Annotated in this window: 51 protein-coding genes and 1 pseudogene (2 of these 52 cut by a window edge); 30 read left to right on the forward strand and 22 right to left on the reverse strand. The window is 64.1% G+C overall.

Features of this window, described 5'->3' with window-relative positions:
• The 3 genes from fdhF to NKH37_RS14440 form a co-directional block, all read left to right on the forward strand.
• Positions 1-684, forward strand: partial view of a formate dehydrogenase subunit alpha gene (fdhF, locus tag NKH37_RS14430; protein ID WP_353041113.1) — the 3' portion only. 2,229 nt of this gene lie to the left of the window's left edge; only the last 684 of its 2,913 coding nucleotides appear in the window; its start codon lies off the left edge, out of view; its stop codon occupies positions 682-684.
• A gap of 183 nt (positions 685-867) precedes the next feature.
• Entirely contained in the window at positions 868-1,695 is an 828-nt protein-coding gene (fdhD, locus tag NKH37_RS14435) for a formate dehydrogenase accessory sulfurtransferase FdhD (protein WP_023717901.1), read from the forward strand.
• Positions 1,685-1,993, forward strand: a complete 309-nt coding sequence (locus NKH37_RS14440; protein WP_352483304.1) for a formate dehydrogenase subunit delta — start codon at positions 1,685-1,687, stop codon at positions 1,991-1,993. The genes fdhD and NKH37_RS14440 overlap by 11 nt, the downstream gene beginning before the upstream one ends.
• Positions 1,994-2,019: 26 nt before the next feature.
• On the opposite strand, the gene NKH37_RS14445 is transcribed toward NKH37_RS14440, so the two are convergent.
• From NKH37_RS14445 to NKH37_RS14455, 3 genes are all read right to left on the reverse strand, one after another.
• Positions 2,020-2,280 (reverse strand): hypothetical protein, encoded by a 261-nt coding sequence (locus NKH37_RS14445; RefSeq protein ID WP_353005317.1) that lies wholly within the window; start codon positions 2,278-2,280, stop codon positions 2,020-2,022.
• Positions 2,281-2,352: 72 nt separating this feature from the next.
• Positions 2,353-2,853 carry an MmcB family DNA repair protein gene (locus NKH37_RS14450; protein WP_352483305.1) on the reverse strand — a complete coding sequence of 167 codons (501 nt, stop codon included), beginning with the start codon at positions 2,851-2,853 and terminating at the stop codon, positions 2,353-2,355.
• An 827-nt stretch (positions 2,854-3,680) separates the two neighbouring features.
• Positions 3,681-3,980, reverse strand: coding sequence for a DUF1330 domain-containing protein (locus NKH37_RS14455; RefSeq protein ID WP_352963429.1), 300 nt, complete (start codon positions 3,978-3,980; stop codon positions 3,681-3,683).
• Between the two features lie 152 nt (positions 3,981-4,132).
• Here NKH37_RS14455 and NKH37_RS14460 point away from each other — a divergent pair, with 152 nt between their 5' ends.
• The 3 genes from NKH37_RS14460 (at position 4,133) to NKH37_RS14470 (ending at position 5,840) form a co-directional block, all read left to right on the forward strand.
• Entirely contained in the window at positions 4,133-4,459 is a 327-nt protein-coding gene (locus NKH37_RS14460) for a GYD domain-containing protein (RefSeq protein WP_352483306.1), read from the forward strand.
• 292 nt (positions 4,460-4,751) lie between these two features.
• A complete protein-coding gene (locus NKH37_RS14465; RefSeq protein ID WP_352483308.1) occupies positions 4,752-4,877 on the forward strand; it encodes a hypothetical protein in 126 nt (41 codons plus the stop codon).
• Positions 4,878-5,222: 345 nt separating this feature from the next.
• Positions 5,223-5,840, forward strand: coding sequence for a L,D-transpeptidase (locus NKH37_RS14470; protein WP_352857158.1), 618 nt, complete (start codon positions 5,223-5,225; stop codon positions 5,838-5,840).
• 167 nt (positions 5,841-6,007) lie between these two features.
• On the opposite strand, the gene NKH37_RS14475 is transcribed toward NKH37_RS14470, so the two are convergent.
• From NKH37_RS14475 to NKH37_RS14495, 5 genes are all read right to left on the reverse strand, one after another.
• Positions 6,008-6,577 carry a NifU family protein gene (locus NKH37_RS14475; RefSeq protein WP_023676386.1) on the reverse strand — a complete coding sequence of 190 codons (570 nt, stop codon included), beginning with the start codon at positions 6,575-6,577 and terminating at the stop codon, positions 6,008-6,010.
• 343 nt (positions 6,578-6,920) lie between these two features.
• Positions 6,921-7,412, reverse strand: coding sequence for a universal stress protein (locus NKH37_RS14480; protein WP_023717912.1), 492 nt, complete (start codon positions 7,410-7,412; stop codon positions 6,921-6,923).
• 192 nt (positions 7,413-7,604) lie between these two features.
• The gene (gene trpS / locus NKH37_RS14485; RefSeq protein ID WP_353005318.1) at positions 7,605-8,687 is read right to left on the reverse strand and encodes a tryptophan--tRNA ligase; all 1,083 of its coding nucleotides are present in this window, start codon (positions 8,685-8,687) and stop codon (positions 7,605-7,607) included.
• Between the two features lie 293 nt (positions 8,688-8,980).
• Complete coding sequence (murJ, locus tag NKH37_RS14490) at positions 8,981-10,579, reverse strand: murein biosynthesis integral membrane protein MurJ (RefSeq protein WP_353041115.1); 1,599 nt, start codon at positions 10,577-10,579, stop codon at positions 8,981-8,983.
• Positions 10,580-10,625: 46 nt separating this feature from the next.
• Complete coding sequence (locus NKH37_RS14495; protein ID WP_353005320.1) at positions 10,626-13,424, reverse strand: [protein-PII] uridylyltransferase; 2,799 nt, start codon at positions 13,422-13,424, stop codon at positions 10,626-10,628.
• 227 nt (positions 13,425-13,651) lie between these two features.
• Here NKH37_RS14495 and NKH37_RS14500 point away from each other — a divergent pair, with 227 nt between their 5' ends.
• The 3 genes from NKH37_RS14500 to NKH37_RS14510 all read left to right on the forward strand — a co-directional run bounded on the left by NKH37_RS14500 (position 13,652) and on the right by NKH37_RS14510 (position 17,541).
• Positions 13,652-16,156 (forward strand): heavy metal translocating P-type ATPase, encoded by a 2,505-nt coding sequence (locus NKH37_RS14500; protein WP_353005321.1) that lies wholly within the window; start codon positions 13,652-13,654, stop codon positions 16,154-16,156.
• Between the two features lie 43 nt (positions 16,157-16,199).
• Positions 16,200-16,586 (forward strand): CopM family metallochaperone, encoded by a 387-nt coding sequence (gene copM, locus NKH37_RS14505; protein WP_353005322.1) that lies wholly within the window; start codon positions 16,200-16,202, stop codon positions 16,584-16,586.
• 109 nt (positions 16,587-16,695) lie between these two features.
• Positions 16,696-17,541: an aldo/keto reductase gene (locus tag NKH37_RS14510; RefSeq protein WP_353005323.1), complete on the forward strand. Its 846-nt coding sequence runs from the start codon at positions 16,696-16,698 to the stop codon at positions 17,539-17,541.
• 94 nt (positions 17,542-17,635) lie between these two features.
• On the opposite strand, the gene mutS is transcribed toward NKH37_RS14510, so the two are convergent.
• Complete coding sequence (gene mutS / locus NKH37_RS14515; protein ID WP_353041132.1) at positions 17,636-20,284, reverse strand: DNA mismatch repair protein MutS; 2,649 nt, start codon at positions 20,282-20,284, stop codon at positions 17,636-17,638.
• A gap of 203 nt (positions 20,285-20,487) precedes the next feature.
• Here mutS and NKH37_RS14520 point away from each other — a divergent pair, with 203 nt between their 5' ends.
• A complete protein-coding gene (locus NKH37_RS14520; protein WP_023717919.1) occupies positions 20,488-22,767 on the forward strand; it encodes an NADP-dependent malic enzyme in 2,280 nt (759 codons plus the stop codon).
• 278 nt (positions 22,768-23,045) lie between these two features.
• On the opposite strand, the gene NKH37_RS14525 is transcribed toward NKH37_RS14520, so the two are convergent.
• Positions 23,046-24,038 carry an adenosine kinase gene (locus tag NKH37_RS14525; RefSeq protein WP_352496642.1) on the reverse strand — a complete coding sequence of 331 codons (993 nt, stop codon included), beginning with the start codon at positions 24,036-24,038 and terminating at the stop codon, positions 23,046-23,048.
• 218 nt (positions 24,039-24,256) lie between these two features.
• On the opposite strand from NKH37_RS14525, the gene NKH37_RS14530 reads away from it, so the two are divergent.
• Together NKH37_RS14530 and NKH37_RS14535 are read left to right on the forward strand one after the other, a co-directional pair.
• Positions 24,257-25,147, forward strand: coding sequence for a DMT family transporter (locus NKH37_RS14530; protein ID WP_502895895.1), 891 nt, complete (start codon positions 24,257-24,259; stop codon positions 25,145-25,147).
• A 79-nt stretch (positions 25,148-25,226) separates the two neighbouring features.
• Positions 25,227-25,922 carry a sulfate transporter family protein gene (locus NKH37_RS14535; RefSeq protein WP_353041117.1) on the forward strand — a complete coding sequence of 232 codons (696 nt, stop codon included), beginning with the start codon at positions 25,227-25,229 and terminating at the stop codon, positions 25,920-25,922.
• Here the strand turns inward: NKH37_RS14535 and NKH37_RS14540 are convergent.
• The 4 genes from NKH37_RS14540 to NKH37_RS14555 all read right to left on the reverse strand — a co-directional run bounded on the left by NKH37_RS14540 (position 25,919) and on the right by NKH37_RS14555 (position 29,153).
• Entirely contained in the window at positions 25,919-26,917 is a 999-nt protein-coding gene (locus NKH37_RS14540; protein ID WP_023717924.1) for a proline racemase family protein, read from the reverse strand. The two genes, NKH37_RS14535 and NKH37_RS14540, sit on opposite strands and share 4 nt — an antisense overlap.
• A gap of 14 nt (positions 26,918-26,931) precedes the next feature.
• Complete coding sequence (locus NKH37_RS14545) at positions 26,932-27,735, reverse strand: isocitrate lyase/PEP mutase family protein (RefSeq protein ID WP_352484928.1); 804 nt, start codon at positions 27,733-27,735, stop codon at positions 26,932-26,934.
• Positions 27,736-27,812: 77 nt separating this feature from the next.
• The gene (locus tag NKH37_RS14550) at positions 27,813-28,667 is read right to left on the reverse strand and encodes a hypothetical protein (protein ID WP_353005325.1); all 855 of its coding nucleotides are present in this window, start codon (positions 28,665-28,667) and stop codon (positions 27,813-27,815) included.
• 75 nt (positions 28,668-28,742) lie between these two features.
• Positions 28,743-29,153 carry an SRPBCC family protein gene (locus NKH37_RS14555; RefSeq protein WP_352484931.1) on the reverse strand — a complete coding sequence of 137 codons (411 nt, stop codon included), beginning with the start codon at positions 29,151-29,153 and terminating at the stop codon, positions 28,743-28,745.
• A gap of 81 nt (positions 29,154-29,234) precedes the next feature.
• Here NKH37_RS14555 and NKH37_RS14560 point away from each other — a divergent pair, with 81 nt between their 5' ends.
• Complete coding sequence (locus tag NKH37_RS14560; protein ID WP_353005326.1) at positions 29,235-29,819, forward strand: TetR/AcrR family transcriptional regulator; 585 nt, start codon at positions 29,235-29,237, stop codon at positions 29,817-29,819.
• A gap of 31 nt (positions 29,820-29,850) precedes the next feature.
• Here NKH37_RS14560 and NKH37_RS14565 read toward each other — a convergent pair whose 3' ends face one another.
• The 3 genes from NKH37_RS14565 to NKH37_RS14575 form a co-directional block, all read right to left on the reverse strand.
• On the reverse strand, positions 29,851-30,507 hold the full coding sequence (locus NKH37_RS14565) for an HAD family hydrolase (protein ID WP_023717929.1): 657 nt from the start codon (positions 30,505-30,507) through the stop codon (positions 29,851-29,853).
• Between the two features lie 13 nt (positions 30,508-30,520).
• On the reverse strand, positions 30,521-31,006 hold the full coding sequence (dut, locus tag NKH37_RS14570; RefSeq protein WP_023717930.1) for a dUTP diphosphatase: 486 nt from the start codon (positions 31,004-31,006) through the stop codon (positions 30,521-30,523).
• Between the two features lie 84 nt (positions 31,007-31,090).
• Positions 31,091-31,561: an Lrp/AsnC family transcriptional regulator gene (locus NKH37_RS14575; protein ID WP_023717931.1), complete on the reverse strand. Its 471-nt coding sequence runs from the start codon at positions 31,559-31,561 to the stop codon at positions 31,091-31,093.
• A gap of 115 nt (positions 31,562-31,676) precedes the next feature.
• On the opposite strand from NKH37_RS14575, the gene NKH37_RS14580 reads away from it, so the two are divergent.
• The 3 genes from NKH37_RS14580 to NKH37_RS14590 all read left to right on the forward strand — a co-directional run bounded on the left by NKH37_RS14580 (position 31,677) and on the right by NKH37_RS14590 (position 34,228).
• Positions 31,677-31,892, forward strand: coding sequence for a DUF6356 family protein (locus tag NKH37_RS14580; RefSeq protein WP_023717932.1), 216 nt, complete (start codon positions 31,677-31,679; stop codon positions 31,890-31,892).
• A gap of 5 nt (positions 31,893-31,897) precedes the next feature.
• A complete protein-coding gene (locus NKH37_RS14585; protein WP_352484936.1) occupies positions 31,898-32,698 on the forward strand; it encodes a class II glutamine amidotransferase in 801 nt (266 codons plus the stop codon).
• Between the two features lie 156 nt (positions 32,699-32,854).
• A complete protein-coding gene (locus NKH37_RS14590) occupies positions 32,855-34,228 on the forward strand; it encodes an amidase (RefSeq protein ID WP_353005328.1) in 1,374 nt (457 codons plus the stop codon).
• Here NKH37_RS14590 and NKH37_RS14595 read toward each other — a convergent pair.
• Entirely contained in the window at positions 34,222-35,298 is a 1,077-nt protein-coding gene (locus NKH37_RS14595; protein ID WP_353005329.1) for an NAD(P)/FAD-dependent oxidoreductase, read from the reverse strand. The genes NKH37_RS14590 and NKH37_RS14595 overlap by 7 nt on opposite strands.
• A gap of 117 nt (positions 35,299-35,415) precedes the next feature.
• Here NKH37_RS14595 and NKH37_RS14600 point away from each other — a divergent pair, with 117 nt between their 5' ends.
• The 3 genes and pseudogenes from NKH37_RS14600 to NKH37_RS14610 all read left to right on the forward strand — a co-directional run bounded on the left by NKH37_RS14600 (position 35,416) and on the right by NKH37_RS14610 (position 38,624).
• Entirely contained in the window at positions 35,416-36,006 is a 591-nt protein-coding gene (locus NKH37_RS14600) for a TetR/AcrR family transcriptional regulator (RefSeq protein ID WP_023717936.1), read from the forward strand.
• Positions 36,007-36,046: 40 nt separating this feature from the next.
• Positions 36,047-36,936: pseudogene (locus NKH37_RS14605) on the forward strand (haloalkane dehalogenase).
• A 95-nt stretch (positions 36,937-37,031) separates the two neighbouring features.
• A complete protein-coding gene (locus NKH37_RS14610; protein WP_352484942.1) occupies positions 37,032-38,624 on the forward strand; it encodes a peptide chain release factor 3 in 1,593 nt (530 codons plus the stop codon).
• Positions 38,625-38,793: 169 nt separating this feature from the next.
• Here NKH37_RS14610 and NKH37_RS14615 read toward each other — a convergent pair whose 3' ends face one another.
• On the reverse strand, positions 38,794-39,267 hold the full coding sequence (locus tag NKH37_RS14615; RefSeq protein ID WP_352591632.1) for a VOC family protein: 474 nt from the start codon (positions 39,265-39,267) through the stop codon (positions 38,794-38,796).
• Between the two features lie 281 nt (positions 39,268-39,548).
• Here NKH37_RS14615 and ilvD point away from each other — a divergent pair, with 281 nt between their 5' ends.
• The 3 genes from ilvD (at position 39,549) to NKH37_RS14630 (ending at position 43,731) form a co-directional block, all read left to right on the forward strand.
• Positions 39,549-41,393 carry a dihydroxy-acid dehydratase gene (ilvD, locus tag NKH37_RS14620; RefSeq protein ID WP_352483996.1) on the forward strand — a complete coding sequence of 615 codons (1,845 nt, stop codon included), beginning with the start codon at positions 39,549-39,551 and terminating at the stop codon, positions 41,391-41,393.
• Positions 41,394-41,421: 28 nt separating this feature from the next.
• Positions 41,422-42,696 (forward strand): amidohydrolase family protein, encoded by a 1,275-nt coding sequence (locus NKH37_RS14625; RefSeq protein ID WP_353005331.1) that lies wholly within the window; start codon positions 41,422-41,424, stop codon positions 42,694-42,696.
• A 114-nt stretch (positions 42,697-42,810) separates the two neighbouring features.
• Positions 42,811-43,731, forward strand: coding sequence for a DMT family transporter (locus tag NKH37_RS14630; protein WP_353005332.1), 921 nt, complete (start codon positions 42,811-42,813; stop codon positions 43,729-43,731).
• On the opposite strand, the gene NKH37_RS14635 is transcribed toward NKH37_RS14630, so the two are convergent.
• Positions 43,728-44,630: a phosphotransferase gene (locus tag NKH37_RS14635; protein WP_352495762.1), complete on the reverse strand. Its 903-nt coding sequence runs from the start codon at positions 44,628-44,630 to the stop codon at positions 43,728-43,730. The two genes, NKH37_RS14630 and NKH37_RS14635, sit on opposite strands and share 4 nt — an antisense overlap.
• 104 nt (positions 44,631-44,734) lie before the next feature.
• Here NKH37_RS14635 and NKH37_RS14640 point away from each other — a divergent pair, with 104 nt between their 5' ends.
• Complete coding sequence (locus NKH37_RS14640) at positions 44,735-45,367, forward strand: class I SAM-dependent DNA methyltransferase (protein ID WP_023717942.1); 633 nt, start codon at positions 44,735-44,737, stop codon at positions 45,365-45,367.
• A gap of 18 nt (positions 45,368-45,385) precedes the next feature.
• On the opposite strand, the gene NKH37_RS14645 is transcribed toward NKH37_RS14640, so the two are convergent.
• Both NKH37_RS14645 and NKH37_RS14650 read right to left on the reverse strand, forming a co-directional pair.
• Positions 45,386-47,839 carry a GcvT family protein gene (locus tag NKH37_RS14645; protein WP_352483992.1) on the reverse strand — a complete coding sequence of 818 codons (2,454 nt, stop codon included), beginning with the start codon at positions 47,837-47,839 and terminating at the stop codon, positions 45,386-45,388.
• Positions 47,836-48,720, reverse strand: a complete 885-nt coding sequence (locus NKH37_RS14650; protein WP_353005354.1) for a phosphotransferase — start codon at positions 48,718-48,720, stop codon at positions 47,836-47,838. Before NKH37_RS14650 ends, NKH37_RS14645 begins: the two co-directional genes overlap by 4 nt.
• 435 nt (positions 48,721-49,155) lie before the next feature.
• Here NKH37_RS14650 and NKH37_RS14655 point away from each other — a divergent pair, with 435 nt between their 5' ends.
• From NKH37_RS14655 to NKH37_RS14685, 7 genes are all read left to right on the forward strand, one after another.
• Complete coding sequence (locus NKH37_RS14655; RefSeq protein ID WP_352548939.1) at positions 49,156-49,932, forward strand: DeoR/GlpR family DNA-binding transcription regulator; 777 nt, start codon at positions 49,156-49,158, stop codon at positions 49,930-49,932.
• A 66-nt stretch (positions 49,933-49,998) separates the two neighbouring features.
• On the forward strand, positions 49,999-50,925 hold the full coding sequence (locus NKH37_RS14660) for a LysR family transcriptional regulator (protein WP_023717947.1): 927 nt from the start codon (positions 49,999-50,001) through the stop codon (positions 50,923-50,925).
• 198 nt (positions 50,926-51,123) lie between these two features.
• A complete protein-coding gene (locus NKH37_RS14665; RefSeq protein ID WP_353005334.1) occupies positions 51,124-52,278 on the forward strand; it encodes an ABC transporter substrate-binding protein in 1,155 nt (384 codons plus the stop codon).
• 182 nt (positions 52,279-52,460) lie between these two features.
• Positions 52,461-53,459 (forward strand): ABC transporter ATP-binding protein, encoded by a 999-nt coding sequence (locus NKH37_RS14670; protein WP_352483990.1) that lies wholly within the window; start codon positions 52,461-52,463, stop codon positions 53,457-53,459.
• Between the two features lie 14 nt (positions 53,460-53,473).
• Positions 53,474-54,424 (forward strand): ABC transporter permease, encoded by a 951-nt coding sequence (locus NKH37_RS14675; protein ID WP_352484000.1) that lies wholly within the window; start codon positions 53,474-53,476, stop codon positions 54,422-54,424.
• Positions 54,414-55,229 carry an ABC transporter permease gene (locus tag NKH37_RS14680; RefSeq protein ID WP_352483989.1) on the forward strand — a complete coding sequence of 272 codons (816 nt, stop codon included), beginning with the start codon at positions 54,414-54,416 and terminating at the stop codon, positions 55,227-55,229. The genes NKH37_RS14675 and NKH37_RS14680 overlap by 11 nt, the downstream gene beginning before the upstream one ends.
• A 25-nt stretch (positions 55,230-55,254) precedes the next feature.
• Positions 55,255-56,254 carry the 5' portion of a gamma-aminobutyraldehyde dehydrogenase gene (locus NKH37_RS14685; RefSeq protein ID WP_352483988.1) on the forward strand. The gene runs 428 nt beyond the window's last position, so only the first 1,000 of its 1,428 coding nucleotides appear in the window; its start codon is at positions 55,255-55,257; its stop codon lies off the right edge, out of view.

The following is a 56,254-nucleotide window of genomic DNA, read 5'->3' on the forward strand; positions in this document are numbered from 1 at the left end:
CAGGAGCTCGCCAAGGCGCTCGGCCTCGGCTGGAACTACACGCATCCCTCCGAGATCATGGACGAGATCGCCAAGACGACGCCGAGCTTCTCCGGCGTTTCCTTCGACCTTCTCGACCGGGTGGGCTCGGTGCAGTGGCCCTGCAACGAGAAGTCGCCGGAAGGCACGCCGATCATGCATATTGGCGGCTTCGTGCGCGGCAAGGGCAAGTTCATCCGCACCGAATATGTCGCGACCGACGAGAGGACCGGGCCGCGCTTCCCGCTGCTGCTGACCACCGGCCGCATCCTGTCGCAGTATAATGTCGGCGCGCAGACCAGGCGCACCGACAACGTCGTGTGGCACAGCGAGGATCGGCTGGAGATCCATCCGCATGATGCCGAAAATCGCGGCCTGCGCGATGGCGACTGGGTGCGGCTGACCAGCCGCTCGGGCGAGACGACGCTGCGCGCGCTGATCACCGACCGGGTGTCGCCGGGCGTCGTCTATACGACCTTCCACCATCCCGACACCCAGGCCAACGTCATCACCACCGACTTCTCCGACTGGGCGACCAACTGCCCGGAATACAAGGTGACCGCGGTGCAGGTGGGTGCATCCAACGGCCCGTCGGAATGGCAGCGCGACTATGACGAGCAGGCAAAGCAAAGCCGCCGCATCGCCTCGCTGCAAGCAGCGGAGTAGCGTTTTGGCGTCGTGCCGGAGCACCCCCCTCTGGCCTACCGGCCATCTCCCCCTCAAGGGAGGAGATTGGATGTCATCTCGGCTTTCGCCAATCACCAGCGTCGAAGGGTGCCTTACGTCTGAACTGCCAATCTCCCCCCTTGAGGGGGAGATGGCCGGTAGGCCAGAGGGGGGTGCCGCGTGATGCCCAAACGTCGTGCTGTCACCCAGATCAGCCGCCTCGCGCGCCGCGCCGGCGGCACCGCGGCCGCCAACCGCATGGTGCCGGAAGAGACGCCGGTAGCATTCTCCTTTGCCGGCACCACGCATGCGGTGATGATGGCAAGCCCGGCCGATTTCGAGGATTTCGCGCTCGGCTTCTCGCTGACCGAAGGCATCATTGCCTCGCCAGACGAAATCGAAGCCATCGAGGTCGAGGATCACGGCGCCGGCATCGATATCCAGATCCGGCTGAAGGACCAGGCCAACACCCGTTTCGAGGCGCGTCGCAGACGGCTCGCCGGCCCGGTCGGCTGCGGGCTGTGCGGCATCGAATCGATCGAGGAAGCGATGCGCTCGGTCGATCCGGTCGGTGCGTCGAAACTTACACTTCAGGCCGATGACATCGTCCGCTCGGTCAAGCTTTTGTCGAAGGTGCAGCCGCTGCACGCCGAGACCGGCGCGGTCCACGCCGCCGGTTTTTACCTCCCCGGCAAGGGCATCGTCATGGCGCGCGAGGATGTCGGCCGTCACAATGCGCTGGACAAGCTGGCCGGCGCGCTGGCCAAAGCCGGTATCGACGGCAGGTCGGGGGCCGTCGTCGTGACGTCGCGCGTTTCGGTCGAGATGGTGCAGAAGACCGCGGCGATCGGTGCTGCCTTCATCATCGCCGTCTCGGCGCCGACGGCACTTGCCATCCGCACCGCAGACGACGCCGGCATGACGCTGGTGGCGCTGGTGCGCGGCGATGATTTCGATATTTTCACCCATCCTGACCGCGTGGTTTCCGGAGTTGCCAAGCATGTCGCATGACGAAGGCCACCTCATGAGCACCAGCGAAAAGCTGGTTCGCATGGCCAACCAGATCGCTGCCTTTTTCCACTCCAAGCCGCGCGAGCAAGGCATTGCCGGCGTCGCCGAGCACATCAACAAGTTCTGGGAGCCGAGGATGCGCCGGCAATTGTTCGAGATGCTCGACAGCGGCGGCGAAGGCTTCAACGAGCTTGTCGTCGCGGCCGCCCCACACATCAAGCGGCCGGGCGCGCCGGAGGGCGCAGGTTTTAGCGTCGGCGGAGCGAGCACCGAGACTACGGCTGCGTCACAGAAGTAGGCGCCGCGGGCCTACATTCACACCCTCTAAGGTTTCATCTGCCGCAAGTCTCGCGGCTCTGGTATGATCCGGCGATAAGAAATCGTCGGGTCGGGCGGACAAACCTCGTGAGGCCGATCGAAACTCGCTACGCGCTCAGCGGCGACGTGCGGATCGCCTATCAGGTGGTCGGCCAGGGATCGCTCAATCTCGTCTTCGTGCCGGGTTTCATTTCCAATCTCGACCTGCACTGGGAAGACGAAGGCTACAGCCGGCTGTTGGCGTTCCTTGCGGAACACCGCAGTCATACATCGTCTCTTATGCAAGGTGGCGGCAGCCGGGGCAGCGCAAGCCTCCATGACTACGGAGAGCGAAACCCCCTACTCGCTCTCACCCTCCAGCGCCGGCACCGACACCCCGGCAAGCTCCGCCGCCAGCAACCGCGCGGCACCGGCGCGCGCGATCCTCAGCATCAGCGCCTTGCGCGTCGCCGCCGCCATCCGGTGCTCGGGCGCATCGCGCAGGACCTCGGCACCATAGCCGTCGGAGAGAATGAAGCCGCACTCTTCCGGAAAGATCTCCTGGGGCACGCCGGGATGGGTGGCGAAGAAGAAGCGGTCGGAATGCAGCCGGTAGTCCGGCCATTTGCGGTCGACCCTGAAATCCTCGATCGAGGATTTGATCTCGATGATCCAGATATCGCCCTGGCGGGTCAGCGCTACGAGATCGGCGCGGCGCCCGGTGGCCAGCGACAGTTCGGGCAAGACATGCGCGCCCATCTGCTTGAGCAGCCGCTGCACGCCACGCCTGACCAGCATGGCACGCTCCGACTGGCGACCGTCGATCAGCGGGTTAAGGGGTAGAGGTGAGATGATAGGCATGGCCGCACCATGTCAGATTTTGTTCACGGTTTGAACCCGGTTTTTTGGGGCGATTATCTGGTTTGACAAACCCAACCAGAACGGGACACCGCCGGTGCAGAACCCTGAAGCGCAAGCGGCCTACCGTGGGTGTTTTCCTACGGGTATTTACTGCCTGCAAGCTGTCTGGCACGACCCTCGGCAGTGGTTGCCTTGCGGGTTAGTGGGCCGCACATTACCCTTTCTCCACCTGGTGTGTTTATATAATAAGCACGCACACAGTATTTATTTGGAGTGTCCGGAAGACAAAGTTCACGCTTGTGGCCTGACCCCGGCTCAACATAGATTCTACAGGTTTTTTTACTCGTGTCATAAGGAACGTTCGCCTGGCTAGTGCATGCCGATGCACTGACGGCAATGGCTATAACGATGGCTATGCGGATCATGTTTTCCCCCAACACAACCGCATTTGAATCATGTTTTGTCGCCGCTGCCAAGGCGGGTTGCCAACCAGATAATCGCCTTTGTGCTGGGGCCAGTGCTGGTCTAGGAGCTCTTGTCTGTCGGATTAAGCCACTCACGCGCCTTCCGGTTTTTCAAATCAAATCGGTATAAGGAACAGGCGAGCACCGCTGGAAGACCAATGCCTCCGACAATAACCAGCGCGATAGGGCCAAACCAGCGGTAGGCTAGAACCCCAACCAAACTGAGGATCATGGCTCCAATGAAACTACTAATAGGCGCGGGCGTCACGGCTGATTTGTAGCGGAGCTTTGGTCAGCGGTCATCCGGGTTTGTCAAATATATAGCCGCCTTCTGGGCGGCTATTATCTGGTTGACAACCCCCTCTAACTAACCGGCATCATGCCCTCCAGAGCAATGATCCTCGTCTTTGCACAGCGTTCGCGGATGGCTTTGAGGCGGCCGTATTCTGGGGAGTTGTACCATGCAATGAGGGAAGCCATGTCGGGGAATTCGACAATGACGAGGCGATGAGGTTCCCAGTCGCCTTCCAGCACTTTGGTGGCTCCGCCACGAGCGATGTACCTTCCCCCGTAGCGGGCTTCGGTTGCTGGCACGTCGCGGCGGTATTGCTCGAACACGGCGGCGTCGGTTATGTCGACATCGGCAATAAGATAGGCTGCCATTGAATTTACTCCCCTTGGGAAAGGCATTGAAGCAGGTCCATTAGCGGTCCCGCAACTAAGCCAGCGGTACTACGCCGCGGAAACGACTCGCCTTCGCCCGGATTGGGGCGCTTAACTGTCTTGGTGGGGGCAGCTCTGGGAGGAGACGAACCATGCCGATGTATCTCACGCGATTCAGCTACAGGCCCGAAACCTGGGCGCGCTTGATGGACAACCCCGAGGACAGACGCGAGGCTGCCCGTTCCTACATCGAGTCGGTGGGCGGAAAGCTGCACGGGTTCTGGTATGCCTTCGGAGAACACGACGGCTGGAATCTGTGGGAGGCGCCGGACAACGTCTCCATGGCATCGGTCATGCTTGCCATTGGTGCGGGAGGCGCGCTCAGCTCCTACGAGACCACCGTGCTGCTAAGTGTCGAAGAGACGATGGAAGCGCTTGGCAGGGCGAAGTCGATCCGGTATCGCCCACCGGGATCGTGACGGCCGCCCGTGCTTCGCGGAGTGTCGAAGGCTAGGTAACGCTTGCTGTCGAACGGCGCACGCTCCTAAACTTTTGCGCAAAAAAAATGTCCGCTGCACCCTCTTGGCAGCGCCGGCAGCTTGCGCTTTCAATGTCGGCCACGGTATTTTACGAGGAGCATTAGATGACGGACGATGACGGACGCAAATCGGCGACACCGGAGGAAATCCGCTCGCCATCAGAGGCTGGGCGGTGCTTGGGGCAATCATCGTTGCCGTGTTTGGTGCCGCCTACGTCATGATCGATAGTTGAATGGCCGACGATCCTGGTCGCCCCGATGGACTGCCTGAAAAGATCGGCACGGTCCTTGGTGCAGTGGTGGTGATCGGCACGTTCGGGCTTCTGGCTTGGACGGTTCTTCGCGGCGTTCTTTATTGAACCGGCCTATTGAACCAGGCTTGTCAGGATTATCTCCTGCAGCGGCCGCGTCTCAGGCGAGATCAGGCCGATCTCCTCGTAGTAACGGATGGCCTTGGCTGGCCGGCCAGAGCGCCAGCCAGCGTCACCGACCCGTCTCGGGGTTCTTGTTCTTGGCCCATTGATTTTGCAGCATAATCCTGCGGGGGCTGTTGCCGAAATGCCATAGTCGCCGGTTTACCAGCACGCAAGCCCAAGGATATAGGCATCGCCCGCTTGGCAAGCAAAGCAAATGCCAGCATGAATGAAGATGAAAAAAGCGGCCGACTCGAGCCGCTGTTGTTTGGGCAGGCATCGGACCTTTTCATGCGCATGAAGTCACTTGCAATCGTCGCGGCCCTGGCGGTGTCGACGGCTGTCGCCGGTTGCAGCACCATCGGCTCGCAGATCTTCACCAACAACTACGGCGCGGTGACCGATGCCGGCTATCATCTGCCGCGCATCCCGATCGAAAAGGTGCCGTTCAAATACCGCCGCCAGATCGTCGACTACGACACCAGGGAAAAGCCGGGCACCATCATCGTCGATACGCAGAACAAGTTCCTCTATTTCGTCATGGGCGACGGCGAGGCGATGCGCTACGGCATCGGCGTCGGCCGTGAAGGTTTCGAATGGCACGGCACCGCCCGTATCGCACTAAAGCGCGAATGGCCGACCTGGACGCCGCCGTCGCAGATGATCAGGCGGCAGCCGGAGCTGGCCAAGTTTGCCGGCGGCATGGAGCCGGGGTTGAAGAACCCGCTCGGCGCGCGCGCCATGTACCTGTTCAACAAGGGCGGCGACATGGGCTACCGCCTGCATGGCAGCCCGGAATGGAATTCGATCGGCAAGGCGATGTCGTCGGGCTGCATCCGGCTGATGAACCAGGACATTATCGACCTCTACGACCGCACCTCGGTCGGCGCCAAGGTCATTGTGCTGTAAGACCATGATCCCGAAAAGCGGGACCCGGTTTTCGGACAAGATCATGGTCAAACAAGAAGAGCTTTATACGCGGACCGTCTAGGCAACACACAGACGTCGCAAACAGAAAACCGGGCACTTTGGCCCGGTTTTTTGTTGTCTATCGACGTTGACGATGGAACGGCGCGTCAGGAGACCTGTTCGACGTGCTGCACTTCCGGCACAAAGTGCCGGAGCAGGTTCTGGATGCCGTGCTTCAGCGTCGCCGTCGAGGACGGGCAACCGGCGCAGGCGCCCTTCATGTGCAGGAATACGGTGCCGTTCTCGAAGCCGCGGAAGGTAATGTCGCCGCCATCCTGGGCCACCGCCGGGCGCACCCGCGTGTCGAGCAACTCCTTGATGGTGACGACCAGCTCCTCGTCGGCCTTGTCGTAGAATTCGCCGGTCTGGCTGGTCTCGGCGGCGGGGCCGGCCTTGGCCATCACCGGGGCGCCGGACATGAAATGCTCCATGATGGCGCCGAGGATAGCCGGCTTCAGATGCTGCCAGTCGGGACCGTCCTTGGTCACGGTGATGAAATCATAGCCGAAGAAGACGCCGGTGACGCCGGGGATCTCGAACAGCCGGCCGGCCAGCGGCGAAGCCGTCGCGGCACTGTCGGCATCGCGGAAATCGGCGGTACCTTCTTGCAGCACTTCCTTGCCGGGCAGGAATTTCAGCGTCGCCGGGTTTGGCGTCGACTCGGTCTGGATGAACATGGCCATCTCCGTGCCCGTTTCGGGCAGCTAGTTTGGAATAATTCTAATTAGGCTTTATCCGCCCGACATTCAAGCGAAAGGCATCGCGGGGAACGGCTGGCTGGTGGAATGTTTTGCTAGCTCGCTGAAACAATTGGAGATGTGTTGAGATTCAGGTCAGGCCGAGCCGAAAATGATGGTTTCCGAGAACCGGCCTACGCCGGCCGTAGCCTTCATAGGACGGAGGCGCCTACGAGGGCTCCGGTCGGCGAAGGCCGGAGCGGAGCGTACTTTTGGTACGTGAGCACCGGAAGCGCAGGAAGCCGCCATTTGTAGGCCGGCCTCACCTGAATATCGGCACATCTCAGGCGAGGCTGTCGATCTCCTCGTCCGACAGGTTCTGCGGCACCACAGTCACTGGAATCGGAAAGGCGGCGCCCTTGCCGGCGACCGCGCCGACCAGCGGCCCGGGCCCTTCCTTGCCGGCGCCTGCCGCCAGCACCAGGATGGCGATGTCCTGGTCTTCCTCGATCAGCTTGTGGATCTCTTCGGTCGGCTTGCCTTCGCGCACCACCAGTTCCGGCTCGATGCCGAGCTTCTGGCGCACCTTGTTGGCGTAGCTGTCGAGCGCGGCGCGCGCCGTGGCGGTCGCCTCCTCGCGCATGATCTTCTCGACGCCCAGCCAGTGCTGGAAATCATCCGGCTCGATGACATAGAGCAGCACCAGCACGCCGCCCGTGCTTTGCGCCCGCTTCGAGGCGTAGGCGACGGCGCGCTCGCATTCCGGCGTGTCGTCGATGATCGCCAGGAACTTGCGGCGATGACCGGCTTCGCGGCTGAGGCGTTTGGAGACCATATTCACCCTGCTCGATGGTTTCGGCCGCAATCTGCCACCGCCACAGCCCGCCCGCAAGCGACCGGCGGCTGTGGCGATGTTGGTGCAGCTTAAAGCGCGTCGCGTTCGACCGGCCTCATGCGACGCGCTTCAGGTTCTTGTTTTATGCATGTCGTTATCGCAAAACCGCTGCACACTTTTGCGCGACATAAATTAGCCTTGCAGCAGGCCGATAATGTCGCGCACGGTCTTCATCGTCGCTTCGGCCAATGTGCCGGCACGCTCGCCGCCATCCCGCAGCACCGCGTCGACATAGGCGCGGTCGCCGGAGATGCGGCGCATCTCGCCGGCGATCGGCGCCAGCTTTTCCACCGCGAGATCGGCCAGCGCCGGCTTGAACACCGAAAACTGCTGGCCGCCGAATTCCTCCAGCACCGCCTCTTTCGATATTTCGGCGAGGCCGGCATAGATGCCGACGAGGTTTTCCGCTTCCGGCCGGCCGGCAAGCCCGTCCAGTTCGCCGGGCAAAGCCTCCGGGTCCGTCTTGGCCTTGCGGATCTTCTTCGAGATGGCGTCGGCATCGTCGGTCAGGTTGATGCGCGACAGGTCCGACGGGTCGGACTTCGACATCTTTTTCGAACCGTCGCGCAGCGACATGATGCGCGCCGCCGGGCCGCCGATGACCGGCTCGGTCAGCGGGAAATAGCCGTTCACCGTCTCTTCGCCGACCTGCATCTCGACGCCGACGCCAAGCGCCGCGATACGGTCCGAAAAGTCGTTGTTGAATTTCTGCGCAATATCGCGGGTCAGCTCCAGATGCTGCTTCTGGTCGTCGCCGACCGGCACATGGGTGGCGCGGTAGACGAGGATATCGGCGGCCATCAGGGAGGGATAGGCGAGCAGGCCGAGCGAGGCGTTCTCGCGGTCCTTGCCGGCCTTGTCCTTGAACTGCGTCATGCGGTTCATCCAGCCGATGCGCGCCACGCAGTTGAAGATCCAGGCAAGCTCGGCGTGCTGCATCACCCGCGACTGGTTGAAGACGATGTGCTTGGTCGGATCGATGCCGGAGGCGAGAAACGCCGCGGTGATCGAACGCGTCTGGTCCTGAAGATCCTCATAGACGAGCTGCGCGGTCAGCGAATGCAGGTCGACGACGCAGTAGATGCAGTCGGAGGTGTCCTGCAGGGCGACGAATTTCTTGATGGCGCCGAGATAATTGCCGAGGTGCAGATTGCCGGTTGGCTGGACGCCGGAAAAGACGAGTGGCTTGAAGGCGGGCTGGTTGAGGCCGGTCATGGTGTATCCCTGGCTTGTGGAGGGCCGTTTCGCGCGCGGCGAAAGTCTTGCGACGGCGCGCTTATGGACGAGAGCGAGGAGACGATCAAGAGGGGTGTTGGCTAGGCCGCGCGGGGCTTTGACCGTGGCCGAGCAAGACGCCACAGAAGGCTGTTTGAAGGGGATGGCGCCGACCAGAATCAAAAACCCGCCTTGCGGCGGGGTCGTCGGTGCGAATCAGCACCATACGCAAATTAGTAGCATAGCTGCAGGCACAAAGCAAGAACAAAATTGGACCTGACGAATTTTCCGCCTCACGAATCCGGAGATTGCTCCTTGACCGGCTGGGAGCCTTTACGCCCGATATTGCGGCGGATCATGCCGAAATCCGCACCCCCGGTGGCAAACGCAGTGACGAAGTAAAGCAGCGCCCCGCCGGCGACGAGCGCAAGCAGCGTTACCGCCTTGATCACCAGCGGCGAGCCCGAGCCGAGACTTGCGGCGAACCAGTGCTCGGCAAAATAGAGCGCCGCCGCCATCACCGCCGCCGACAGCACCAGCCGCGGGATGCGTTTCATGAGCGGCACGTCGCGGCCCCAGTGGCCGCGCCGGATCAGCACGGCCAGCAGCATCGCCGCATTGACCCAGCCGGCGACGGCGGAGGCAACGGCAATGCCGGGCGCGCCCATCGTCGGAAACAGCGTCAGTGCCGTCGTAATGTTAACCGCCACCGAGATGGCGGCGAAAATCATCGGCGTGCGCGTGTCCTCGCGGGCGAAATAGCCTGGGGTGAAGGCCTTGATCAGCACGAAGGCCGGCAGACCGAGGCCGAAGATCGCCAGGATTGCCGCGACCGTCGGCGTCGAATTGTTGGCGGCGAAGGCGCCGCGCTCATAGACCAGCCGCACGATCGGCTCGGACATGACCAGCAGGGCGGCCGCCGCCGGCAAGGTCATGAACAGGGTGAACTCGACCGAGCGGTTCTGCAGATTGGCCGCCTCGACCAGATTGCCTGACTTCAGCGCCCGCGACAGTTCCGGCAAAAGCACGATGGCGACGGCGACGCCGACAACGCCCAGCGGCAGCTGGTAAACGCGGTCGGCATAGGCCAGCGACGACACCGCGCTGTCCTGCGCCGACGCGATCGCCGTGCCAATCAGCTGGTTGATCTGGGTGATGCCGCCGGTGATCGCCGCCGGCAGTGCCAGGATCAGCAGCCGCTTGACGCTGGGCGTCATCTTCGGCCGGCGGAAGCCGATCGAAATGCCGGCATGGCGCACCGCCGCCCAGACGATCGCCAGCTGCACCAAGCCGGCCGCCAGTACGCCCCAGGCCAGCCCGAAACCGACGGTGCGGGCGTCCGAACCCTTGTACCAGGCATAGGCAAGCACGGCGATGAGGATGATGTTGAGGAACACCGGCGCCACCGCGGCGGCGAAATAGCGGCGCAGCGAATTCAGCATGCCGGCCATCATGGCGCCGAGCGACATGCAGATCAGGTAAGGGAACATGACGGTCGCCAGTGCCACCGTCATCTCGAATTTTCCCGGCGTGTCGGCAAAGCCCGGCGCCACCAGGTAGCGCACGATCAGCGGCATCGCCAGTTCCATGGCGATGGTCAGCGCCAGAAGCGCCGTGAACAAAACGCCGAACACCTCTTCGGAAAAGCGCTTGGCGCCGTCGGTGCCGTGCGTCTCGATCTCTTTGGCGAACAGCGGCACGAAGGCGGCGTTGAAGGCGCCTTCGGCGAACAGCCGGCGAAAGGTGTTGGGAAACTGGAAGGCGGCGTTGAAGGCGTCGGCGATCGGCCCGGTGCCGAGTGCGGCAGCCATCAGCATCTCACGGCCAAAGCCGAGGGCGCGGCTCATCAGCGTGCCGGAAGCGACCGTGGCGAATTTCTTGATAAGGCTCATGCGCTTGAAGACTGCCTGTGGGATTGGGGCAAATGGAAGGTAACAGTCACTCGGCGGCCGTTTTGGTCTTGCCGCGCTCGGACGCCGTGCCCTCGAGCACCGCGATCAGCCTGTTGCGGATGGTCGCCGTACGCGACGGGCTGTCGATCTTCTGGCCGGTGAGATCGGTGACGTAGAACGTGTCGATGACCTTTTCGCCGAAGGTGGTGATGTGGGCCGAGGCGATGTCGAGCGACAGGTCCGACAACATGCCGGTGATCTCCGACAGAAGGCCCGGCCTGTCCAGTCCTTCGACCTCGATCACCGAGAACCGGTTCGACAGGGTGTTGCGGATCTCGGCGCGTGGCGGGATGCGGAAGACCTTGGCGCCGCGCCGTGGCTTGGTGCGCTTCTCGATCATTTCGGGCAGCCAGCTCTTGCCCGACAGCACGTCTTCGATCAGCCGGCCGACGCGCTCGGCACGGCGACGCTCGTCCTCGTCGCGGTCGAACTCCCTCGAGATCAGGATGGTGTCGAGCGCGCGGCCATCCGAAGTGGTGAAGATCTGCGCGTCGACGATGTTGCCGCCGGCCGCCGCGCAGGCGCCGGCAATCACCGAAAGCAGGCGCGGATGGTCCTGCGCCAGCACCGTGATCTCGGTCACCGCCTCGAACTGGTGAGTCTTGACCATGGTGGCGAGCTTCTTGCCGGCGTGATCGGCCTCGCGGATGAATTCGGCATGACGCAGCTGGTCGGGAAGATCGACCGCCAGCAGATAGTTCTCGTAGTGCTGGCCGACATAACGCTTGCGGGCCTTTTCCGGCCAGTCGGCAAGCGCCTCGGCCAGTTGCTCGCGCGCCGCCGCCGTCCGCTTGGCGCGCGACACCTCCGAAAACCCGCCGGTCAACAAAAGCTCGGTCTCGTAGTAGAGCGTGCGCAGCAACTGGCCTTTCCAGCCGTTCCAGACACCAGGCCCGACGCCTCTGATATCGCAGACGGTAAGCACTAAAAGCATTTTCAGCCGTTCGACCGACTGCACGATGGCGGCAAAATCCTCGATCGTCTTGCGGTCGTTGAGATCGCGGGTCTGCGCCGTCATCGACATGACGAGGTGGTTCTCGACCAGCCAGGCGACCGTTTCGGTGTCGGCCGGCGAGAGCCCCATATGCGGGCAGATGCGCCGCGCGATCCTGGCGCCGGCTTGCGAATGGTCCTCCGGCCTGCCCTTGGCGATGTCGTGCAGCAGCACGGCGACATAGAGCGCCTCGCGGCTCTTCTTCAGCCCCGGCATCAGCGCGTGGGAAAGCGGATGCACCTTTTCGCCGTCGCCGCGCTCGATCTCGGCCAGCACGCCGATGCAGCGGATCAAATGCTCGTCCACGGTGTAGTGGTGATACATCGAGAACTGCATCATGGCGACGATCTTGCCGAAGTCCGGGATCAGCTTGGCAAGCAGTCCGGCCTCGTTCATTCGCCGCAGATTGAGCTCGGCGTTGCGGTCCGAGGTCAAGATGTCGAGGAACAGCCGGTTGGCCTCCTCGTCGCGCCTGAGCGCCTTGCCGACGAGGCCGAGAGAGCGGGTCAAAAGCTTCAGCGCATCGGGGTGGAATTCCAGGCCGTGCTTGTCGGCAAACCAGAACAGCCTGAGCAGGTTGACCGGATCGCGCTCGAACACCTCGTCGTCGGCAATGTTGATGCGGTGGTTGTCGACGATGAAATCGGCCGTGCCGGCGAGCTTGCGCTTGCGCCGCGAGAAGGTGAGGAAGATGCGGTTGAAGCCCGGCACATGCTTGGCCTGCTCCTCCTCGAGCGCGGCGCAGAAAATGCGGGTCAGGTCGCCGACATCCTTGGCGACGAGGAAGTAGTGCTTCATGAAGCGTTCGACCGCCGACAGGCCGGGATGGGTGGTGTAGCCGAGCCGCTCAGCGATGTCGCGCTGGATGTCGAAATGCAGCCGCTCCTCCGCCTTGCCGGTGAGGAAATGCATGTGGCAGCGCACCGCCCACAGGAAGTCCTCGGCCTTCTGAAATTCCCTGTATTCGGCGTCGGTAAAGACGCCCTTGTCGACCAGTTCCTCGCCGGTGCGCACCCGGTAGAAATATTTGGCGATCCAGAACAGCGTCTGCAGGTCGCGCAGGCCGCCCTTGCCGTCCTTGACGTTGGGCTCGACCAGATAGCGGCTCTCGCCGGCCTTGGCGTGGCGCTCGTCGCGTTCGGCGAGCTTGGCCTGGACATATTCGGGGCCGGTGGTGCGCACCACCTCGTGGTCGAAGCGCTGCAGAAGCTCGTCATAGAGTTTTCGCTCGCCCCACAGGAAGCGCGCCTCCAGGATCGAGGTGCGGATGGTGATGTCGGTGCGCGACAGCCTGAGGCACTCGTCGATGTTGCGCGTCGCGTGACCGACCTTCAGCCCGAGGTCCCACAGCATGTAGAGCATATATTCGACGATCTGCTCGCCCCACGGCGTCTGCTTGTAGGGCAGCAGGAACAGGAGATCGATGTCGGACCCCGGCGCCAGCGTGCCGCGGCCATAGCCGCCGACGGCGACGACCGCCATGCGCTCGGCCGACGACGGGTTTTTCACGCGGTAGACATGGGTGGCAGCGAAATCGTAGAGCGCACGGATGATCTCATCCATCAGATGCGACAGCCGGGCGGCGCAGGCGGTGCCGCTGCCGTCGTCCATCAGCATGCGTTCGGCGACAGTGCGCCCGTCGGCGAGCCGGCTTTTGAGTAGCTTGAGGACGCCGCCGCGCGCGGCCTTGCCCGAACCGTCGCCTGCCGTGGCCGCGGTCAGTTCGGTCATCTCGCGGCGCAAGGCTTCGCCGTCGATCAGTTCCTCGAGCTTCAGGGATATTCTTGCCATAAATGCCGTTCGGCCTCGCCGTTTCGGCGGCGTCTATAGCGCGTTTTCGCGGCGCTGGGTATGGGGCGGACGGACGCGTTCTCCGCGGCCGCCGACGGGACGATCGTCTCGTGCCCGCAGCCGGTTCGGTTTGGGCCTGGCCGCGAAAAATCGAAAATCGGCCCTTGACCTTCCAGTTACTGGAAGTACTACCTCCGCTGCAACATCGAAATACAGGGGCTTTCGGCATGACGCATTCCGACCACGATCATCACAGCCATGGCTGCTGCTGCTCGGCAAAGAGCGCCTCGCCTGCCGCGGACGCCGTCGTCCGGGATCCGGTCTGCGGCATGACCGTCGATCCGGCCGCTGGCAAGCCGACCGCCGGGCATGACGGCCATCGCTATCATTTCTGCAGCGAAAGCTGCCGTTCGAAATTCGTCGCCGAACCTGAAAAATATCTGACCGCAACCGATCCCGTCTGCGGCATGAGCGTCGATCGCGCCACGGCCAAGCACTTTTTGCGCCACGAGGGCCAAGGCTTCTATTTCTGCTCCGCCGGCTGCAAGGCGAAGTTCGAGGCCGAGCCGGCAAAATATCTCGGCGACAAGCCGGCGCCGCAGGCGATGCCCAAGGGCACGCAATACACCTGCCCGATGCATCCCGAAATCATCCGCGACAAGCCCGGCTCCTGCCCGATCTGCGGCATGGCGCTGGAGCCGATGGGCGTGCCGACCGGCGACGAGGGGCCTAACCCCGAACTGGTCGATTTCACCAGGCGCTTCTGGGTGAGCGCGGTGCTGTCCGTGCCGTTGCTGGTCATCGCCATGGCGCCGATGCTCGGCCTGACGTTTCAGGCCTTCATCGACGACCGCGCGAAGGTCTGGCTGGAACTGGCGCTGGCCAGCCCCGTGGTGCTGTGGGCGGCATTCCCGTTCTTCCACCGCGGCTGGGATTCGATGCTCAACCGCAGCCCCAATATGTGGACGCTGATTTCACTCGGCGTCGGTGCCGCCTATCTCTACAGCGTCGTCGCCACACTGTTTCCAGGCCTCTTTCCGCACCAGTTCCGCGGCCATGACGGCACCGTGCCGGTCTATTTCGAGGCGGCGGCGGTAATCGTCGCGCTGGTGTTCCTCGGCCAGGTGCTGGAATTGCGTGCCCGTGAGAAAACCGGCTCGGCGATCCGTGCGCTGCTCGACCTGGCGCCGAAGACGGCGCGGCTGATCGGCGCGGACGGTTCCGAAAACGACGTGCCGCTCGATATTGTCAAGGCCGGCGACCGCCTGCGCATCCGCCCAGGTGACGCTGTACCGGTCGACGGCATTGTGCTTGAAGGGCGCTCTTCCGTCGACGAATCGATGATCACGGGCGAGCCGCTGCCGGTCGAAAAGACCGAAGGCGACAACCTCACCGGCGGCACGCTCAACAAGAATGGCTCACTGATCATGCGCGCCGAAAAGATCGGCGCCGAGACGACACTGGCGCGCATCGTCGAACTGGTCGCCAAGGCGCAGCGGTCGCGCGCGCCGATCCAGGGGTTGGCCGACCGCGTCTCGTTCTACTTCGTCCCGGCCGTTGTTCTCGTTGCGATCATTGCGTTTGTAGCCTGGGCGATCGTCGGACCGGAACCCAGCCTGGTGTTTGCCATCGTCTCGGCGGTCTCGGTTCTGATCATCGCCTGTCCGTGTGCACTCGGCCTTGCGACGCCAATGTCGATCATGACCGCCACCGGGCGCGGCGCGCATGCCGGCGTGCTGATCAAGGAAGCGGCGGCGCTCGAGCGCTTTGCCTCGGTCGATACGCTGATCGTCGACAAGACGGGAACGCTGACCGAAGGCCGGCCGCGACTGACCGACGTCGTTGCCGTCGAAGGCATGGCGCAAGACGAGTTGCTGGCGCTCGCCGCCGGGCTGGAAAAAGGCTCGGAGCATCCGCTGGCCGAGGCGATCGTTGACGGCGCCCGCGGACGCGGGGTGAAGGTCCCCGACGCGAGCGGTTTCGAGGCTGTCACCGGCAAGGGTGTTTCCGGCACGGTTTCGGGACAGAAGGTGGCGCTTGGCAATGCCGCGATGATGGCCGATCTCGGCATCGATACGGCTTCGGTCCTGGCCAGTGCCGAGGCGCTGCAGTCCGACGGCAAGACCGCGATGTTCGTCGCTGTCGCAGGCAAGCTCGCCGGCCTCGTCGCCGTCGCCGACCCGATCAAGGCGACCACCGCCGAGGCGATCAAGGCGCTGCATGACAGCGGGCTGAAGATCGTCATGGCGACCGGCGACAATGAGCGCACCGCCAAGGCCATCGCCGCCAAGCTCGGCATCGACGCGGTGCATGCCGGGCTTTTGCCCGAACAGAAGAACGCGCTGGTCGAGGAGTTGCGCGCCAGCGGTGCCGGCGTCGCCATGGCCGGCGATGGCGTCAACGATGCGCCGGCACTTGCCGCCGCCGATGTCGGCATCGCCATGGGCACCGGCGCCGATGTTGCGGTCGAAAGTGCGGGGATTACGCTGGTCAAGGGCGATCTCAACGGTATCGTCAGGGCCAGGACGCTGGCCCGCGCGACGATCCGCAACATCCGCCAGAACCTGTTTTTCGCTTTTCTCTACAATGTGCTTGGCGTGCCGGTGGCTGCCGGCGTGCTTTATCCGCTCACCGGCACGCTGTTGTCGCCGATGATTGCGGCGGCGGCGATGAGCCTGTCTTCGGTTTCGGTCATCGCCAACGCATTGCGGCTCAGGACATTGAAACTCTGAGTAAAACTTCCAGATAGCCCCTGTTCAAAAAAGGAGACGATGAATGACCTTGGCCAAGAAGATCGTGCTGCTGATGATGGCGGCGGGAATGCTGCTTGCTGTTTTCCTCGAAAGCGTTCCTGCACAAGCCGAGGAGATGAAGCACGACATGGGCGCCATGGGCGCGCAGAGCCCCTCGACCGAGGGCTACAAGGCGGCGATGGACAAGATGCATACCGACATGATGGCGATTGAATATTCCGGCAGTGCCGATGTCGATTTCGCCCGCGGCATGATCCCGCATCACCAGGCTGCCATCGACATGGCCAAGGTCGAGCTCGCCAATGGCAAGGACCCGGAAATCCGCAAACTGGCCGAAGCAGTGATAGCCGCGCAGCAAGCCGAGATCAAGCAGATGCAGGACTGGCTCGCTGCCCATCCGGTGAAGTAGGGCTTCACGCTGTCGGGAATCCAGGCGAGAGACTTCACCGGGATTTCTGCTTCACCTGGATTTCCCTTGGCGGCTATGGTGCTATCCGGGCCTCGGACTGGAGCATGCCATGCCATCGACGATACGAACGACCACCCTGCCCTGCGGCGAAGCCGTGCCGGTGCTCGGCCAGGGCACCTGGAAGATGGGCGAAGACGGCCGCCGCCGTACCGACGAGGCCAATGCCCTGAAGCTCGGGCTGGATCTCGGCATGACGCTGATCGACACCGCCGAAATGTATGCCAGCGGCGGTGCCGAGGAGGTGGTGGCGGAGGCCATCGCTGGTCGCCGCGACGAGGTTTTCCTGGTCTCCAAAGTGCTGCCGTCCAATGCCTCGCGCGCCGGCGTGAAACGGGCCTGCGAGAACAGCCTGAGGCATCTCGCCACCGACCGCATCGATCTTTATCTGCTGCATTGGCCGGGCAGCGTGCCCTTGACGGAAACGGTCGAGGCATTCGAAGCGTTGAAGGCAGCCGGCAAGATCCGCCATTGGGGCGTCAGCAATTTCGATACCGGCGAGATGGAAGAGCTGGTCCGATTGCCGGCCGGCGGCAACGTCCAGACCAATCAGGTGCTCTACAATCTGTCGCAGCGCGGCGTCGAGTTCGACCTCGCCCCGTGGAGCTGGCAACGCGGTATGCCGCTGATGGCCTATTCGCCGGTCGATCAGGGGGTATTGGCGCGCAATGCCAGGTTAGATGCCATCGCCGCTCGCCACGGTGCGACGCCGGCGCAGATCGCGCTTGCCTGGGTGATGGCGCAGGACGGGGTGATCGCGATTCCCAAAGCTAGCCGCCCGGAGCATATCCGGCAGAATGTCGCGGCGTTGGACATCGAGCTCACGAGCGAAGATTTCGCCGAAATTGACCGCGCCTTCCCACCGCCGAGGCGGAAGTCGGGCCTGGCGATGATCTAGAGGCATCAGACAAGCGGGACGTTGAGGCTGCCGATCTCCCCCCTCGTGGGGGAGATTGGCGGTTCCAGCGACGCCGCTCCGACCGCAAAAGCAACTACTTCCCCACCATCCCCTTCAGCCGGTACAGCGCTTCCAGCGCCTCGCGTGGCGTCATCTCGTCGGGATTGATCTCCGCTAGCGCTTCACCCAGCCCATCACTCCTGGCCGGCTTCGACGCTTCCCGCTTCGCCGCCACGGAAAACAGCGGCAGGTCGTCGACCAGACGGTTGGCCTTGCCCGAGACCTCGCCGGCTTCAAGCTGGTGCAGCACTTCTTTGGCCCGGCCGACGACGGCTTCCGGCAAGCCGGCAAGCCGCGCTACCTGGACGCCGTAGGAACGGTCGGCGGCACCCTTGCCGACCTCGTGCAGGAAGACCACGTCGCCCTCCCATTCCTTGACCCGCATGGTGACGTTGGAGAGCCGCGGCAGTTTTCCGGCGAGCGCCGTCATCTCGTGGAAATGCGTGGCGAAGATCGCCCGGCAGCGGTTCTTCTCGTGCAAATATTCGACTGCCGCCCAGGCGATCGAGAGGCCGTCGAAAGTGGCGGTGCCGCGGCCGATCTCGTCGAGGATGACCAGTGCGCGTTCGCCGGCCTGGTTGAGGATCGCCGCTGTCTCGACCATCTCGACCATGAAGGTCGAGCGGCCGCGCGCCAGATCGTCGGAGGCGCCGACCCGCGAAAACAGCCGGTCGACGACGCCGATATGGGCTGATGCCGCCGGCACGAAGGAGCCGGTCTGGGCAAGGATGGCGATCAGCGCGTTTTGCCTGAGAAAGGTCGACTTGCCGCCCATATTGGGGCCGGTCAGCAGCCAGATCGCGCCGGCCTTGGCATCGCCTTGCGGCGACAGATCGCAATCATTGGCGACGAACGGGCCTTCGCCGGAACGCCGCAGTGCCTGTTCGACCACCGGATGGCGTCCGCCCGAAATCTCGAAGGCAAGGCTCGCATCGACCAGCGGCCGGCACCAGGCCTCGCTTTCGGAAAGCAAGGCAAGGGCTGCCGAAACGTCGAGCACGGCGAGCGCTTCGGCGCCGGCGCGGATCCTGTCGGCCTGGCCGACGACTTCCGCCGTCAGCGCCTCGAAAGCGGCAAGCTCGATCGCCAGCGCCCGGTCGGCGGCATTGGCGATCTTCGATTCCAGCTCGGCGAGTTCCGTGGTGGTGAAGCGCATGGCGTTGGCCATGGTCTGGCGGTGGATGAAGCGCGCCTTGGCGCCGTCGCTGCCGGTCATCAGCGCATGGTGGTTGGCGGTGACTTCGATGTAGTATCCCAGCACATTGTTGTGCCTGATCTTCAGCGAGCGGATGCCGGTCTCGTCGATCAGCGAGCGCTCCAGCCCGGCGATCACTTTTCGCGACTCGTCGCGCAGTGCCCGCATCTCATCGAGTTCGGCGTGGTAACCGGAACGGACGAAGCCACCGTCGCGCTTGAGCAGCGGCAGCTCGTCGCTGAGCGCCTGTGCCAGATGCGTCGCCAGCGCGCCGGGCAGTGCCTTGATGGCCGCTAGCGCCGCCGCCAGTTCGGCGGGCAAGGCGGTTTGCCCGAACAGTCCGGCGATGGCGCCGGCCGCTTCGAAACCGGCGCGCAGCGCGCCGAGATCGCGCGGACCGCCGCGGTTGAGCGCCAGCCTGGACAGCGCGCGCGGCATGTCGGCGACGCTCTTCAGGCTGGCCCGCACCGCCTGGCAGAGGCGCGTCTCGGAGCGGAAGAACGACACCGAATCCAGCCTTGCAGCGATTGCCGCCGGGTCGGTCAGCGGCGCCATCAGCCGGTCAGCGAGCAGCCTTGCGCCGCCACCGGTCACCGTGCGGTCGATCGCCTTGAACAGCGACCCCTCGCGGCTGCCGGACAGCGTGCGCAGCAGCTCCAGATTGGCGCGCGTCGCCGGGTCGATGAACAGTGTCGATCCCTGCTCCTCGCGCTCCGGCCGCGACAGCGGCGGCCGCTCCGCTTTCTGCGTCTTCTCGACATACGCGATGACGCCTGAGATCGCCGACAGCTCGGCGCGCGAAAACGAGCCGAAACTGTCAGGCGTCGCCACCTCGAAGAAGCGGGCGATGCGGCCGGCGGCCGAAGCCGAATCGAACAGCGACGGCGGCTGCGGGCTGGCGACGCGGCCGAGCACGTCGAACACCGGTTTCAGCTCCGGGTCGTAAAACACCGGTTCGGCGACGATCAGCTCGCGCGGATCGACACGGATGACGTCGGCGAGCAGCCGGTCGGCGGTGGTTTCAGCGACGCGGAAGACACCGGTCGAGATCTCGATCCAGGCCAACGCGAAGGAATGCTCGGCGCCGCCCTTGACCCGTCCCAGCGCCATCAGAAAACTCGATTCCGACGGCGCCAGCAGTTTGTCCTCGGTGATGGTGCCTGGCGTCACCAGCCGCACAACATCGCGGCGCACCACCGATTTGCCGCCGCGCTTCCTGGCCTCGGCTGGATCCTCGATCTGCTCGCAGACGGCGACGCGGAACCCCTGGCCGATCAGCTTCTGCAAATAATCGTCGGGGGCGGGGCCCGGCCACCCCCCCATCGGGATGTCGAGCCCCTGGTGCTTGCCGCGCTTGGTCAGCACGATGCCGAGCGCCCGGCTTGCCTTCTCGGCATCGTCGAAGAACAGCTCGTAGAAATCGCCCATGCGGTAGAACAGCAGCGAATCCGGGTTCGCCGCCTTGATCTCGATGTACTGCTCCATCATCGGCGTCGCCGGCGCGAAGGCCGGCGTGGCGTTGTCGCTTCGAATGGGCGTCTCGTCGTTCAAAAAGCTGCTTCCAAAATTTTCCAAGCCATGCTTGGCGGTTTACAGCGGCGAAGTGTAGCCTTAATCCCGAACCGTCCACAAAAGAAAGCATGCGCACCCATCTCAAGCGGTGCCGTACGGGCGAGGAAACCAAGAGTACCATGGCCAAGAAAACCGAAAGCAACGGGCCCTCAGTCAGCGCCCAGGAGGCGCTGGAATTCCACGCCATGGGCCGTCCGGGCAAGCTGGAGATCGTCGCCACAAAACCGATGGCGACGCAGCGCGATCTCAGCCTCGCCTATTCGCCGGGCGTCGCGGTGCCGGTTCTCGCCATCGCCGAGGACCCGAGCCGCGCCTTCGACTACACGGTTCGCGGCAACATGGTCGCCGTCATCTCCAACGGCACCGCTATCCTCGGCCTCGGCAATCTCGGCGCGCTGGCCTCGAAGCCGGTGATGGAAGGCAAGGCGGTGCTGTTCAAGCGCTTCGCCGATGTCGATTCCATCGACCTCGAGGTCGACACCGAGGATGCCGACGAATTCATCAACTGCGTGCGCTTTCTCGGCCCCTCCTTCGGCGGCATCAACCTCGAGGACATCAAGGCACCGGAATGCTTCATCATCGAGCAGCGGCTGCGCGAATTGATGGACATACCGGTGTTCCATGACGACCAGCACGGCACCGCCATCATCTCGGCCGCCGGGCTGATTAACGCGCTGGAAATCACCGGCCGCGACATGAAGACCACGAAAATGGTCTGCAATGGCGCCGGTGCTGCCGGCATCGCCTGCATCGAATTGATGAAGGCGATGGGCTTTGCGCCTGAGAATATCATCCTTTGCGACACCAAAGGCGTCGTCTTCCAGGGCCGCACCGAAGGCATGAACCAGTGGAAATCGGCGCATGCCGTCAAAACCGGCGCGCGCTCGCTGGCCGAGGCGCTGGACGGCGCCGACGTGTTCCTCGGCCTCTCGGCCAAGGGCACGCTGACCACCAGGATGGTGCAGTCGATGGCCAAGAACCCGATCATCTTCGCCATGGCCAATCCCGACCCCGAGATCACACCGGAGGAGGTCGCCGAGATCCGCACCGACGCCATCATGGCGACGGGACGGTCCGACTATCCCAACCAGGTCAACAACGTGCTTGGCTTCCCCTACATTTTCCGCGGCGCGCTCGATGTGCGGGCGACCACCATCAACGACGACATGAAGATCGCCGCCGCCCGGGCGCTGGCGGAGCTGGCGCGCCAGGACGTGCCCGACGACGTCGCCGCCGCCTATCAGGGCAACCGGCCGAAATTCGGCCCCAACTACATCATCCCGGTGCCGTTCGACCCGCGGCTGATCTCGGCGATCCCGATCGCGGTCGCCAAGGCGGCGATGGACTCCGGCGTCGCGCGCAAGCCGATCCTCGATCTCGACCGCTACGCGCAGGAGCTTTCCGCCCGCCGCGACCCGATCGCCTCGACGCTGCAGCGCATCTACGACCGCGTGCGCCGCCAGCCCAAGCGCATCGTCTTTGCCGAGGGCGAGGAGGAGCAGGTGATGCGCGCCGCCGTCTCCTATGTGAACCAGCGGCTCGGCACCGCCATCCTGCTCGGCCGCGACGACATCATCAAGGAAAACGCCCGGAATGCCGGCATCGACCTCGGCAAGCAAGGCATCGAGATCATCAATGCGCGGCTGTCGCGGCGCAACTCCGTCTACACCGATTATCTCTACGAGCGCATGCAGCGCAAAGGCTTCCTGTTCCGCGACTGCCAGCGGCTGATCAACAACGACCGCAACCATTTCGCCGCCTGCATGGTGGCGCTGGGCGATGCCGACGGCATCGTCACCGGCGTTACCCGCAACTATTCGACGGCGCTCGACGACATCCGCCGCGTCATCGACGCAAGGCCCGGCCATTGCGTCATCGGCGTGTCGATCGTGCTCGCGCGGGGTCGCACCGTGCTTGTCGCCGACACCGCCGTGCACGACATGCCGAATGCTGAACAGATCGCCGACATCGCCGAGGAGGCCGCCGGCTTTGCCCGCCGCATGGGCTACGAGCCGAGGCTCGCCATGCTCGCCTATTCGACCTTCGGCCATCCGCAAGGCGAGCGCTCCGAGCGCGTCCAGGAAGCGGTGCGCATCCTCGACAAGCGCCGCGTCGATTTCGAGTATGACGGCGAAATGGCCGCCGACGTGGCGCTCAACGCCCGCGCCATGGCGCAGTATCCGTTCATCAGGCTGACCGGCCCCGCCAATGTGCTGATCATGCCGGCGTTCCACTCGGCCTCGATCTCGACCAAGATGCTGCAGGAGCTCGGCGGCTCGACCGTCATCGGCCCGCTGCTGGTCGGCCTGAACAAGCCGGTCCAGATCGTCTCGCTGAACGCCAAGGACTCGGACATCGTCAACATGGCGGCAATCGCGGCGTATAGCGCGGGGGCTTGAGGAGCGAGCTTACCCTCCTCTCGGTGGGGAGGGTCATGCGAAGGCGATGCCCATCGAGGGCACGGCTATCACCTAAGGGGGTCCCCCTCATCCGGCCGCTTCGCGGCCACCTTCTCCCCGCAGGGGAGAAGAGGCTGGCATCAACGCTGGCGACCTCCTCTCCCCTCGGGGAGAGGTCGGATTGCCCCGAATTGCCCTTCGCAATTCGGTTGGCAATCCGGGTGAGGGGGCACTTGCCGATCTGCGATTGCCCTGCCATCGAGCGAGACCGAGCGCCCCTAGAGCAACCCCGCCTGCTCGGCCTCGCGGCGCAGATTCTGGCGTGGCCTTGGGCCGATCTGCTGGATGACCAGCCCGGCGGCCAGCGAGCCGAGATCACCGCACTGCTTCAGGCCGCGGCCTTGCGTGTAGCCGTAGAGGAAGCCGGCGGCGTAGAGGTCGCCGGCGCCTGTCGTGTCGACCAGCTCGCGAATCCCGGTCGCCTCGATGGTGACGGTCTCGTCGCGGCGCACGATGACCGAGCCCTTTTCCGAACGGGTGACAATGGCGATCTTGCAGTCCCTGCGGATGTGCGCCAGCGCCTCGTCGAAGGACGCGGTCTGGTAGAGCGACTTGATCTCGTGGCTGTTGGCAAAGACGATATCCACGGTGCCGGAGCGCATCAGGTCGAGGAATTCGTCGCGGTAACGGTCGACGCAGAACGAGTCCGACAATGTCATCGATACTTCGCGCCCGGCGGCATGGGCGAACTTCGCCGTCTGCCGGAACGCTTCCTTGGCGCGCGGCGGGTCCCACAGATAGCCCTCGAAATAGGTGACGGCGGCGCCCGACGCCTTGTCGGCCTCAACATCCTCCGGGCCGAGCTCGACGCAGGCGCCGAGATAGGTGTTCATCGAGCGCTCGCCGTCCGGCGTGACGAAGATCATCGAGCGCGCCGTCGGCGGTTCGCCATCGAGCGGTTTTGTGTCGAAGGCGACGCCCTGGGCATGCATGTCATGCGCGTAGATTTTGCCGAGCGCGTCGTTGGAGACCTTGCCGAAGAAAGCGGCGCGACCGCCGAAGGAGGCGACGCCCGCCGCCGTGTTGCCGGCGCTGCCGCCCGAGGCTTCAATGGCCGGGCCCATGCGGCTGTAGAGCAGTTCGGCGCGCCTCGTGTCGATCAAATTCATCGCGCCCTTGATGATGCCGTTGGTCTCCAGGAACGCCTCATCGCACTGGGCGATGATGTCGACGATGGCATTTCCGATACAAAGCACGTCATAGTCCGGCATCAATTCATGTCTCCGCCAAAAACCCACCGGCTTTCTGCCATGCCGGGCGCGGGCGGGTCTAGCGGTTTGATGCGGCTTTGCCTAGTCGACAATGCGGCGATCCGACGAATGTCAGCATAGCCACCATCGTTGGATGGCGGCCGAAGCATTTCTCGCGTGCCTGGCTTACAAGCATGGCTGAGATGAGCGATGCCCAGAGGTCCCCGCCGGCCATGTCTATGAAAACCGACACGAGGATCGAGCTGGTGCTGCTCGTCGTGTTGGCAGTGCTCTGGGGTGCATCCTACAGCTTCATCAAGATCGGCGTTGCGACGATCCCGCCGGTGACGCTGATCGCCGCGCGAACCCTGATCGCGGGTGGCATCCTGCTTGCCCTGATCCGCTGGCGCGGGCTGACCTTGCCGGGTGATGCCACAAGCTGGCGCCGGTTTGCATTCCAGGCATGCCTCAACAGCGTCGTGCCGTTCACGCTGATCGCTTGGGCCGAGCGCTCGCTGGATGCCGGGCTGGCCACGATCCTGAATGCGACCTCGCCGATCTTTACCTTCTTGCTGACCGCCCTCATCACCCGCCACGAACCGTCGACCATGCGCAAGCTGTTTGGCGTCGCGGCGGGAATAGCCGGAATATGCCTCGTTGTCGGCGCCCCGGCGCTTGGCGGCCTCGGACAGCAATTGTTACCGCAACTTGCCGTGATCGCGGCGACGATCTGCTATGCCGGCGCGGCCGTTTTCGGCCGCGGCTTCAGGGGGCTCGACCCGATGGTGCCGGCCGCCGGTTCGATGCTCTGCGGCGCCGCGATGCTGATCCCCTTGAGCCTTGCGTTCGACCAGCCATGGACCTTGGCGCCGTCGACAGCTTCGATCCTTGCGCTGCTCGGGCTTTCGGTGTTTTCAACCGCGCTGGCCTTTTGCATCTATTTCCGTCTCCTCCACACGCTGGGCTCCGTCGGCACCACCTCGCAAGCCTATCTGCGGGTGCCGATCGGCGTTGCTATCGGAGCCGTGTTCCTTGGCGAAAGCCTTGGTCCGAGCGCGTGGTGGGGAATGGCCCTGGTCGTCGTCGGCGTGGCGGCGATGACCATTCCCCAGGCGAAGGTCGCGCGCTAGGGCACTTGCGGCCTGCGCTGTCGCCGCCTATTCCGGAGATCTCAGCCACGAGCACGTTTGACATGGAATTGGAAACGCCGTGATCCTCGACGCCGCCCGCGCCGCCTTGAGCCGGCTGTTCTCGCCCGAATTCCGTTCCGTGTTCGTGAAGACGCTGGGGCTGACCTTGCTGGCGCTGGCGGCACTTTGGTTCGGGATCAAGGGCCTGTTCGAATGGCTGGCCTGGCCATGGATCGATGCATGGCTGCCCAGCCTGCCCTCCTGGGCCGGATGGCTGGGCGCCGTCGTCGCCGGCATCGGCCTTGCGCTGGGCTTGGCGCTGCTCATCGCGCCGGTGACGGCGATCATCGCTGGCCTGTTCCTCGACGACGTCGCCGAAGTCGTCGAGCGCACCGACTATCCCAACGATCCGCCCGGCCGCGCAGTGCCGGCGCTGCGCTCGCTGGTGCTGGCGATCAGGTTCTTCGGCGTCGTCATCCTCGGCAACATCGTCGCCCTGCTGCTTCTGCTGGTGCCAGGCATCAATATCGCCGCCTTCTTCGTCGTCAACGGTTATCTGCTCGGGCGCGAGTTCTTCGAGTTCGCCGCCATGCGTTTTCGCCCGGAGGCCGAGGCCAAGGCGCTGCGCAGGAAGCACGCGGTCACCGTGTTCCTGGCCGGGCTGGTTGTCGCCGCCTTCCTCGCCGTGCCGCTGCTCAACCTTCTGACGCCGCTGTTCGCCGCCGCCATGATGGTGCACCTGCACAAGGCGATCTCGGCGCGGGATGATGCTTAGCGCAGCAGAAAGCCGCGCCCCAGTTCGTCGTCGTCCTCGACAATGAATTCGGCCCGCCCTGAGTAGTAAGCGCGGCCGCCGACGCGGGCGATGACGGCGTCATGCGGCCCGGCTTTGGCCGTGCGTACGACCGCGCCGGAAAAGCGCGAGCCGGCGATGCTCTCGAACAGCCGTGTCCGGCCAATCTCGATCTGGCCCTTGGCGTGCATGGCCGCCAGCCGCGCGGTGACGCCCGAGCCGGTCGGCGAACGGTCGACCTCGGCTTCGGCGAAAACGCAGATGTTTTTGGTCGGCGTATCGGAGATCGCATCCTGTCCGTCGGTCAGGATGGTGCCGTAGAGAAAGGCGAGATCGGCATGGTCGGGATGCGACAGCGGCAATTCGGCCTTGAGCTTATTGGTCAGCGCCGTCGCTGCATCGACGAAATCGCGCACCCGGTTCCTGCCGAATTCCAGCCCGAACTGGCGGCAGTCGGCCAGCGCATAGAAGGCGCCGCCATAGGCGATGTCGAAGCCGACTGCGCCGTAGCCCGGCAGCTCGATCCGCTGGTCGCGGGCAAACAGAAACGCCGGCACGCTTTCGAATGACACCGCACCGGCCTTGCCATCCCTTACCTCGACCGCAGCCGAAATCAGCCCGCATGGCGCCTCGATATTGACCGTCGTCATCGGCTCGCGTGGCGCCACCAGCCGCTCGTCGACGGCATAGCGGCCGAGCGCGACGATGGCGTGGCCGCACATCGTCGAATAGCCTTCATTGTGCATGAACAGCACCGCGAGGTCGGCGCCCGGCAGGTCAGGCTCCACCAGCAGCGCGCCATACATGTCGTAATGGCCGCGCGGCTCGAACATCAGGATCTTTCTGAGATGATCGAGATGGTCGCGCACATAGGCACGCCTTTCGAGAATCGTGCCCTTGGGAATGTCGGGGTAGCCGCCGGTGACGATCCGCAGTGGCTCGCCGCCGGTGTGCATGTCGACGACGGTGAGCGTCATTCGCCGGGGCCTACCTAGGCTGAAGATTTGGCAAACAGCGCCTGCAGCTTGCCGAATGGCATGGCGGCGCGGGTGAAGCCGAACGTGCCGTCCTGCTGGATCTCGCGCGCCGCGGTCTCCAGCATGCCGAAGGCGAAATTGGTGAGCCATGGGCCGAGCGAGACGCGCTTTACCCCCGCCATGGCCAGGTCGGCGATGGTGAAGCCAGGCCGGGCCATGACGTTGACCGGCCTGGTCAGCGCCGAGCAGACGGTCCGCACCGTCTCGATGTCGCTCAGCCCTGGTGCATAGAGCACGTCGGCGCCGGCTTTCTCGAACGCCTGCAGCCGCTTGATCGTATCGTCGAGGTCGGGCTTGCCCCACAGGAAATTCTCGGCCCGCGCGGTGAAGACGAAATCGCGTTTCAGCGCCCGTGCCGCTTCCGCCGCCGCCGCGACGCGCTCGACCGCATGCGAAAAATCATAGATCGGCTTGTCGGGCTCGCCGGTATGGTCCTCGATCGAGCAGCCGGCGAGGCCAGCCGCCTCGGCGGCGAAGATCGTCTCGCCGGCGCTTGTCGCGCTGTCGCCCTTGCCCTTTTCGAGGTCCGCCGAAACCGGCAGCCCGGTCGCCGCCGACACTTCACGGCAATGATGGATCATCGCCTCGAACGTCACCGCGCCATCGGGCAGGCCGCGCGAAAAGGCAAAACCGGCGCTGGTCGTCGCCAGCGCCTTGAAGCCGAACGAGGCCAAAAGCTTGGTCGTGCCGACGTCCCAGGAATTGGCCATGACGAAGATCGAGGCATGCAGGTCGCGAAAAATCTTGCCCTTATCCATGGATGCTCCCCTCCAGTGCAGAATGTGAGGCAAATTCTAGCCCGGCGGAACGCGCCGGGCAAACAAATGCGGTTGGCTCAGAAGCGTTTGGCGTTCTCATCTGCCAATCGGTCCAGCGCGTCGGAATCCTTGACGTAGTGCGAAGCGTTTTTGTCCCAATGATAGGTGACGGAAATGTCGCGCGAAGACGCCGCTGGCGGCTGCTGGCCGTCGCAGCTTTCTTCGCCCGGCACCGTCGCGTCGGTCACCGTAACCTTGATGGCTGCATAGGGCTGGCCGTCGGCAATCGCCTGGAACGCCGCATTCTGGGTCCTTCGGTTGGTGCAGAGGTTTTCGTCGAACGTATAGATCATGTCGATCAGCTCGAACCTGTCGCTGCGGACCATGATCAGCGGCGTGATCCCATAGCCCTGACTCGAATTGAAATGCATGCTCATGCTGATGATGGCGTCGTCACCAGGCCCGATCGGCAGCTTGCCCGGATCGCGAAGATAGGTGATGCGGTCGACAGCGACATTGACCGCGTCGAGCAGGGCCGGCTTGCCGGTGATGTCGTAGAGTGCCAGCACGGCATAGCCCTCGGCACTGTCAGGCGAGTCGCCGAGGTCGAACAGCATGGTCAGCCGCTCCTTGCCGCCGGCCTTGATGCCGAGCACGCCGGCGTTGGAAAGACCCGACGTCGCCGGCGGCGAGCCGTCGTAGTCCGGACCAGCGATGTGGCGCATCTCGATCGGCATCGAACCCCGGAAAAAGCCGTCCTTGTCCGCGGCCAGATCGGGAATGACCATCCTGGCGAGATCGAGATAGGTGACATCGCCGTGGCCGGGGACGGCGCTGCCGAGCTCCGGGAAGCTGACGGCCTCCGCTCTGCCCGTCCAAAGACAAGGCAGCAGCAGGCAGGCAAAGATGAAACGAAGCAGGGAGAAGGTCATGCGCGCGCTCGTTATGTCGGGCGCGCGCAAGCTAGAGCATTTTGCGGCCAAGGGGAAACACCTGGCGTTGCCTCACTATGTTGGCTTGGCTTGGCTCGCCAAGGTCTGCTGGAAAACCGGCACCAGGTGATCCATGGCGGCTGCGAGCCACGCGCCGAGTTCGTCGGGCAGAGTGTCGTGGATCCAGACCAGGCGGCTCCGGCCCTCGCCCTCGGCAAAGACCTGCATGGAAGTGTTATCGTGGGTGACCTCGTCGCCGAGCCATCCCCACACGATCCGCCGGCTCTGCTCGTCGCGAGCGATGAGCCGCTCTCGCACAATCTTGCCGTCGGCGAACATAAGGGCCCGCACGTCGCCCTCCTCCACCCGGCAGTCGACGAAAACGCCTGGGGCTATCCGTTGGGCGCCGCCGGCGAAGTCGCCGACCGTCGCCCATACGCTTTCCGGTGGAGCATCTACGATGATTTCCCTGACTATCGAAGCCATGTTCACTTTTCCTCCGCTGGTGGGTAGACCTGTCTGTCTACATATGGATGTATACAGACCTGTCTGCTATATAGTCAAGGCATGTCCGCAGCCCGAATCAACGATCGTCCCGAAAGCCTTGCGCGCCGCCGCATCCTCGATACGGCGACCGCGCTGTTTTCTCTGGAGGGGGTGCGTGCAGTCGGCATCGACCGCATCATCGCCGAGGCCGGCGTTGCCAAGGCGACGTTCTATCATCACTTCGCGGCCAAGGACGATCTCGTCCGCGCCTACATCGAGGAGCTCAGCAAGGGAGGACGGGCGGCGATCGCGAAGCTTGACCGGCGGCCGCCTCGCCAGATGATCCTTGCCATATTCGATCTCATCGCCGACGCGGCGGATCAGCCGGGCTACCGCGGCTGCCCCTTCCAGAACGCCGCTGCCGAATACCCCGATCCCAGCAGCCCGGTTCGCCAGGCGATCGATAAGCATCGTCACTGGAAGTGGGGCATCCTAAGGGATCTGCTGATCGCGGACGCAAATTCCCATCCGGACCGCACCGCGGACGCGCTAACGGTGGCGGCGGACGGACTCCTTGTCGTCAGTCATCTCGACAGGCCGGCCAATCTGCGCAGTCTTATACGCGACACGGTCGACCGAGTACTTGGAGCGTCACGCCCGGTCTGAGATCGAGCGCGTACAGCCTGCGCAAAGGCAATTAGTGGATCGGCACCAGCCCGGCCAGTTCACGCATGTCGTCGAACAGGATGCCGCCGGCTTCGCTCAGTCCGTCGCGGTCGGAAAGCGGGTCGCCGTGGTAGGAATAGACGCGCATGCCGGCGGCGATGCCGGCTGCCGTCCCGGCGACGCTGTCCTCGATGACGATGCAATCGGCGGGCGCGAAGCCCATCGTCGCTGCCGCATGCAGGAAGAGGTCGGGGAACGGCTTGCCACGCGAGACCATGGTCGAGCTGAACAGCGCATGCTCGAACAGCGGCAGCAGCCCGGTCAGACCGAGTGTGATGTGCATTTTCGATACCCGTGCCGACGAGGCGACGCAGGTGGCGATGCCGGCGGCGTGCACGGTTTCGATGAACTCGCGAACGTAGGGGATGGCCTCGACGCCATGCGCGAACAGGTCCGGCAGGCCGGCGTTCCAGCGCTCGACAAAATCGGCGCCGAGGCTGACGCCGGTCGCCTCGACTTCCTTCTGCACCGAGACCATGCTGCGGCCGGAGAAATTCTTGCGGCAATATTCGAAGCTGGCCGGAAAGCCTGCCGCGCTCAACCATTCGGCGAGGCGCCGGTTGGCCAGGTTCTCGGTGTCGACCAGAACCCCGTCGCAATCGAAGATGACGAGCTTGGGGATCTTCATTTCGCCGCGCTCATCAGGCCGTGCCGGTCGATCCGAAGCCACCGGAGCCGCGCGTTGTGCCGCCGGCCAATGTGCGCTCCTCGACGGTCGCCTGCGTCACCGGGGCGAAGACGATCTGGGCAATCCGCATGCCGCGCGTTACCGCGAAATCCTCGTCGCCGAGATTGATCAGCAGCACCTTGACCTCGCCGCGATAGTCGCTGTCGATGGTGCCGGGCGTGTTGAGGCAGGTGAGCCCGTGCTTGAAGGCGAGGCCCGAACGCGGCCGGACCTGGCCTTCGACGCCCTCGGGAATTTCCAGGACCAGGCCGGTCGGCACCAGTGCGCGCTTTCCCGGCAGGATCAAGAGCGGCCTGTCGTCCGGGACGGCGGCGCGCAGGTCCATGCCGGCGGCGCCCGAGCTCTCATAGGCGGGAAGCGGCAATCCCTCGCCATGCGGCAGCCTGACGAAGCCGACAGCCGGACCGATGACGGAGGTGGGATAAAGTGCTGCGCGCATAAGGCTGATCCTATCGTCGCGAACGCCGGTCCAGTCAACTCGGCGACAATGCTATCAACGGCTTTCTTTCAGCGCAGTTCCGCCTCAGCGCAGTTCCATCGGAACGATCGTGGTCTCCTTGATCTCTTCCATGACGAACGAGGCCGAAACGTCCGACAACGCCACCTTGGCGATCAACCGCTGATAGAGCCGGTCATAGGCTTTGACGTCGGCGACACGGGCGCGCAAGACATAGTCGAGATCGCCGGACATGCGGTAGGCGCCGGTGATCTCGGCAAAGCCGGTCACCGCCGCCCGGAATTTTTGCAGCCAGTCGGGATCGTGATTCGAGGTGCGGATCAGGATGAACACGGAAAGGCCGAGCCCGAGCTTGTCGGCGTCGACCAGCGCCACGCGGCCGGTGATGACGCCGTCTTCCTCCAGCCGCTTGACCCGGCGCCAGCAGGCATTGCGCGACAGCGATATTCTTGCCGAGAGCTGGTCGACGGACAGCGTGCCGTCGCGCTGCAGCTCGGCCAGCAATCTCCGGTCTATTTCGTCGATTTCCGGCGTCATGTGGGATGTTTGTCCCAAAATTCAGCCTTTCACAAGGACAATTTGGGACCGATGAACCGAACACCCATGCCAGGATATTCATCGTCGGCTCTTCATGCTGGCAGGAGGGACCGACATGACCGCACGGCTCGCAAGACTTTTCACCTCTCACCCGGCTGCGGTCGGCGAGAGTTATTTCGGCCATATGGCTTTCGCCGCATGGTTCTCGTCGCGATTGTTCATGGCGGCTTTTGCCGCGCTCATTCATGCTTTCTTGCCGTTTCTGTTCGAGACCACGGCAAGCGGCATCATCCGTGAGCTCTACGAGCGGACGCATAACAGGGGACGTTAGGCGCTATGTGCCGGTGGGCCGCCTATCTCGGCGAAGCCGTCTTTCTCGAAGACATCGTCACGGCGCCCTGCCACTCGCTGATCGCCCAGAGCCACTGCGCCCAGGAAGCCAAATCGCCGACCAATGGCGATGGTTTTGGCTTGGCCTGGTATGGCGACCGACCGGAGCCCGGCCTCTATCGCGACATCCTGCCGGCCTGGTCGGACCCCAATCTGAAAAGCCTGTGCCGGCAGATCAAGTCAGGCCTGTTCCTCGCCCATATCCGGGCTTCGACCGGTGGCGCCACCAGCCGCATGAACTGTCATCCGTTCATTTCGGGCCGCTGGTCGTTCATGCACAATGGCCAGATCGGCGGCTTCGAAAAGATCCGTCGCGCGCTGGAGAATTCGCTCTCCGACGCCGCCTTCGACCAGCGTGAGGGCGCCACGGATTCGGAACTGTTCTTTCTGATGATGACCGAAGAGGACCTGGCAGGTGATCCGCAGGGCGCCGTATCGCGCGCCACCAGCCGCGTCATCGACGCCTCGCGCCGCGGCGGCTTCGAGCCGGCGCTGAAATTGACGGCGGCTTTTTCCGACGGACAATCGCTTTACGCGGTGCGCTATACGAGCGACGGCCACGCGCCGACGCTCTACACGTCCGCCTTCCGCAATGGCGGAGGCCGTTGCGTCGTGTCGGAACCCTTCGACCGCGACGGCAGCGACTGGCAGGCGATTCCGCCCTCGAGCTTCGTCACCATCGGCAGAGACGGCATGAGCATTCGTCCGTTTGTGCCCGCCGCGGCAAAGCTGGCGCTGGCCGTGTAGATTCCTCGCTACGCGTCGCAGGACAGCGCCGATTGCAGCAGGCAGCGCAATTCCGATCAAGCACCGCCTGTCCTCGAATGCTGAACTCGGCTTGAAGACGCGCCGTTGCCCGCCATTTGGTGAGGCTGGCGCCGCTGGCAAGCCGGAGTATTGGTCATGGACCTCGCCTTTTCCTCCGCCACAGAATTGGTTGCCGCCATTCGTGACCGCAAGATTTCCGCTGTGGAAGCGCTGGACGCGCATCTGGCGCAGATCGACAGGCACAATGAGGCGGTCAACGCCGTCGTAACCCTCGATCGGGAAGGTGCGCGGCAGCGCGCCGGCAAGGCCGACGAAGCGCAGGCGCGCGGCGAAGCCCTTGGGCCGCTGCACGGCGTGCCGTTCACACTGAAGGACACGCACGAAACCGCGGGCATGAGAACCACTGTCGGCTTCCCGGCCTTCGCCGACTATGCCGCGAGGGCAGACAGTCCAGTCGTTGCACGGCTGAAGGCGGCAGGCGGCATTTTGGTGGGCAAGACGAACGTGGCGACAATGCTTAGTGACTGGCAGTCGAGCAATCCGCTGTTCGGCCGTACCGGCAATCCTTGGGACCTCCAGCGCACCGCCGGCGGCTCCAGTGGCGGTGCGGCGGCGGCGCTCAGCGCTGGAATGACGCCGTTCGAGGTCGGCACCGACATGCAGGATTCGATCCGGCTGCCCGCTGCCTTTTGCGGCGTCTACGGCCTCAAGCCGACCGAGCACCGCGTCTCGCTCGCCGGCGCCTTCCCCGATCCAGGCGGCGCGCCGCGCAGCGTCCGGCGGATCTCCTGCCTCGGACCGATGGCGCGCAGCGTCGAAGACCTGGTACTGATCTACCGCCTCATTGCCGGGCCGGATGGAAGCGACACCGACCTTGCGCCGGTACCGGTCGAAAGCATGCCGGAGTTGGATCTCAGGAATTTGCGCATCGCCATCGCGCCGTCCTTTCCGGGCTTTCCGGTGGCCGGCGAGATCAGCGCGGTGGTCGAAAGTCTGGCAAAAGAGCTTCAGGCCGCGGGCGCCATCGTCGAGGAAGCCAAATTGCCGGAGCTCGACCTGCACGACGACCTGGAGCAGGGCGGCGTCCTGATCGGCATGATGCTGGAGGCGGCGCAGCCCGAACCACCGGAGAAGCCGACGCCGGTCTCGCGCTGGTTCGAGGCGCTCGCCCGCCGCGACCGCTCCATCCTGGCGTGGGATCGGTTCTTCGACGGTTGCGACGCCTTGCTGTGCCCGGTCGCAATGGTCACTGCCTTCCCGCATTGCGAGCCGGGAACGCCGATCGAGGTCGACGATAGCGAGCAAAGCTACTGGATGCTGCCGGCCTATGGCGCGGTGTTCAACTACAGCGGCCATCCCGCACTGTCGCTGCCCCGCGGACAGGACAGCAATGGCCTGCCCATCGGACTACAGCTTGTTGGCAAACGCTGGTCGGAGTCGCGCCTGCTCGGGATCGCCAGGGCAATCGAGCCGCTGGCCGGCGGCTTTCGCCGCCCGCCCGGTTATTGAGTAAACCGCGCCAGCCCGTAGGGATCAAGCAGCGGATCGCGATCGCCGTCGAGGATCTCGCGGGCGGCGAACAGGCCGACGGCCGGTGCCAGCGTGATGCCGGAATGCATGACGGCGACGTAGACGCCGCCCCCGCCTTCGGCGCCGCCGATGATCGGAAAGCCGTCGACCGGCGTCGGCCGGTAGCCAATGGTGTGGAAATCGAGTTCCAGCCCATCTGCGCCGCGCAGCATGGCCTTCATCGCGGCAAACAGGTCGCGGGCGGTCGCCGCGGCATCCATGCCGGGATCGGCGCCGCCGAAATCCGAGCCGGCGATGATGCGGCCTTCCGCGGTCTGGCGCATATGCAGTCGGTCGCCGATCACCAGGCCGTTGAGCAGCTTTTGGTAGGGGCGCGAATGCACGATCAGGCCGGGCGGTGTCCCGATCGGCAGTTCTATCCCGGCTGTTGCCGCTAGTGCCGGAGAGCCGGCTCCGGCCGCGATCACCACCTCGTCGGCAACAATCCGCCCGGCGGATGTGTCGACACCGGAGACCTGGCCGTTGGCCCGCACAAGCGCGGTCGCGGTAACTCCTGTCAGCAGCCGCGCGCCGCGCCGTTCGGCGTCGGCCAGCAGTGCTTGCGTGGCGGCGACCGGCTCGGCGACACCTTCCTCGGCGACATAAAGGGCGAAATCGGGAAGTTCGGTCAGATTGGGCTCGATGCGCGCAGCTCCGGCACGGTCGACACGCTCGATGCCGTAGCCCCAGGCGGAGTGCTCGGCCGCATAGGCCTCAAGTTCGGGACGTGGCAGGTCCCAGCACAGGCCGCCGCACCATTGCAACGGGATGCCGGGCACCTCGTTCGCCAGTCGCGTCCATTCGGCCATCGACCGAATGCGCAGCCGGAAATAGGGCTCCGGATTGCCCCAACTGGCATTGATCCAGGCAAAGGAATTCGGCGTCGCGACGCCGCCGGCGCCGCTGCCGGCAATGACCGTCACCTTTGCTCCGGCCTTGGTCAGGTGCCAAGCGATGGAGGCGCCCATGATGCCGGCGCCGGTGACAATCACTTCTTTCGCCTCTGTCATGCTTCACTCCTCGTTCCAACGCCACCACCGCGATGCCATTGCCCGTGGGTTCTGCCAAGAGCGCGCGGTATCAAATATGCTTCTTGACTTTAATACGTACGTACGTATTGTATCGATATGGCCAGACATTCACTTCGCGAAAAACTTCTCGACGCCGGTTTCAAAACCATCTGGAATTCCGGCTATTCGTCCGCCGGCGTACGCGACATCGTCGCCGCGGCCGATGCCCGCCCGGGGTCCTTCACCAATCATTTTGCCTCCAAGGAGGCGTTCACCGGCGAGGTGCTGGACCGCTATTTCGCCTATGTGAGCGGCTTGGTGGAGCAGGCCCTCGCCCGAGACGGCACGCCCCCGGTCGGGCGCTTGCGCCGCTATCTCGAAATCATCACGTCGAAGCTGGAGGCGCATGATTGGGCACGGGGCTGCATGATCGGCAATCTCAGCCTCGAGACGGCGGCTCACAGTGAGGCGCTGAGGCTGCAACTCGTCGCCATTTTCGAACGTTGGCGTAAGCCCTTTGCCGAATGCATCGCCGAAGGCCAGGCGGCCGGCGATATCACCGACGCGTTCGATGCCGAGGATCTCGCCGATTTCCTTTTGAGTTCCTGGCAAGGCGCGATGCTGTGCATGAAGGTGGAGCGCAGTCCCGAACCGCTCGAGCGTTTCAAGAATATCGTCTTCAAAACAGTCTTCGCAAAAAGGAGCTGATCCGATGAACCCGAAACTCGAAAAGCAGCAATCCCGCACAATGTTGCCGCGCTCGCAAGTCGCGGTACTCGATTCAACCATGTCCTATGTGGAGGCAGGCACTGCCGGTCCGACGGTGCTCTTCCTGCACGGCAACCCGACGTCGTCCTACATCTGGCGAGACATCATCCCGCATGTGGCGCCGTTCGGCCGCTGCATAGCGCCCGACCTGATCGGCTATGGCCAGTCCGGCAAGCCGGACATCGACTATCGCTTCTTCGACCAGGTCCGTTATCTCGATGCTTTCATCGAGACGCTTGGCGTCGCCGATATGGTGGTCGTCGCGCAGGACTGGGGCACCGCACTCGCCTTCCATCTCGCAGCCCGGCGATCGCAGCGGATGCTCGGCCTCGCCTTCATGGAATTCATCCGCCCCTTCGAGAGCTGGGACGATTTCCACCAGCGTCCACAGGCGCGCGAACTGTTCAAGGCAATGCGCACTCCTGGCGTCGGTGAGAAGCTTGTTCTGGAAGACAACGTCTTCGTCGAAAAGTGCTGCCGGCCGCTGTGCTGCGCACGATGAGCGATGAGGAAATGGCCGCCTACCGGGCGCCGTTCCCGACACCGCAATCGCGCAAGCCGATCCTGCGGCTGCCGCGCGAACTGCCGATCGAAGGCCAGCCTGCCGATGTCGCCGCCATCAGTGAGCACGACCATTGGGCGCTCCGGGCTTCCTCCTACCCGAAGCTGCTTTTCTCAGGCGATCCCGGCGCCCTCGTCTCGCCGCAGGCGGCCCGGGAATTCGCGGCTGGGCTGAAGAATTGCCGCCTGATCGATCTCGGACCCGGCGCGCATTATCTGCAGGAGGACCATGCCGACAAGATCGGCACCGCAATTGCCGAGTGGATTCCCGAGGTGGCCTTCGAGAGCCATGCCGCCGAACCGGCCTGACGTCGGGACGTGAACCGGCGGCTGCGGCAGCCGGAGAGGTCGACAGCACTGCACTCCGCTGCTAGAAGCCCGGCCTCACACGGAAATCCTGAAAAATGTCCGAAATGATTACAGAAGCGGTATCGCGCCGCCGCACTTTCGCGATCATCGCGCACCCCGACGCCGGCAAGACCACGCTCACCGAAAAGTTGCTTTTGTTCGGCGGCGCGATCCAGCTTGCCGGCGAGGTCAAGGCCAAGAAGGACCGTATCCAGACCCGCTCCGACTGGATGAAGATCGAGCGCGAGCGCGGCATTTCGGTGGTCACCTCGGTGATGACCTTCGAATATGAGGACACTGTCTTCAACCTGCTCGACACGCCAGGCCACGAGGATTTCGCCGACGACACCTATCGCACGCTGTCGGCGGTCGACAGTGCGGTCATGGTCATCGACGCCGCCAAGGGCATCGAGCCGCGCACGCTGAAACTGTTCGAGGTCTGTCGGCTGCGCGACATCCCGATCATCACCTTCGTCAACAAGATGGACCGCGAAAGCCGCGACCCGTTCGATATCCTCGACGAGATCGAGCAGAAGTTGGCGCTGGACACAGCACCGATCACCTGGCCGATCGGCCGCGGCAAGACCTTTTCCGGCACCTACCATCTGGCGCTGAACGCGGTGCGCAAGGGCGACGCCGAAAAGGAGCGCACGCCGGTCCACGGCCCCGATTCCAACCGCGTTGCCGGCCTGCTGCCGGAGAACGAGCGCGAGGCTTTCATCGAAGAGCTGGAGCTGGCGCGCGAAGCCTGCCGCCCGCTCGACCTCGATGCCTTCCGCGAGGGCCATCTGACGCCGGTCTATTTCGGCTCGGCGCTGCGCAATTACGGCGTGCGCGACCTGATCGAGGCGCTCGGCGCCTATGGGCCGCCGCCGCGTGCGCAGGAGGCCGACAGCCGCAAGGTCGAGGCGACCGAGGACAAGATGACGTCCTTCGTCTTCAAGATCCAAGCCAATATGGACCCTAACCATCGCGACCGCATCGCCTTCGTCCGGGTCTGCTCCGGCAAGCTCGAGCGCGGCATGAAGGCCAAGCTGGTGCGCACGGGAAAGCCGATGAGCCTGTCGGCGCCGCAATTCTTCTTCGCCCGCACCCGCGTCACCGCCGACGAGGCGTTCGCCGGCGATGTCGTCGGCATCCCCAACCACGGCACGCTGCGCATCGGCGACACGCTGACCGAGGGCGAGGAGATCCTGTTTCGCGGCGTGCCGAATTTCGCGCCTGAAATCCTGCGCCGCGTTCGCCTCGGCGATGCCATGAAAGCCAAGAAGCTCAAGGAGGCGCTGCATCAGATGGCCGAGGAAGGCGTCGTGCAATTGTTCTCGCCGGAGGACGGCTCACCGGCCATCGTCGGCGTCGTCGGCGCCCTGCAACTCGATGTCCTGAAAGAGCGCCTGAACTTCGAATACACACTGCCGGTCGATTTCGAGATGTCGCGCTTTTCCGTCTGCCGCTGGATATCGGCCGACGACAGGGCCGAACTCCAGCGCTTCATCGAAGCGCATCGCGGCGACATCGCCCGCGACCTCGACAATGATCCAGTGTTCCTCGCCCAGCACGCCTTCTCGCTAAACTACGAAGCCGAACGCTGGAAGGCGATCCGCTTCGCGGCGGTGAAGGATTACCAGGTCCGCGACAGAGCGGCTTGATGCGGCGCTTTCCTTCTCCCCTTGCGGGAGAAGATGTCGCCGAAGGCGACGGATGAGGGGTGTTCCAGGAAACACCAACGTCTCATTCCGTCCAACACCCCTCAACCGTCTCGGCGCCTTGCGCCGATCCCCCTTCTCCCACAGGGGGAGAAGGGAAGATCGCGTTCGTTCACCCCTTGGCCGCCTCTTCGATCTTGGCGACGTCGATCTTGGTCATCTGCATCATCGCCTGCATCACGCGGCCGGCCTTTTCCCTGTCGGGGTCCAACAGCAGTTTGGGCAGCTGCTCGGGAACGACCTGCCAGGAGAGGCCGAATTTGTCCTTCAGCCAGCTGCACTGGCTGGGCTCGCCACCGCCCGCGATGAGCCTGTCCCAGAAATAGTCGACCTCTTCCTGCGTCTTGCAGTCGATGGAGAGCGAGACCGCCTCGGTGAACTTGAATTGCGGGCCGCCGTTGAGGGCCTGGAACGGAACGCCGTCGAGCTCGAATGAGACCATCAGCACCTTGCCCTCACGATCGCCGCTGCCCTTGGGCCAGCGCATCACGCTCAGCACCTTCGAATTCTTGAAGATGGAAACGTAGTGGTTCATGGCCTCCTCGGCCTGGTCGTCGAACCACAGGCAGGTGGTGATCTTTTGCATTCTCTTGCTCCTCGGGCTGGTTTGTTTGCTTTCGAAACGGCCGGCTGGTGATGATGCCCCGCTCCTGCCGTCTGCCCAAGGACGCTCGAGCAAAACACGATCCGACAGCACCTCTGACTTTTTTGCGGTCTGGACCGGCTGCGTCTTTGGCTGGCCGTTCGTTCCGCTACCTGGCGCAGCGCAAAATTGTGGCCAGACCAGAGCGTGGCGTCTATAAGGCCTGCGGCTCAATTCCGGTTTTCCGCACCTTTGGGTGCGACGCAGACAGCAAGGACAGTTCAATGCCCGCCTACCGTTCCCGCACCACCACCCATGGCCGCAACATGGCCGGCGCCCGCGGCCTGTGGCGCGCCACCGGGATGAAGGATTCGGATTTCGGCAAGCCGATCATCGCCGTGGTCAATTCCTTCACCCAGTTCGTGCCGGGCCACGTCCATCTCAAGGACCTCGGCCAGCTGGTTGCCCGCGAGATCGAGAAGGCCGGCGGCGTCGCCAAAGAATTCAACACCATCGCCGTCGACGACGGCATCGCCATGGGCCATGACGGCATGCTGTATTCGCTGCCGTCGCGCGAATTGATCGCCGATTCCGTCGAATACATGGTCAACGCGCATTGCGCAGACGCCATGGTCTGCATCTCGAATTGCGACAAGATCACGCCGGGCATGCTGATGGCGTCGCTGCGCCTCAACATCCCGACTGTCTTCGTCTCGGGCGGACCGATGGAGGCCGGCAAGGTGGTGCTCGCCGGCAAGAGCCAGGCGCTCGACCTGGTCGACGCCATGGTCGCCGCCGCCGACGACAAGATCTCCGACGAGGACGTCAAGATCATCGAGCGCTCGGCCTGCCCGACCTGCGGCTCGTGCTCGGGCATGTTCACCGCCAATTCGATGAACTGCCTGACCGAGGCGCTCGGCCTCTCGCTACCCGGCAACGGCTCGACGTTGGCGACGCACGCCGACCGCAAGCGCCTGTTCGTCGAGGCCGGCCATCTGATCGTGGATCTCGCCCAGCGCTATTACGAGCAGGACGACGACACCGCGCTGCCGCGCAGCATCGCCTCGAAGGGCGCCTTCGAGAACGCCATGACGCTCGACATCGCCATGGGCGGTTCGACCAACACCGTGCTGCACATCCTTGCCGCAGCACATGAGGGCGAGGTCGACTTCACCATGGAGGACATCGACCGGCTGTCGCGGCGGGTACCGGTGCTTTGCAAGGTGGCTCCGGCCAAGGCCGACGTCCACATGGAGGATGTCCACCGCGCCGGCGGCATCATGGCGATCCTCGGCCAGCTGGATAGCGCCGGGCTGATCAACCGCGACCTGCCGACGGTGCACACCGCGAGCCTCGGCGAAGCGCTCGACCACTGGGATATCTCGCGCACCACCAGCCAGAATGTCCGCGATTTCTTCCTGGCGGCACCCGGCGGCGTGCCGACGCAAGTCGCGTTCAGCCAGGACCGCCGCTGGGATGATCTCGATCTCGACCGCGAGAAAGGTGTCATCCGCTCGGCCGAACATCCTTTCTCAAGGGATGGTGGCCTCGCCGTGCTGAAAGGCAATCTCGCATTCGACGGCTGCATCGTGAAGACTGCCGGCGTCGATGAATCGATCCTGAAATTCACCGGTCCGGCAAGAGTGTTCGAAAGCCAGGACGCCAGCGTCAAGGCGATCCTGTCGAACGAGGTCAAGGCCGGCGATGTCGTCGTCATCCGCTATGAAGGGCCGCGCGGCGGCCCCGGCATGCAGGAAATGCTCTATCCGACCAGCTATCTTAAATCGAAGGGTCTCGGCAAAGCCTGCGCACTGATCACCGACGGGCGTTTTTCCGGCGGCACCTCCGGCCTGTCGATCGGCCACGTCTCGCCGGAAGCGGCGGAAGGCGGGCTGATCGGGCTGGTCAGGGAAGGCGACACGATCGAGATCGACATCCCCAACCGCACCATCCGGCTGGCTGTCGACGACGCGGAACTCATCGCCCGTCGCGCGGCGATGGAGGCGAAGGGAACAGCCGCTTGGAAGCCCGAGGAAAAGCGCAAGCGCAAGGTAACGACGGCCTTGCGCGCCTATGCGGCAATGGCAACCAGTGCTGCCAAGGGTGCGGTGCGGTACGTGCCGGAATAGGCATCATTCTTCAACGAGGTGGCGATAAATGGATTTCGACCTTGTGGTGCGCGGCGGGACGCTGCCCGACGGCAGGATCGCCGATATCGGCATCGTCGGCGAGACGATCGCGGCGATCGAGCCTGAGCTCAACATCAGCGCCGGCACGGCGATCGATGCCCATGGCAATCTGGTCTCGCCGCCTTTCGTCGATCCGCATTTCCATATGGACGCCACGCTTTCGCTCGGCATTCCCCGCATCAATGTCTCGGGCACGTTGCTCGAAGGCATTTCTCTGTGGGGCGAGCTGAAGCCGCTTCTGACCCACGAGGCGGTGCGCGACCGTGCGCTTGCCTATTGCGACTGGGCGGTGTCGATGGGCCTGCTCGCCATCCGCACCCATGTCGATGTCTGCGACGATCGCCTGCTGGCGGTGGAAGCGCTGCTCGACGTGAAGAAGACGGTTGCGCCGTATATCGACCTGCAATTGGTCGCCTTCCCGCAGGACGGGTTTTACCGCTCGCCGACGGCGCGCGACAACACCACCCGCGCGCTCGACATGGGCGTCGATGTCGTCGGCGGCATCCCGCATTTCGAGCGCACCATGGCCGACGGTACGCGCTCCGTCACCGAGCTCTGCGAGATCGCGGCCGAGCGCGGCCTGATGGTCGACCTGCATTGCGACGAGACCGACGATCCGCTGTCGCGCCACGTCGAGCAGCTTGCCTATGAGACGCAGCGGCTTGGATTGCAGGGCAGAGTGGCCGGCTCGCACCTCACCTCGATGCATTCGATGGATAATTACTACGTCTCGAAGCTGTTGCCGCTGATCGCCGAGGCCGGCGTTTCGGCGATCCCCAATCCGCTGATCAACATCATGCTGCAGGGCCGCCACGACACCTTTCCCAAGCGCCGCGGCTTGACGCGGGTCAAGGAAATGCTGGCGCACGGGATCCGCGTCGGCTGGGGCCAGGATTGCGTGCTCGACCCCTGGTATTCGCTGGGCACCGCAGACATGCTCGACGTCGCCTTCATGGGCCTGCATGTCGCGCAGATGTCGAGCCCAGCCGAGATGGCGCGCTGTTTCGACATGGTCACCAACGTCAATGCCGCCATCATGGGTCTCGACCACCTTGGCCTGGCCGTCGGCAAGCGCGCCAGCCTGGTCGTTCTCGATGCCGACAACCCGCTCGAGGCGCTGCGCCTGCGCCCCGAGCGGCTCTGCGTCATTGCCAAAGGCAAGGTGGTGGCCGAGCGGAGCCGGCAGGACACGCGGCTTTCGATCGCCGGAAGGCCGGGCACCGTGAATCGGCGCCACGCTTAGACCAGCCGATTTCCGGCGCTGGTCTCACCGAATTCTCGATTTTCGCCTCGTCACGGCCGCTGCTAGCGACTACGACGCGGGTCACCGTAGCCACGGCGAGGAACCGGTAACGGAATGGCGCAGCCCGCAGCCCAGAACTCGACGATCAGGAACGTGCTGCTGGCCGGCATCCTGCTGATGCTCGCCGGCGATTTCCTGTTTGCCTTGAACGACGCGATGGGCAAGTGGCTGGTCGCCAGTTTTTCCGTCGGCCAGGTCGTGCTGATCCGCTCGATCGGCGCCTTTTTCATACTCGGGCCGATGATTGCACATCAGGGTGCGGCCAAGCTGTTTCGCATGGAGCGGCCGGAGCTGCAGCTGCTGCGCGTGGTGATGACGACGCTCGACACGGCGCTGTTCTACGCGGCGGTCGTCTATCTGCCGCTCGCCGACGTGATGAGCTTCTACATGGCCGGGCCGATCTATGTCGCGGCGCTGTCGCACTTCTTGCTTGGCGAAAGGGTCGGCTGGCGCCGCTGGGCGGCTATCCTGGTCGGTTTCTGCGGCGTGCTGATCATGCTGAAGCCGTCTTCGGCGGCGTTGTCGCTGTCGTCGATGTTCGCGCTCGCCGGCAGCATTTCCTTTGCCTTCGCCATCATCCTCAACCGGCGACTGCGCGGCACCAGCGACACCTCGCTGGTCACCTGGCAAACCATCGGCACGCTGCTGGTCGGCGCTGCGTTGACCATCGGCAGTTGGAAGACGCCGTCCTCGCTCGATTTCGGCGCCATGCTGCTTCTCGGCATTGTCTCCTGCGGCGCGCATCTGATGATCACTAGGGCATTGAAGCTTGCGCCTGCCTCGACCTTGGCGCCGCTGCATTACAGCCTGCTGTTGTGGGCAGTGATCTTCGGCTCGGCCTTCTTCGGCGATGTGCCTGGGCCACGCATCCTGGTCGGCTCGGCCATTGTCGTGCTGGCCGGCCTGTTCATCTTCCACCGCCAGAAGGTGGTCGACACGGTGCCGCCCGAAAACGTGCCGAAGGGTGTGAATTAACCCCGGCGCACCGCCGCGAGATGCCGGGAAAATTCCGGCGTCTCCATCAGTGCCTTGCAGCGCGCGAAGCGGCCGTCGGCGTAGGCGCGGAAATCGTCGACCGGATTTTTGTTGGCAAGCTGGATCAAGCCCCACAGCGTCCACAACAGGTCGCACATCGCCTTGTAGATGACGATGCGGGCGCGCTCCGCCGGTCTCGGCTCGCCGCCGAAATAGGCCAGCATCATCTCCTCGTCCTGCGCGGCGTCGAATTGCCCTTCGACGCTGAGGTCGCCGAGATCCCAGAGCGGATCGTTCATCCCGGAATATTCCCAGTCGACGATCCACATCCTGTCGCCCGTATCGAGAAAGTTTTCGCAGAGCGGATCGCAGTGGCAGGCGACGATTGGCAGAGGATGAGCCGCAAGTGCCGAGCGCACGGTTTCCGCTTCGCGGACCCCATCGTGGTAGCCGGCAGGCAGGGCGACGTCCTTGGTCGACAGCACTTTCAGATAATCATCGATCATCGCAAACAGTTCAAAGCGGAAGGGGAACACCGCGCCGGATGTGTGCAGTTTGCGAAAGGCCTTGCCGGCGCGTGCCGGGCTGCCCGGTCGGGTCTTGAATTTTTCCGGCGACATCGTCTCGGCGCTGGCGATGAAGCGGGTCACCAGCACGCCGGTCTCGGCATCGACATGCAGCACTTCCGGGCTGACGCCGGCCTTCGCCGCTTCCCGCGCCGCCACTGCCTCGTTGGCGCGGTTGATGTATTCCTCGGTACCCTTGCCGGGGATACGCAGGCAGAAATCCTTACCCCTGAAGACGAGGTTGGTCAGGCCGCCGAGCCGTTCCAGCGGGCCGTCATAACCGGCCAGCATCGGAATGGCCGCAAGTGCGGCGCGTGCCTGGTCGTCCGCCATGGCTTTCGCTCCTTTTCCAGTCTTTATTGTCGCGACGACGGTTCCACAGTTTTCGCCGTTTGGCTATGATCGCGTCGCAGATCGATACCAGGCGACGGAAAGCGATGACGGACAGCAAACAGCAGAGCGCGCTCGCCGCAGCCTATGCGGCGAAGCGACCGGAAGACGTCGCGGCGCTCTACGACAGCTGGGCCGGCACCTATGACGCCGACATGTCGGCGGCCGGCTATCGCCATCCGACCATCTGCCTTGCCTTGCTGGCCCGCCATCTGCCGCGCGGCGCCGCTCCTCTCCTCGATGCTGGCGCAGGCACCGGGCTCATCGGCGAATGGCTTGCCATCACCGGTTATCCGCAGGTCGAGGCGCTCGACATTTCGGAAGGCATGCTGGCGCAAGCCGCGCGCAAAGGCGTCTATTCGGCCCTTCATTGCCTGGCGCTTGGCGCGCCGCTGCCTTTCGTGGACGATGCCTATGCCGGGATCATCTCAGCCGGCGTCTTCACGTCCGGCCATGTCGGGGCCGAGGGTCTGGACGAGCTGATCCGCATCTGCCGGCCGGGCGGGGTGATCGTGCTGACGGTGAAGAACACGCTGTGGGATGCGGGTTTTGCCGCGCGGATCGCCGAGCTCGAGGCGCAAGGCACCGTCACCCGCGCCGAGGAGACGCCGCCCTATGTCTCGATGCCAGGCGAGGCCGATACGGTGCCCAGCCGGGGGCTGGTGCTCATCGTGAACTGAGGCTGAAACCGGAAGGCTCTAGGCCTTCACCTTTGCTCCCGCCGGATCGTAAAGCGGCTCGAGGTGGATTTTAGCCGGCGTCCGTTCCATCGCCACCACCAGCTCGTAATCGCCGGAGGTGAGGAAATCATCGCCGACGCCATCGGCATTGCGCACATAGCCGTAGCCGATGTTCTTGCCGACGGTATAGCCATAGCCGCCGCTGGTGAGATAACCGACGGCCTCGCCATTGCGCAGGATGGTCTCACGCCCCAGCAGCACGATATCCGGATCATCGACTGTGAAGCCGGCAAAACGTTTCCTGAGCGCCGCGCCGTCGAGCTTTTCAAGCGCCCGCCGGCCGAGGAAATCGGTGTTCTTCCTGAGCTTCACCGCCCAGCCGAGGCCGGCCTCCTGCGGCGTGTCGTTGGGCGTGATATCGGCGCCCCAGGCGCGGTAACCTTTTTCCAGCCGCAGCGATTCTAGCGCCCGATAGCCGACCGGGCGAATGTTGTGGACAGCGCCCGCCGTCATCAGCGCGTCGAAAACCTCGCCCGTCGCCGCGATCGGCGCATGCAGCTCCCAGCCGAGCTCGCCGACATAGGTGACGCGCAGTGCCCGAATGACGTGGCCGGCAATGGCGATCTCGCGAACATGGCCGAACGGAAAGGCGGCGTTCGAGACGTCGGCATCGGTCACCGCTGACAGCACGTCGCGGGCGCGCGGCCCCATCAGCGACAATGTGCCGAACTCCTCGGTGACGTCGGTCAGCGTCACGTCGAACTCGCTGCCGATATGATCGGCAATCCAGGAGAAATCATGCGTGCGGAAACCGGTGCCGGTGACGATGTAGAATTTCTCCTCATCGAGCCTCGCCACGGTCAAATCGGCCTCGATGCCGCCGCGCGTGTTGAGGAGCTGCGTGTAGGTCAGCCGGCCGACCGGCTTGGCAACGTCGTTGGCGCAGATCCAGTCCAGCGCCTTCAGCGCGTCGGCACCGGTCATTTCGTATTTGGCGAAAGACGACTGGTCGAAAATGCCGATCTTTTCGCGCACGTGGCGGTGCTCGTCGCCGACGGGTGAAAACCAGTTCTGCCGGCCCATCGAATAGAGGTCCTTCGGCTCGATGCCTTCCGGCGCGAACCAGTTCGGCCGCTCCCAGCCAAGTTTCGAGCCGAACACGGCGCGATGTTTTTGCAGCCGTTCGTATAAAGGCGAAACGATGCGTGGCCGGCCGCTGACATATTCCTCGTGCGGGAAGCCGATCGTGTAGTGCTTGCCGTAGGCTTCCAGCGTGCGGTCTCGGACCCATTGCCGGTCGCGGTGCAGATCGGAAAAGCGGCGGATGTCGACCACCCACAGATCGAGCGGCGCCTCGCCGTCGACCACCCATTGCGCCAGCACCCAGCCGGCGCCGCCGCCGGATGCAATGCCGAAGGCGTTGAAGCCGGCGCCGACGAACATATTGGGGCATTCCGGCGCCACACCGAGGATGAAATTGCCGTCCGGCGTAAAGCTCTCCGGACCGTTGATCATCTGCTTGACGCCGACATTGGTGAGCGCCGGGACACGCTCGATCGCCTGGCTCATATGCTGCTCGAAATGATCGTAATCATCGTCGAACAGCCGGAACTCCCAATCGTCCGGCACATCGCCGCCGGGCAGACCGGTCGTCCAGGCCTGCGGGTTCGGCTCGTAGCCGCCCATCACCAACCCGCCGACCTCCTCCTTGAAATAGGTGCGGCGATCGGGGTCGCGAATCGTCGGCGCATCGGTCGCCAAGCCGTCGATCCTCCCGGTGATGATGTACTGGTGCTTCACCGGCTGCAGCGGCACGTTTATGCCGGCGAGCGCACCCACCTGCCGCGCCCATTGCCCGGCGCAGTTCACCACCTTGTCGCAGGCGATATCGCCCTTGCTGGTCTTCACCGCGGTGATGCGGCCGTCTCTCATTTCGAAGCCGGTGACCCGCACCTCCTCGAACAATTTTGCGCCGTGCATGCGCGCGCCCTTGGCCAGCGACTGGGTGATGTCGGAAGGGCTTGCCTGACCGTCGCTGGGCAGCCAAGAAGCGCCGACGAGGTCGCCGGTTTCCAGCAGCGGCCACATTTCCTTGACCTCGGTCGGCGACAGCAGATGCATGTCCATGCCGAAGCTCTTTGCCGTCGTTGCCAGCCGCTTATACTCGGTCCAGCGGTCGGCATTGGTGGCAAGCCGCAGGCAGCCGGTCATCTTCCAGCCGGTGGCAAGGCCGGTTTCGGCTTGCAGCCCTTTGTATAGATCGACCGAATATTTGAGCACCCGCGTGATCGACGCCGACGAGCGCAGCTGGCCGACCAGCCCGGCAGCATGCCAGGTCGAGCCCGAGGTCAGCTTGCCCTGTTCGAGCAGCACGATTTCGGCCTTGTGGTCGCGCGCCAGATGATAGGCCGTCGAACAGCCGATGATGCCACCGCCGATGACGACGATGCCGGCCTGGGCGGGCAAGGTCATGGCCGCATCCCGTATTTTGTCCTGTAGTTTTCCAGGGCGGCTTCGAGCCGCGCCAGGTTTTCGTCGGCGTAGGCGGCGTAGTCGACGCCGGGCGCATCGAGGTAGAGCTCGGAAACCATGCCCCACATCGCCTCGCGCAGCAGCGACGCGCATTGCATGGCGGCGTGCGAGCGCCGTATCGCTTCGTCCGGCTCCTTCATGAAGTAGGCGGTCAGGAAGGCGAAGGATTCCTCGTCGCTCATGCCGGCATTGGAAGCCGCGCCGGCAAGGTCGAACATCGCGGTGTTGAAGCCGGCATATTCGAAATCGATGAGCCATAGCCTGTGACCGTCATCGATTATGTTAGCCGGCAGAAGATCGTTGTGGCCGAAGACGATCGGCAGCAGTTTTTGCGCGCGCTCGAGCTCGTCCGCCAGCGTCAGCAGGCGTGGCAATTCGCCCAGCTTGCGGCTGCCGCCTTCCTCCAGCGTGCGCGCATAGTCGCGAATGACGTGGAATACCCAGAACATGAAGCCGGCGCCGGAGACATGACCGGGCATCTCCCGGTGGAAACCGCGCAGCAACGCGGCGACGCGGCCGAGATCGGCGCGCACGTCTTGCGCGACATAGGCCTTGGCGCCGAGATACTCCGTCACCATGACGCCGGGTCCGGTGTAGCGGACCGCCGGAGCGAAGCCTGCCGCGTGTGCTGCCCGCGCGGTCATCATCTCGCGCTCGCGAAAGACATGGTGGAACGGATAGTCCTGGCCGAGGCGAACGACATGCCGCCCGGCCGCGTCCTTGACCAGATAATTGGCATTGCTCAGGCCGCCCGGCAGCGGCGCAATGTCGATGCTGCCGGTCCAGCAAGGCAGCGCACGGATGCGGTCTTCGACAGTCACGATCTCGTCCAACATTGGGTCAATTTTCCACGCATGTCATGGCTGGCCAGCGATGACAATCGGACGGAGGAATGGAGGCAACACGAAGATCTCGTCGGTGCAGATCTCGGGATCGGTATCCCGCACCGCACCGACGAGCCCCTTTGTGCCGGGTTCTTCGACGCCGGCATCCGCCCCCGCGGATCCTAGATTTCGGTTCCCTCGCACCCGAGGATTTCCCAGGCGTTCAGGCAGGCGATTTTTCGTGCGGCTCAGCCGTCGGCCTCCGTTCCGGGCCTGTCACAGCGATAATGTCGCGCCAGGCTGGAGACGTTGTCAACGCGAAATTGTGGTGTTTTCTGCTTTTTTGCCCGAATGTTGCGAAATATGTTGGAGTAAGTGGCATTTATGCCGTAGAAACGGTCAATGGTGCAACAATTCGACCGGTTGGAACCGATGGGCCACTCGAAGCGGCATGGCGAAATCCTGCGCCTCCTCAAGGAGGAAGGCACCGTCACCATTGCCAGCCTGGCTGACCGGCTGGGCGTCTCGCTGGAGACGGTACGCCGCGATGTCAAGCCACTGACCAGCGATGGTTCCATCCTCAAGATGCATGGCGCCGTCGGCCTGCCGTCGATTGCCGGCGAAGCGCCGTTCGAGCGGCGCATGCGTGAGAACGCCGATGCCAAGCGGGCAATTGCCCGCATGGTCGCTGCCACCATCCGCGACGGCGAGTCGATCATGCTCGACACCGGCACGACCACGAGCTTCCTGGCCCGCGAGCTGCTCGGCCACCGGCGGCTGACGGTCGTCACCAATTCCTCCGACATCGCCCGCACGCTGGCCACCGTCAACGGCAACAAGGTCTATATGGCCGGCGGCGAGCTGCGCAGCGATTCCGGTGCTGCTTTCGGCGTCTCAGCCATCGAATTCGTCAGCCGCTTCTCCGTCAGCCACGCGGTGATTTCGACCGGCGCGGTCGATGCCATCACGGGTGTCATGGACTATGACCTCGAAGAGGCTGAGTTCGCCCGCATGGTGCTGTCGCGCGGCCAGCGTTCGCTTGTCGTCACCGACCACAGCAAATTCGGCCGGCAGGGTCTGGTTCAGGTCTGCGGCTTCGACGGCTTTTCCGAACTCGCGACCGACCGTCCGCCGCCGCATGACATCGCCGCCGCCCTTGCCCAGGCCGGCGCGCGGCTCAGCATTGCGGATGGCGGAAGCGAGGACTGAGCTCTATCGGGAGAACGGCACCAGCACCCACTTCCCAGCGCCGCCTCTGCCGTGTTTAGTCCGGCCATGGCTTTCACCATCCGCCAATTGCAGTTCTTCATCGCCGTCGCCGAGCAAGGCACGGTGTCGGGCGCCGCCCAGAATCTGTCGATCTCGCAATCCTCGGTCACCGAGGCGATCAAGGAGCTGGAGCACGATCTCGGCGTCGAGCTGTTCGAGCGCCACCCGCGCGGGCTGAACATCACCCACAAGGGCCACCAGTTCCTGCGCCATGCGAGGAAGATCCTTGCCGACGTTTCCGATGCGCGCCGCGCCTTCTTCGGCGAACAGATCGCGGCAAGCGGGCGGCTGCAACTTGGCGTCACCTCGCTGGTCGCCGGCTATGTGCTGTCCGATCTTCTTGCCCGCTACCGCCGCGCCTATCCGGGTGTCGAGGTCTCGGCGATCGAGGACAATGGCGACTATCTCGAGCACCTGTTGATCGGCGGCAAGCTCGACATTGCGGTCATGGTCACCTCGAACCTGCGCGACCGCACCGCGCTGCAGTCCGAAATCCTCGAAGTCTCGGCCTACCGGCTGTGGCTGCCGCTCGGCCATCCGTTGGCCGGTGCCGACATCATCGGCATCGGCGATATCGCCTCGGAACCGCTGATCATGCTGACCGTCGACGAGATCGAGGAGAATACCGGAAAGCTGCTGACGGCGATCGGCGCCAAACCGCACGTCGCATTCCGCACCCGCTCGGTCGAAGCGGTGCGCAGTCTCGTCGCCACCGGCGCCGGCGTGGCGCTGCTGCCGGACCTCGTCTACCGGCCATGGTCGCTGGAAGGCGACCGCATCGAATCGCGCGATATTTCGGGATCGTTGCCGGTCGTCCAGGTCGGCATGGTCTGGCGGCGCGGCTCCGGCCTGCCGCAGGCGGCGCGCGACTTCATCGGACTTGCCCAGTCGCAGCGCATGGTGCGCCAACGGCCCGAGAAGATCGGCCGGTGATGTATCGGAAAAACCGATATCGGCTTTCTGATAAATGAATTTGCGAAACCGGAAATTTCGCAGCACTTTTGAGCCAGGGAACAAAGCTGCCGCAGGAGCACGGCCCCTTAGAGCCGCGCATCCAACGTTTGAACGGGCGCATGACCTTTTCCGAAAACCGAAACCGGTTTCGAGGTCATGCAAAATGGGAGATCGACGATGAATTCATTGCTGAAATCATGCACTGCCTTGACGGTCGCGCTGACCTTCTCCGGCCAGGCCATCGCCCAGGTCAAGGAGCTGGGCAAGGGTGAAGGCGAGGTCAATATCGTCGCCTGGCCGGGCTATATCGAGCGCGGCGAAACCGACAAGGGCTATGATTGGGTCACCTCGTTCGAGAAGGAAACCGGCTGCAAGGTCAACGTCAAGAACGCCAACACCTCCGACGAGATGGTTTCGTTGATGAACGAAGGCGGTTTCGACCTTGTCACTGCCTCGGGCGACGCCTCGCTGCGCCTGGTTGCGGGCAAGCGCGTCCAGCCGATCAACACCGACCTCATCCCGAGCTGGAAGACGGTCGACGACCGGCTGAAGGATGCGCCCTGGTTCACCGTCGGCGGTGTCCATTACGGCGTGCCGTACCAATGGGGGCCGAATGTGCTGATGTACAACACCGAAGTGTTCAAGGAGGCGCCGAAGAGCTGGAACATCGTGTTCGAGGAAATGAAGCTACCCGACGGCAAGTCGAACAAGGGCCGCGTCCAGGCCTATGACGGGCCGATCCACATTGCTGATGCCGCCAACTACCTGATGGCCCACAAGCCGGAGCTCGGCATCAAGGATCCGTACGAACTGACTGAGGACCAGTACAAGGCTGCGCTCGACCTGCTGCGCGTCCAGCGTACGCTGGTCGGACGCTACTGGCATGACGCTGCCATCCAGGTCGACGATTTCCAGAACGAAGGCGTCGTCGCCTCCGGTTCATGGCCCTATCAGGTCAACACGCTGATCGCGGCCAAGAAGCCGGTCGCCTCGACCATTCCCGAGGAGGGCGTCACCGGCTGGGCCGACACCACCATGATGGAGGCCGATGCGGCCCACCCGAACTGCGCCTACATGTGGATTGAGCATTCGCTGTCGCCGAAAGTGCAGGGCGACGTCTCCGCCTGGTTCGGCTCGCTGCCGGTGGTGCCCGCCGCCTGCAAGGGCAACGAACTGCTCGGCGAAGAGGGCTGCAAGACCAACGGCTACGACAATTTCGACAAGATCAAGTTCTGGAAGACGCCGGTCTCGAAATGCGCCACCCAGAACGACCAGTGCGTGCCCTATTACCGCTGGGTGTCGGACTATATCGGCGTCATCGGCGGACGGTGAGTTCGTCTCACCTACGAAGCTCGGCGCTGCCCCTCACCCTTACCCTCTCCCCGTGAAGAACGGGGGGTCGCCAGCGTTGGAGCGCCTCCCTTCTCCCCGTCCACTACGGGAGAAGGTACCGGCAGGCGGATGAGGGGCAGCGCTACCCTGAATTTGATGAGCCTGACAGATCAGGACAACCCATGACCCCCGCCGTTTCTTTCCAAAAAGTCTCCCGCCATTTCGGCAGCGTGCGTGCCGTCGACGCGGTCGATCTCGACATCGTGCCGGGCGAGTTCTTCGCCATGCTCGGGCCATCCGGCTCGGGCAAGACGACGTGCCTGCGCCTCATCGCCGGGTTCGAGCAGCCGACGGCGGGCTCGATCTCGATCTTCGGCGAACGCGCCGAGGGCGTGCCGCCCTATCGCCGCAACGTCAACACCGTGTTCCAGGATTATGCGCTGTTCCCGCATCTCAACGTGCTCGACAACGTCGCCTATGGGCTGATGGTCAAGGGCGTAGGCAGACCGGAGCGGCAAAAGGCGGCGGAAGAAGCGCTGGCGCTGGTGCGGCTTCCCGGCTACGGCGCGCGTCGCCCTGGCCAGCTTTCCGGCGGCCAGCGCCAGCGCGTCGCGCTCGCCCGTGCGCTGGTCAACCAGCCCAAGGTGCTGTTGCTCGACGAGCCGCTCGGCGCGCTCGACCTCAAGCTTCGCGAGAACATGCAGGAGGAGTTGAAATCGCTGCAGAAGGCGCTCGGCATCACCTTCGTGTTCGTCACCCATGACCAGGGCGAGGCGCTGTCGATGGCCGATCGCGTCGCCGTCTTCAACGACGGCAAGATCATGCAGATCGGCACGCCGGAAGACATCTACCAGCGCCCCAAGACCCGCTTCGTCGCCGATTTCGTCGGCTCGTCCAACGTACTGCCGCCGGATTTCGTCCAGCGCTATGCCGGCCAGCATCGCTGGGGCAGCCTGCGCCCTGAATCCATTCGCATCGGCCGGGCGGCCAAGGGCGACGGCGTTGCGGCTCGCCTGGTGTCGACCAACTATCTCGGCGCGACGATAAGACTGGCGCTCGATGCCGAAGGCTTGCGGCTGCATGCCATCGTGCCGGCGGGTGCTGCCTTGCCCCGGGAAGGCGAGGCGGTGGTGCTCACCTTCAACCGCGAGCATTTGCATCTGATGGACGAGCTGGGATGAGCCTGGACGCCGCCATGCCGCGGGCCACGACCCCCGCCATCCTGCCGGGAAGCGGCGGCCTGCGCGGCGCGCTCTCCGACCTCTTCTGGCGCCGGCCCCAACTCCTGCTTCTGCTCATGCTGCTGCCGCCGGTTCTTTGGCTCGGCATCGTCTATATCGGCTCGCTGTTCGCGCTGCTTTTGCAGAGCTTCTTCTCGATCGACGAGTTCTCCGGCCTCATCAACCGCGAGTTCACGCTGAAGACTTATGGCGACCTGCTGCAGGCCGCCAATCTCGACATCATCCTGCGCACGGTAACGATGGCGGCGCTGGTGACGTTTGCGTCGGCGGTCATTGCCTTTCCCATCGCCTATTACGCGGCGCGCTATGCGCGCGGCCGTTGGAAGGCGTTGTTTTATCTCGGCGTCATGCTGCCGCTGTGGTCGAGCTACCTGGTCAAGATCTATGCCTGGAAGCTGATCCTCGCCAAGGAAGGCATCCTGACGTGGCTGCTGACCAAATTGCATCTTCTGTGGCTGCTTGATGCCTGGCTGTCGCTGCCGATCGTCGGCGGCAACTCGCTGTCGGTATCGTCCACCGGCACCTTCATCGTCTTTGTCTATGTCTGGCTGCCGTTCATGATCCTGCCGGTGCAGGCGGCCCTCGAGCGCGTGCCGGGCAATCTGGTCGAGGCTTCTTCCGATCTCGGCGCGTCACCCGGCCAGACCTTCCGCAACGTGCTGTTCCCGCTGGCATTGCCGGGTATCGTCGCCGGTTCGATCTTCACCTTCTCGCTGACGCTCGGCGACTACATCATTCCGCAGATCATCGGCACCTCGCGGCTGTTCATCGGCCAGGCCGTCTATTCGCAGCAGGGCACCGCCGGCAACATCCCGCTCGCCGCCGCCTTCACTGTGGTGCCGATCGTCATCATGGGCTTCTATCTCTGGGGCGCCAAGCGCATGGGGGCCTTCGATGCGCTCTGACCGCGGCCAATCCGCGCCGATCGGCCTGAAGCTCGCTGCCACCGGGGGCCTGCTTTTCCTGCACCTGCCGATTCTGCTGATCTTCGTCTATGCCTTCACCACCGAGGAGAAGAGCTTCGTCTGGCCGCCGCCGGGCCTGACCACGCAATGGTTCGCCGTCACCTGGAACCGCCCCGACGTCTGGCAGGCGCTGTCGCTGTCTGTACGGGTCGCGGCGATCTCGACCGCCATCGCGCTGGTCCTCGGCACGCTCTGCGCCGCCGCCGTGTCCCGCACAAAATTCTTTGGCCGCGAAACCATATCGCTGCTGGTCATCCTGCCGATCGCGTTGCCCGGCATCATCACCGGCATTGCGCTGCGCTCGGCCTTCGCGCTGGCCGAAATCCCGTTCTCGTTCTGGACGATCGTCCTCGGCCACGCCACCTTCTGCGTGGTCGTCGTCTACAACAATGCGGTCGCCCGTTTCCGCCGCACGTCCGGCTCGATGATCGAGGCGTCGATGGATCTCGGCGCCGACGGTTTCCAGACCTTTCGGCATGTCGTGCTGCCCAACATCGCAACCGCGCTGCTGGCCGGCGGCATGCTTGCCTTTGCGCTGTCCTTCGACGAGGTCATCGTCACCACCTTCACCGCCGGCCAGCAGCAGACGGTGCCGATCTGGATGCTCGAAGAGTTGATCCGTCCGCGCCAGCGTCCGGTCACCAATGTCGTGGCCATGGTGGTGGTGCTGGTGACGCTGCTTCCCATCCTCGCTGCCTATTACCTGACCCGCGACGGCGACCAGATCGCCGGTTCGGGCAAATGATCTCGTTCATAAGGGAGAGACTTCCATGGACACGCAGATGCTGATCGGCTCGAAATTCGAAAAAGGCACCGAGACCGAGGAACCGATCCTCAACCCGAAGACCGGGGCGAGCATCCTCAATCTGCCCGAGGCCAGCCCGGCGCAGATCGAGGCGGCGGTGCTTGCCGCCGAAAAAGCCTTCGTCACCTGGTCCCGCACAACGCCGGCGCAGCGCGCCGGCTATCTCCTGAAGATCGCCGATCGCATCGAGGCCGCGGCACAGGATTTCGCGGCGCTCGAGGCGCTGAACTGCGGCAAGCCGATCAATGCCGTGCTTAATGACGAGATCCCGGCGATCGTCGACTGCTATCGCTTCTTTGCCGGTGCGGTCCGCTCGATGCCCGGCCAGGTCGCCGGCGAATACATTCCCGGCCACACCTCGATGGTCCGCCGCGACGCCATCGGCGTTGTCGCGTCGATTGCGCCGTGGAACTATCCGCTGATGATGATGGCCTGGAAGCTGGCGCCGGCGATTGCCGGCGGCAACACCGTCGTCTTCAAGCCGTCGGAACAGACGCCGCTGACCGCGCTGAAGCTTGCGAAAATCCTTGCCGAGATCCTGCCGGAAGGCGTCGTCAACGTCGTGCTCGGCCGCGGCGACAGTGTCGGCAACACGCTGATCAACCACCCGAAGGTCAACATGATCTCGATCACCGGCGACGTCGCCACTGGCAAGAAGGTGCTGCAGGCCGCCGCCAAATCGGTCAAGCGCACACATCTCGAGCTCGGTGGCAAGGCGCCCGTCATCGTCTTCGACGACGCCGATCTCGGTGCAGTGGTCAACGGTCTGCGCGCCTTCGGCTATTACAATGCCGGCCAGGACTGCACCGCCGCCTGCCGCATCTATGCCGGCAAGAAGATCTACGACAAGCTTGTCGCCGACCTCTCCGCTGCGGTCTCGACCATCAAGTATGATCGCCCCGACGATACCGAGAACGAGATCGGCCCGCTGATTTCGCGTCGCCAGCGTGATCGCGTCTCGAGCT

Origin of the sequence: Mesorhizobium sp. M1217 (assembly GCF_040318275.1) — a bacterium.
Taxonomy (GTDB): domain Bacteria; phylum Pseudomonadota; class Alphaproteobacteria; order Rhizobiales; family Rhizobiaceae; genus Mesorhizobium.

Coding starts and splice junctions, on each gene's coding strand:
- NKH37_RS14580 (WP_023717932.1), top strand. CDS start 31,677: ATGACCGCACGGCTCGCAAGACTTTTCACCTCTCACCCGGCTGCGGTC.
- NKH37_RS14525 (WP_352496642.1), bottom strand. CDS start 24,038: ATGCCGGACTATGACGTGCTTTGTATCGGAAATGCCATCGTCGACATC.
- NKH37_RS14565 (WP_023717929.1), bottom strand. CDS start 30,507: ATGAAGATCCCCAAGCTCGTCATCTTCGATTGCGACGGGGTTCTGGTC.
- NKH37_RS14645 (WP_352483992.1), bottom strand. CDS start 47,839: ATGACCTTGCCCGCCCAGGCCGGCATCGTCGTCATCGGCGGTGGCATC.
- NKH37_RS14500 (WP_353005321.1), top strand. CDS start 13,652: ATGACGCATTCCGACCACGATCATCACAGCCATGGCTGCTGCTGCTCG.
- NKH37_RS14610 (WP_352484942.1), top strand. CDS start 37,032: ATGTCCGAAATGATTACAGAAGCGGTATCGCGCCGCCGCACTTTCGCG.
- NKH37_RS14540 (WP_023717924.1), bottom strand. CDS start 26,917: ATGACGCTCACCGTCGTCGACATGCACACCGGCGGCGAGCCACTGCGG.
- fdhD (WP_023717901.1), top strand. CDS start 868: ATGCCCAAACGTCGTGCTGTCACCCAGATCAGCCGCCTCGCGCGCCGC.
- NKH37_RS14575 (WP_023717931.1), bottom strand. CDS start 31,561: ATGACGCCGGAAATCGACGAAATAGACCGGAGATTGCTGGCCGAGCTG.
- NKH37_RS14670 (WP_352483990.1), top strand. CDS start 52,461: ATGACCCCCGCCGTTTCTTTCCAAAAAGTCTCCCGCCATTTCGGCAGC.
- NKH37_RS14680 (WP_352483989.1), top strand. CDS start 54,414: ATGCGCTCTGACCGCGGCCAATCCGCGCCGATCGGCCTGAAGCTCGCT.
- NKH37_RS14445 (WP_353005317.1), bottom strand. CDS start 2,280: ATGACTGCGGTGTTCCGCAAGGAACGCCAACAGCCGGCTGTAGCCTTC.
- NKH37_RS14550 (WP_353005325.1), bottom strand. CDS start 28,667: ATGACCTTCTCCCTGCTTCGTTTCATCTTTGCCTGCCTGCTGCTGCCT.
- dut (WP_023717930.1), bottom strand. CDS start 31,006: ATGCGCGCAGCACTTTATCCCACCTCCGTCATCGGTCCGGCTGTCGGC.
- NKH37_RS14625 (WP_353005331.1), top strand. CDS start 41,422: ATGGATTTCGACCTTGTGGTGCGCGGCGGGACGCTGCCCGACGGCAGG.
- NKH37_RS14585 (WP_352484936.1), top strand. CDS start 31,898: ATGTGCCGGTGGGCCGCCTATCTCGGCGAAGCCGTCTTTCTCGAAGAC.
- NKH37_RS14455 (WP_352963429.1), bottom strand. CDS start 3,980: ATGGCAGCCTATCTTATTGCCGATGTCGACATAACCGACGCCGCCGTG.
- NKH37_RS14440 (WP_352483304.1), top strand. CDS start 1,685: ATGTCGCATGACGAAGGCCACCTCATGAGCACCAGCGAAAAGCTGGTT.
- NKH37_RS14615 (WP_352591632.1), bottom strand. CDS start 39,267: ATGCAAAAGATCACCACCTGCCTGTGGTTCGACGACCAGGCCGAGGAG.
- NKH37_RS14520 (WP_023717919.1), top strand. CDS start 20,488: ATGGCCAAGAAAACCGAAAGCAACGGGCCCTCAGTCAGCGCCCAGGAG.
- NKH37_RS14590 (WP_353005328.1), top strand. CDS start 32,855: ATGGACCTCGCCTTTTCCTCCGCCACAGAATTGGTTGCCGCCATTCGT.
- copM (WP_353005322.1), top strand. CDS start 16,200: ATGACCTTGGCCAAGAAGATCGTGCTGCTGATGATGGCGGCGGGAATG.
- NKH37_RS14595 (WP_353005329.1), bottom strand. CDS start 35,298: ATGACAGAGGCGAAAGAAGTGATTGTCACCGGCGCCGGCATCATGGGC.
- NKH37_RS14655 (WP_352548939.1), top strand. CDS start 49,156: ATGGGCCACTCGAAGCGGCATGGCGAAATCCTGCGCCTCCTCAAGGAG.
- NKH37_RS14460 (WP_352483306.1), top strand. CDS start 4,133: ATGCCGATGTATCTCACGCGATTCAGCTACAGGCCCGAAACCTGGGCG.
- NKH37_RS14675 (WP_352484000.1), top strand. CDS start 53,474: ATGCCGCGGGCCACGACCCCCGCCATCCTGCCGGGAAGCGGCGGCCTG.
- NKH37_RS14480 (WP_023717912.1), bottom strand. CDS start 7,412: ATGGTCTCCAAACGCCTCAGCCGCGAAGCCGGTCATCGCCGCAAGTTC.
- NKH37_RS14640 (WP_023717942.1), top strand. CDS start 44,735: ATGACGGACAGCAAACAGCAGAGCGCGCTCGCCGCAGCCTATGCGGCG.
- NKH37_RS14555 (WP_352484931.1), bottom strand. CDS start 29,153: ATGGCTTCGATAGTCAGGGAAATCATCGTAGATGCTCCACCGGAAAGC.
- ilvD (WP_352483996.1), top strand. CDS start 39,549: ATGCCCGCCTACCGTTCCCGCACCACCACCCATGGCCGCAACATGGCC.
- trpS (WP_353005318.1), bottom strand. CDS start 8,687: ATGACCGGCCTCAACCAGCCCGCCTTCAAGCCACTCGTCTTTTCCGGC.
- NKH37_RS14465 (WP_352483308.1), top strand. CDS start 4,752: ATGGCCGACGATCCTGGTCGCCCCGATGGACTGCCTGAAAAGATCGGC.
- NKH37_RS14545 (WP_352484928.1), bottom strand. CDS start 27,735: ATGGATAAGGGCAAGATTTTTCGCGACCTGCATGCCTCGATCTTCGTC.
- NKH37_RS14660 (WP_023717947.1), top strand. CDS start 49,999: ATGGCTTTCACCATCCGCCAATTGCAGTTCTTCATCGCCGTCGCCGAG.
- NKH37_RS14600 (WP_023717936.1), top strand. CDS start 35,416: ATGGCCAGACATTCACTTCGCGAAAAACTTCTCGACGCCGGTTTCAAA.
- NKH37_RS14495 (WP_353005320.1), bottom strand. CDS start 13,424: ATGGCAAGAATATCCCTGAAGCTCGAGGAACTGATCGACGGCGAAGCC.
- NKH37_RS14665 (WP_353005334.1), top strand. CDS start 51,124: ATGAATTCATTGCTGAAATCATGCACTGCCTTGACGGTCGCGCTGACC.
- NKH37_RS14470 (WP_352857158.1), top strand. CDS start 5,223: ATGCGCATGAAGTCACTTGCAATCGTCGCGGCCCTGGCGGTGTCGACG.
- mutS (WP_353041132.1), bottom strand. CDS start 20,284: ATGATGGAGCAGTACATCGAGATCAAGGCGGCGAACCCGGATTCGCTG.
- murJ (WP_353041115.1), bottom strand. CDS start 10,579: ATGAGCCTTATCAAGAAATTCGCCACGGTCGCTTCCGGCACGCTGATG.
- NKH37_RS14635 (WP_352495762.1), bottom strand. CDS start 44,630: ATGGCGGACGACCAGGCACGCGCCGCACTTGCGGCCATTCCGATGCTG.
- NKH37_RS14510 (WP_353005323.1), top strand. CDS start 16,696: ATGCCATCGACGATACGAACGACCACCCTGCCCTGCGGCGAAGCCGTG.
- NKH37_RS14560 (WP_353005326.1), top strand. CDS start 29,235: ATGTCCGCAGCCCGAATCAACGATCGTCCCGAAAGCCTTGCGCGCCGC.
- NKH37_RS14475 (WP_023676386.1), bottom strand. CDS start 6,577: ATGTTCATCCAGACCGAGTCGACGCCAAACCCGGCGACGCTGAAATTC.
- NKH37_RS14630 (WP_353005332.1), top strand. CDS start 42,811: ATGGCGCAGCCCGCAGCCCAGAACTCGACGATCAGGAACGTGCTGCTG.
- NKH37_RS14450 (WP_352483305.1), bottom strand. CDS start 2,853: ATGCCTATCATCTCACCTCTACCCCTTAACCCGCTGATCGACGGTCGC.
- NKH37_RS14530 (WP_502895895.1), top strand. CDS start 24,257: ATGAAAACCGACACGAGGATCGAGCTGGTGCTGCTCGTCGTGTTGGCA.